This is a genomic window from Streptomyces sp. NPDC025806 (assembly GCF_055558275.1).
Genome location: NZ_JBVHMU010000004.1, coordinates 503,790 through 559,126, shown reverse-complemented (window position 1 = coordinate 559,126; position 55,337 = coordinate 503,790). Strand labels below are relative to the sequence as shown.

The window sequence follows — 55,337 nt, the reverse complement described above, 5'->3', positions numbered from 1 at the left end:
CGTCCGGGACGAGACCGATGATCTGGCGCAGGCCGTGGACGCGATGGCGGACGCGCTCAAGCAGCGTCTGGAGGCCGAGCGCCGGGTCACGGCGGACATCGCGCACGAGCTGCGCACGCCGGTCACGGGTCTGCTGACGGCGGCCGAGCTGCTGCCGGCCGGGCGGCCCAGCGAGCTGGTCAAGGACCGGGCGCAGGCGATGCGCACGCTCGTGGAGGACGTGCTGGAGGTGGCCCGGCTCGACAGTGCGGCGGAGCGGGCCGAGTTGCAGGACATCACGCTCGGCGAGTTCGTCAGCCGGCGGGTCGCGGCACGGGGCGGGGACGGCATACGGGTCGATGTCGTGCACGAGTCGGAGGTGACGACGGACCCGCGCCGGCTGGAGCGCATCCTGTTCAATCTGCTGGCCAACGCGGCGAAGCACGCCCGGCCGCCGATCGAGGTCAGTGTGGAGGGGCGGGTGGTCCGGGTCCGTGACCACGGGCCGGGCTTCCCCGAGGACCTCCTGGAGGAGGGCCCGAGCCGTTTCCGTACGGGGGCGGCCCATCGTGCGGGGCACGGTCATGGGCTCGGCCTGACCATCGCCGCCGGGCAGGCCCGGGTCCTGGGGGCGCGCCTGACGTTCCGCAACGTCCGCGCGCCGGGGGCTCCGCCCGGGACGCCGGCGGATGGAGCCGTGGCCGTGCTCTGGCTCCCGGAACATGCCCCGACGAACACGGGCAGCTTCCCGATCGTCCGGCTCCCGTAGGGGGTCCGCCCGGTCTCGTCGCCGGGTGCCGCCCGGTGGGGCTTCTCGCGCAGTTCCCCGCGCCCCTGGAGATGCGCACTTCGTGCGCAATCTCCATAGGGGCGGCGCCCTATCGGGGAAATGCGGCGCGAAGCGCCATGCATTTCAGGGGCGCGGGGAACTGCGCGACCAGCCCCCACCGGCCCGCACCCGGCGACGAAAGGGATGGACCCGAGCTCAGTCCCGCGGCGCCGGCGCAGCCCCCCGCAGCGCCACCTCCCGCACAAAGAACGCCGCCACCAGCGCCCCCACAGCGATCACGGCCCCCAGCAGGAACGCCGAGTGCGTACCGGACGACACCGCGAACTGGTACGCCTCCCGCACGGGCGCCGGCAGCTTCGCGATGCCCTCCGCGTTGAGCTGCGTACCCGCGCCGAGCGCCTTCCCGCCGAGGGCCCCCGCCCGCTCCGCCATGACGTGCTTGACCCGGTCGTTGAAGATCGCGCCCATGACGGCGACGCCGAACGAGGAGCCGAGCGTGCGGAACAGCGTGGTGGAGGAGGACGCGACGCCCATGTCCTTCAGCTCGACGCTGTTCTGCGCGACGAGCATCGTGATCTGCATGAGGCAGCCCATGCCGGCGCCGAGCACCGCCATGTAGAGCCCGGAGGTGAAGCGGGAGGTCTCCGTGTCCATCTGGGCGAGGAGGAAGAGTCCGGCGATCATGAGCGCGCCGCCCGCGATGGGGAAGAGCTTGTACTTGCCGGTGTTCGTGGTGACGCGGCCCGCGATCAGCGAGACGACCATCATCGAGAGCAGCATCGGCAGGAGCAGGAGCCCGGAGTTGGTCGCGGACGCGCCCTGCACGGACTGCTGGTAGAGCGGCAGGAAGAGCACCGCGCCGAACATCACGAAGCCGGTGATGAAGCCGATGACGGACATCAGCGTGAAGTTGCGGCTGCGGAAGATGTGCAGCGGCATGATCGGTTCGGCGGCCTTGGTCTGCGAGAAGACGAAGCCGACGAGCGAGGCGACGCCGATGCCGATGAGCTCCATGATCACGGCGGAGCCCCAGGCGTACTCGGAGCCGCCCCAGGTGGTGACGAGGACGATCGAGGTGATGCCGAGGGTGAGGAGCGCCGCGCCCAGGTAGTCGATCTTTCCGGAGGAGCGCTTCTTCGGGAGGTGCAGCACCGCGGTGATCATGACGAGGGCGACCGCGCCGATCGGCAGGTTGATGTAGAAGGCCCAGCGCCAGCCGAGGTGGTCGGTGATGGTGCCGCCGACGAGCGGTCCGCCGATCATGGCGAGCGCCATGACGCCGGCCATCATGCCCTGGTACTTGCCGCGTTCCCGGGGCGGGATGAGGTCGCCGATGATCGCCATGACGCCGACCATCAGACCGCCGGCGCCCAGGCCCTGGACGGCGCGGAAGGCGATGAGCTGGCTCATGTCCTGGGCCATGCCGCTGGCCGCGGAGCCGATCAGGAAGATCACGATGGAGGTCAGGAAGGCGCCCTTCCTGCCGTACATGTCGCCGAGCTTGCCCCAGATCGGGGTGGAGGCGGCGGTGGCGAGCGTGTAGGCGGTGACCACCCAGGAGAGGTGCTCGAGGCCTCCGAGATCGCCGACGATCGTGGGCATCGCGGTGCCGACGATCATGTTGTCGAGCATGGCGAGCAGCATGGCGATCATCAGCGCCATGAGCACGACGCGCACACTGCGCGGCTGTTTCGCCTGCTCCTTCACCTGCTCCTGGTCTCGTATCGCTGCTTCGGCCATGATCCCCACTCCCCCGGGTCGCGCTGAGAGACGTACTAGAGACCGGGACTTACTTGTCGCCCGGCTAGTTGCTTACAATGGGGAAAGTAGAGCGACTACTAGCCGGGCGTCAAGTAAGTTTTCTCCCAAGAGGACGCCAGGGGGACGAGAGAGGCAGCCGGGCCATGGTCACGGGCAGCAGCAGCAAGCCGCAGCGCCGCGGGAACACGCGCCAGCGCATTCAGGACGTGACCTTGGAGCTCATCGCGGAGCAGGGGTACGAGAAGACGTCCCTGCGGGAGATCGCCGAGCGGCTCGGCGTCACGAAGGCGGCGCTCTACTACCACTTCAAGACCAAGGAAGACATCGTCGTCAGCCTGTTCACGGACCTGATGACGCCGATCGACGACCTGATCGCATGGGCGAAGGAGCAGCCGCCGTCCCTGGAGACGAAGCGCGAGATCCTGACCCGTTACAGCCTCGCGCTGGTCGGGGCCGCCCCGCTCTTCCGCTTCATGCACGAGAACCAGGCGACGATGCGCGAGCTGAGCATCGGCGAGAACTTCAAGGGCCGGATGCAGGAGCTGATCGCCTACCTGCCGCCCGAGGACGCCACCCTGACGGACCGGGTGCGCTGCATCAGCGCGCTGTTCTCGATGCACGCCGGGATGTTCGTCCTCCAGGACGACGAGAGCGACCCCGAGGAGCGGCGCAAGGCCGTCCTCGAGGTCGCCACGGACCTGATCGTTCAGGCCCACCAGCACGGAGGCTGAATCAGACGCGCACGCCCTGCTTGTTGAGGAACGCGACGGGGTTCACGGCCGAGCCGTAGTTCGGCGTCGTGCGGATCTCGAAGTGCAGGTGCGGGCCGCTGGAGTTGCCGGTGTTGCCGGACAGGGCGATGTGCTGGCCCGTGGAGACGTGCTGGCCGGGGCGGACGTCGATCCGGGACAGGTGCGCGTACTGGGAGTACGTGCCGTTGGAGTGCTTGATCACGATGGCGTTGCCGTAGGCCGGACCGTCACCGGCGCCGTTGCCGCCGGTCTTGACGACGGTGCCGCTGTGGACGGCCTTCACGTTGGTGCCGATCGGCACGGCGAAGTCCTGGCCGGAGTGCTTGCCGGTGGACCACATGCTGCCGCCCTGGGCGTAGCCGGCGGAGAGCGTGTACTTGCTGACCGGGTCGATCCAGGAGGCGGCCTTCTTGGCGGCGGCCTGCTTCACCGAGGCGGCCTTGGCCTTCGCGGTGGAGGCGGCCTTCGCCTGAGCGGCGGCCTGCGCCTTGACGACGGTGGCGGTGGTGGCCGCCGGGGCGCCGCCCGCCTGGGGGGCACCGGCGGCGAGCGCGGCCCCGCTGCCCAGAACGGCGGACATTCCGAGACCGGCGGCCACGACAGCGGCGCGCTTGCGGAAGACCGACGTGCCGGGACGGAGGGACGTGATGCGCTGCGACATGCGGGAGACCTCTTCGAGCTTCGGGGACATTCGGGTCCTGCCGCCCACCGGCCCGGGACGGGCCCGACGGGCATGAAGGGACCCGGCACACGTCCTCGTGTCACCGGGTCGGCCATCCCTTGGTAACCCGACTCCCCGGCTCCGCCCAAAAGCCTCATCTACTACGAAAGGTCGTACCGGAGCCCCGGCCGGTATACCCCTTGACGCCCCGCACGCCTGATTCGTCCTCTGCCGGATTTATCCCTCGATCACGGGTTTACGCCCACTTCGGGGCCGTGCGGCACGGCCTCGCGGGGGCCCCACCCCCACCCGAACCCCAAAACGGACAAATCACCAGAACCCATCGGCCGCGTAACAGCGGCACCCCAGGGCGCCCGGTCCACTATTCCACCTAGTACCGGACAAAACGCCTGTGCGGCATGTCACCGGGGCGCAAGATCGAGAGACCCCTGGTTGTGACCGGGGCTACAGATCCACACCCTCGCGACGCCCCCAACTCCCCTGCCCGACAGGCACGGTGTCCCTACTGTCGGTGCGCAAACCCTGGACACTACCGGCCGGTAACCCTACGGTTCCTCCCGCGCCACCCTCGACGACAAGCATGCACGCGACAACTCCAGCGTGACCGGACGTGAGAGGAACCCCCCGCACATGACCCCCCAGAACCGCCCCTGGGCGCGCCGCGCCGCCGTCACCGCCGCCTCGGCAGCCGCCGTCCTGACCCTGACGGTGCCCGCCGAGGCCGCGACGAGCGCGCCCGCCGGTTCCACGAGCACCACGAGCACCACGGGCACCACCAGCACCGCCACGGCCACCGCCACCACAACCGCCACCACAACCGGCGACGTCGACTACGCGACCTGGCAGCGCGACTGCCAGGCCGTGGCCGACCAGGCCCTGCCCTATCTGAAGCAGCGCATCGCGAGCGCCCGGCCCGGCGAGAAGCAGGCCATCGTCTTCGACATCGACAACACCACGCTGGAGACGGACTACGGCTTCCGCTACCCGCAGCCCCCGAACCGGCCGGTCCTCGACCTCGCCCGGTACGCCCAGGACCGCGACGTCGCCCTGTTCTTCGTCACCGCGCGCCCCGGCATCATCAAAGGCGTCACGGACTACAACCTCGAGCACGTCGGCTACCAGGTCGACGGACTGTACGTCCGCGGCCTCGTCGACCTGTTCAAGAACGTCGCCGACTACAAGACGGCCCAGCGCGCCGCGATCGAGGCCAAGGGCTACACGATCATCGCGAACGTCGGCAACAACACCACGGACCTGACCGGCGGCCACGCGGAGCGCACGTACAAGCTCCCGGACTACGACGGCCAGCTCTCGTAACGCGCGTACGGCACGAAAAAGCGTGAGGGGCCGGTGCTCATCAAGAGCACCGGCCCCTCACGTCATGGCCTGCCGAGGCCGGAGGCTTACGCCTCCTTGCTCAGGTTCGGTCCGGCACCGCCGGCCGCCTGCTCGATCGGCGGGACGTCGGGCAGCGCCGACTTCTCCTCACCGCGGAAGGTGAAGGTCTTGTTCTCGCCCTCGCCCTCCGTGTCGACGACCACGATGTGGCCGGGGCGCAGCTCGCCGAAGAGGATCTTCTCCGAGAGGGTGTCCTCGACCTCGCGCTGGATCGTGCGACGCAGCGGACGCGCGCCCAGCACCGGGTCGTAGCCCTTCTTGGAGAGGAGCTCCTTGGCGGACTGGGAGAGCTCGATGCCCATGTCCCGGTCCTTGAGGCGCTCGTCCACCTTGCCGATCATCAGGTCGACGATCGCGAGGATGTCCTCCTGAGTGAGCTGCGGGAAGACGACCACGTCGTCGACGCGGTTGAGGAACTCGGGGCGGAAGTGCTGCTTGAGCTCGTCCGAGACCTTGTTCTTCATGCGCTCGTAGTTGGTCTTCGTGTCGCCCTGGGCCGCGAAGCCCAGGTTGAAGCCCTTGGAGATGTCACGGGTTCCAAGGTTGGTCGTCATGATGATGACCGTGTTCTTGAAGTCCACGACGCGGCCCTGGGAGTCGGTCAGGCGACCGTCCTCCAGGATCTGGAGCAGCGAGTTGAAGATGTCCGGGTGGGCCTTCTCGACCTCGTCGAAGAGGACGACGGAGAACGGCTTGCGGCGCACCTTCTCGGTGAGCTGGCCGCCCTCCTCGTAGCCCACGTAGCCGGGAGGCGAACCGAAGAGACGCGAGACGGTGTGCTTCTCGCTGAACTCCGACATGTCGAGGGAGATCAGCGCGTCCTCGTCGCCGAAGAGGAACTCGGCGAGCGCCTTGGACAGCTCGGTCTTACCGACGCCGGACGGGCCGGCGAAGATGAACGAGCCACCCGGACGCTTCGGGTCCTTCAGACCAGCGCGGGTACGGCGGATCGCCTTCGAGAGAGCCTTGACGGCGTCCTTCTGGCCGATGACCCGCTTGTGGAGCTCGTCCTCCATGCGCAGCAGACGCGAGGACTCCTCCTCGGTCAGCTTGAAGACCGGGATGCCGGTGGCGGTCGCGAGGACCTCGGCGATCAGATCGCCGTCGACCTCGGCGACGACGTCCATGTCGCCGGCCTTCCACTCCTTCTCGCGCTTGGCCTTGGCGGCGAGGAGCTGCTTCTCCTTGTCGCGCAGCGAGGCGGCCTTCTCGAAGTCCTGCGAGTCGATCGCGGACTCCTTGTCGCGACGCACGTCCGCGATCTTCTCGTCGAACTCGCGGAGGTCCGGCGGCGCGGTCATCCGGCGGATGCGCATCCGGGAGCCGGCCTCGTCGATCAGGTCGATCGCCTTGTCCGGCAGGAAGCGGTCCGAGATGTACCGGTCGGCCAGCGTCGCGGCCTGGACGAGGGCCTCGTCCGTGATGGAGACGCGGTGGTGGGCCTCGTACCGGTCGCGCAGACCCTTGAGGATCTCGATGGTGTGCGGCAGCGACGGCTCGGCGACCTGGATGGGCTGGAAGCGGCGCTCGAGCGCGGCATCCTTCTCCAGGTGCTTGCGGTACTCGTCGAGCGTGGTGGCACCGATGGTCTGGAGCTCACCGCGGGCCAGCATCGGCTTGAGGATCGAGGCGGCGTCGATGGCGCCCTCGGCGGCACCCGCACCGACCAGCGTGTGGAGCTCGTCGATGAACAGGATGATGTCGCCGCGGGTGCGGATCTCCTTGAGGACCTTCTTCAGGCGCTCCTCGAAGTCACCGCGGTAGCGGGAGCCGGCGACCAGCGCGCCCAGGTCGAGGGTGTAGAGGTGCTTGTCCTTGAGGGTCTCGGGCACCTCGCCCTTGACGATGGCCTGCGCGAGGCCCTCGACGACGGCGGTCTTGCCGACGCCGGGCTCACCGATCAGGACCGGGTTGTTCTTGGTGCGGCGCGACAGGACCTGCATCACGCGCTCGATCTCCTTCTCGCGCCCGATGACCGGGTCGAGCTTGGACTCACGAGCGGCCTGCGTCAGGTTGCGGCCGAACTGGTCGAGGACCAGGGACGTCGAGGGGGTGCCCTCGGCAGGGCCGCCCGCGGTGGCGGTCTCCTTGCCCTGGTAGCCGGAGAGCAGCTGGATGACCTGCTGCCGCACCCGGTTGAGGTCTGCGCCCAGCTTGACCAGGACCTGGGCAGCGACGCCCTCGCCCTCACGGATCAGGCCGAGCAGGATGTGCTCCGTGCCGATGTAGTTGTGGCCCAGCTGAAGGGCCTCGCGGAGCGACAGCTCCAGGACCTTCTTGGCACGGGGGGTGAAGGGAATGTGCCCGGACGGGGCCTGCTGGCCCTGACCGATGATCTCCTCCACCTGCTGGCGGACCGCCTCGAGCGAAATCCCGAGGCTCTCCAGGGCCTTAGCGGCGACACCCTCACCCTCGTGGATCAGGCCCAGGAGAATGTGCTCGGTGCCGATGTAGTTGTGGTTGAGCATCCGGGCTTCTTCCTGAGCCAGGACGACAACCCGCCGCGCGCGGTCGGTGAACCTCTCGAACATCGTTAATCGCTCCTCAGAGCGGTCAGGCAGTAAGGGGGCTGTCCCCTCCCTGTCCTTCCGCAGCTTAGTCCCGCAAGCGGGGACCGCTCATTCCAACTGCCGACACCCGTTCATGGCCTCCTGCCCCGAACGCCGACATCTGCTCCAACCCGATGGTGCGAGACGATGTTCCCGCAGGCCAGGCAGATACCCTCACCATCACTACGCCGATGGCGAACGCGAGCCGCCCGACCCGTGCGTGTCGCCCCTCTCACTAGGGATGTCTTACCCGCAGGGACTGACACTCCATGCGGCGCGCGCCGGTTCCCTCCGCTACGGGCGAACACCCTTGCGCCACTCGCCACGCCTCGCGCGCCCCGGAATGACCACGCTCCGCGTCCGGATCGGCACGACGCGTAACCCGAAACGGTTCCGCGCGGTTTCTCCTGGCATGGTTCCCTCGCCGCGCAGCACGTCGCGAAGCACGTCGCGCACCACGGTCCCGATCCCGCGCCGCCCGATGCAGGTCCGCCAGGACCTGGTGCGGCGCTGGTACGAGGACGAGCTGGGCTGGGCCGCCGTGTCCGGGCCCGAAGGCGTACTGCTGCGCACAGGGCTGCGGTTCGACGTCCTGGAGGTGCCGGCCGACGCCGGGTTCGCGATGCTGCGCCGGCTCGATCCCCGCTCGCCGGTGGCCGTGCGCGGGGAGACCATGCAGCTGCTGGTCGCGGCGGGCGCCGCGGACGAACTGCCGGGGCTGCTCGACTGGCTGGAGTGGGGGGCGCTGCCCCTGGACCTCGTGGCCGTCGGGGCGGGCGGCTTCATGGCCGCGCCCACGCCCCCGGAGTGGTCCGGCACGCAGGAGGCCGCGGTGTGGGTGCGGCCCCCCGAGCCCGGGCGCGAGGCGGAACCGGTACTCCCGGCTCTGACGACGTTGGCGGCCTGTCCGGCCGGGTCGGTCGTGGGGGGCGGTGGGGGCGCCCCCGATCTCGTACGACTCGTGGACACGGCGGCGACTCACTGCCACCGGGCCCGGCTGCGTCGTGCACGGTCGGGACCGACGGCTCAGCCGTTGGCCTTCTCGTAGGCCTCACGGACCTTCTGCGGGACACGGCCGCGGTCGTTGACCTCGTGGCCGTTCTCCTTGGCCCAGGCGCGGATGGCCGCGGTGTCCTGGTTGCCACCCGACGCGGCGCGGGCCTTGCCCCGACCGCTCGCGGCACGGCCCCCGGTGCGGCGGCCACCCTTGAGGTACGGGTCGAGCAGACCGCGGAGCTTGTCCGCGTTCGCGGTGGTGAGGTCGATCTCGTAGGTCTTGCCGTCGAGCGCGAACGTCACGGTCTCGTCCGCCTCGCCGCCGTCGAGGTCATCGACAAGAAGGACCTGAACCTTCTGTGCCACCGGATTTCCTTTCATCGAAATCTGAAGGGCGGCCCCCCTGCGACCACGGCCGCTGTATCGCCGTCCCCTTGTGATAAGCACTACTGCAGTACGTCGGAAAGCAAACCGCTTTTGCCCGAAAAACACAAACCCCTGGCCGGGATACGCTGCCCAGCACAGCGAGGAACATGCGCGTAACGGACATTCAGACATAGCGAAGCGCCGTGTACGGCTGCACTGAATACCGAACAGCGATGATCACAGATGCAGAAGCATCCGGCTGTTGCCCAGGGTGTTCGGTTTCACTCGTTCGAGACCGAGGAACTCCGCGACGCCCTCGTCATAGGAACGCAGGAGCTCACTGTAGACATCGGTGTCGACGGTATCTACGGGAGTCTCACCGATCTCCACGAAGCCGTGCTTCGCGAAGAACTCGACTTCGAAGGTGAGGCAGAAAACGCGGCGAACACCGATCCAGCGCGCGGTCTGCAGCAGCTTCTCCAGTACCTGGTGCCCCACACCGGCGCCCTTGACCTGAGGATTCACCGCGAGGGTGCGGACTTCCGCGAGGTCTTCCCACATGATGTGGAGCGCGCCGCAGCCGACCACCTCGGCGTTGTCGTCCCGTTCCGCGACCCAGAACTCCTGGATGTCCTCGTAAAGCGTGACGGTGGCTTTGTCGAGCAGGATCCCCTGGCGGCTGTAGGCGTCGAGCAGTCGGCGCACCGCCGGCACATCGGCGGTGCGGGCCCTGCGTACCGTGATGGCTTTAGGGGCCGATTCGCCGCCGGTCTCGACTTCGGGGAGCTCTGGTGCCATGAGCGGACGCTATCGCCCGGGCTCGCCGTCCGCTTCCCCGGGTCCCGGGCGGACTTCGGGCTGAACGATGCGCATGGCGTCCCTGAGCGCTTCCCGCTGCTCCGGCGACATCATGCCGAAGAAGGCGACGAGGGCCGCGGCGGGGTTGTCGCTCTGGCTCCAGGCCTCGTTCATGAGGGCGGCCGAGTAGGCGGCGCGGGTGGAGACGGCCTCATATCGATAGGCCCGGCCTTCCGCCTCGCGGCGCACCCAGCCCTTCTGGTGGAGATTGTCCAGAACGGTCATGACCGTCGTGTAGGCGATCGACCGTTCCTGCTGGAGATCCTCCAGCACTTCTCGCACGGTCACCGGGCGGTTCCACTTCCACACCCGTGTCATCACTGCGTCTTCGAGTTCTCCCAGGGGGCGCGGCACGAACAGCACAATAGTGGGAGAAGACCGGAATACACCCTGGGACATGACGGCGGAACGGGTGCCACGAGAAAGGGGCGCCCGTCCGGGCGCCCCTGTCGGGCCGTGCTGCGTGGAGGCGGAGCCGTCGGGCTGCGCTCAGTCGGAGTCGCCCGACCCCTTGCTCTCCTTGCCACCGAGGGTGACCTCGACGCGGCCGAGGATCGCGTCGACCGCGGAATCCTCCTTGGCCTTCTTGTCGCCGCCCTGCGACTTCACGATCACCGTGATGAGCGCGATGAAGAACACGGCCATCACTACCGGGGGCACGAGAGCGGAGACGTAGTCCATGCCCCCAGGGTAGCTAGCCCGCGACGAGGTGCTGCGACGGGGCCGGGGGCTGGGCCGGGCGCCGCTTGGGCGGGAAGACCTCGCCCGGGGTCGGCACCGGGCGCTGCGGGGTGGCCGGCTTCGGCTTGGCGGGTTCCTGCGCCGCGCCGGAGAGCCCGCCGGGGAGGGCGAGCAGCCGGGCGCGGGAGGCGGGGACGCGCGGGCGCTGCCGGGCCGCGAGCCGGTCCCGTACGCCCTGTTCGGCGAGGACGCGGCAGCGGTCGAGCAGGGCCGCGGCCTTCGGGTTGCCGCGCAGGGCACGCAGGGCGGCGAGATCGTCGGCGCCGGGCTTGTGGCCGACCGCCAGGGCGTCCGTCAGGAGGCTCAGATAGCCCGTGACGGTCCCGGGGAGGGCGGCCCGGTAGCGGTCGAGGTCCGCGAGCAGGAAGGCCCGCTGGCGGGCACTCTCGCGCGCGGCCTCGTCGACGGACTCGGCGAGCCGGAGGCAGTCCCGGACGTCCTCGTCCGAGGCGGGGGTGGGATGGAGGGCGAGGGCGAGGGCGCGTCGGAGCACACGCAGCTCTTCAGCACCGAACGCCATACCGCCGCGGTTTCCGTAGGGCGTGGGCATGCCGCGACAATACGGTCTAATCAGACAAATTTAATGAATTCCCGTTCGCTGGCGCGGCGGACGGAACGCGGCGAACGGCCCTCACGGGCGGCGCCGCGCCTTGATCCGTCGTAGGCCCAGGGCGCCGAGCCCGGCCACGACCGCCAGTGCGCCGGCGCCCGCCGCGAGCACGGGCCCACTGGGGCCGCCCCCGTCGGAGGCGGCCCGCGTCGCCTCGGCCACGGGCTTCCTGCTGGGCTCCACGAGAGGGCCGCCGGTGATCTTGGTGACGATCGGCACCGCGTTGTCGCCCGGGTGCGGGTCCTTCGCCGGGCGCGTGCTGCCCTGCTCGACGGCGAGGCGGCCCTCGGCGTCGCGCACCCGCCGGTCGAGCTTGAACTTCAGCGTCGTCTCCCACTTCTCACCGGGCTCCAGGGGGTGATCCGGCGAGCACGTGTACGCGCCGCCGCTTCGGCGCGCGCACTCCCACTGCCACTCGAGCTCGTTGTCGGGGTCCGGCGGCGGGGTCGGCTCCACGACCGAGGTGCCCTCGGGCGGGGTGATCCGCAGGTACGCGCCGTGGACGCGGCCGGGGCCCGCGTTGCGCAGCGAGAACGTGGCGTCGGCGGTGGTGCCGGTGCGGCCCGCGAGCTCGCCCGCGCCGGCCTTCAGGTCGGCCGTCTGGGTCGTGCTGACCTTGGTCTCGCCCAGGCTGAACTCGTCGTTGTAGCCGGACGCCCCGCCGGCGACCGCGCGGACCGTCAGTTCCGGCCCCTCGCCGCGCTTCAGGCCCGGGGCGGCGTCCGTGGTGAACGCGGTGGCGGGATCCTCCCCGTTGCCGGTCAGGCCCGACAGGTAGGCGTTGTACTGGAACGAGCTGTTGACCGTCTCGGCGGGCACCCCGACCGTGATCGGGGACGTGAACGCGTAGGAGCGGCCCGGGTCCAGCGTCCGGTCGAACCAGCAGTAGGCGGAGCGGGCGCTCGCGTACCAGCAATTGCTGTACTCCGTGCGGAAGTTCAGGCGCGGACTGCTGAACTCCACGCCGAAGCCGTGCGCCGGGACGCTGCCCGCGTTGCGCACGCGCGGGGTGAACGTGAAGTCGCCCCCGGCGGTGAGGCCCCGGCGCGGCTTCTCCACGCGCTCGCGCAGGTCGGCGCCGCCGATCCACACCTCCGTCTCGAAGGTGGCGTCGGCGCTGCCGGGGGCGCTGAACGTGTAGCGGATCGTGCCGTGGGCGCCCGCGCGGGCGCCCGGCGCCGCCTCGATGTAGAGCGCGTCGGGGTAGTTGCGCTTCCCGCGCGTGAGGGTGCCCAGGTCGCAGGTGAACGGCCGCGTCGTCCAGGTGTGGTCGCCGCACTCGCGCCGGGTGCGCAGCCGGGCGGTGCCCGCCAGGTCCGAGGCGTCGACCTTCAGCTCGACGCCCGCGCGCGTGGCGAGGCCGCCGCCGGGGCTCGGGTCGAGCCAGATCCGGTAGCCGCCGCTCGGGCCGACGCCGCGCTGCGTGAGGTACGCGTGCTCCGGCACGTGCAGCTCGACGGCCGTCCCGGCGGCCCGTGCCGGGACCGCCGAGGCACCGGACAGCGCCGCCGTGAGCAGCAGAGCCAGAGTGGCCGCACGGGTGGCGGCGCTCCGTATGACGGTCACGTGTTCGGTCCCCCGATGGAGTTGTGGTGCCGCTGAGGTGCGGCTCAGGTGCGGCTCAGGTGCGCGAGACGTTGCGTTCGTAGACGAGGCGCAGGCCGATCAGGGTCAGCCACGGCTCGTGCTCGTCGATGGCCGAGGCCTCGCCGAGCACCATGGGCGCGAGGCCGCCCGTCGCGATGACCGTGACGTCGTCCGGGTCGTCGGCCAGTTCGCGCGCCATCCGGTTCACCACGCCGTCGACCTGGCCCGCGAAACCGTAGACGATCCCGGCCTGCATGGCCTCCACCGTGTTCTTGCCGATGACGCTGCGCGGCCGGGCCAGCTCGATCTTGCGGAGCTGGGCGCCGCGCACGCCGAGGGCCTCGACGGAGATCTCGATGCCGGGGGCGATGACGCCGCCCGCGTACTCGCCGCGCGCGGAGACCGCGTCGAAGGTCGTCGCCGTACCGAAGTCGACGACGATCGCGGGGCCGCCGTAGAGCTCGACGGCCGCGACCGCGTTGATGATGCGGTCGGCGCCGACCTCCTTGGGGTTGTCCATGAGGATCGGGACGCCGGTCTTGATGCCGGGCTCGACGAGGATGGCGGGCACGTCGCCGTAGTAGCGGCGGGTGACCTCGCGCAGTTCGTGCAGGACCGCGGGGACGGTCGAGCAGATGGCGATGCCGTCGATGCCGTCGCCGAGTTCGTCGCCGAGCAGCGGGTGCATGCCCATCAGGCCCTGCAGCAGGACGGCGAGTTCGTCGGCGGTGCGGCGGGAGTCCGTGGAGATGCGCCAGTGCTCGACGATCTCCTCGCCGTCGAACAGGCCGAGGACGGTGTGGGTGTTGCCCACGTCGATGGTCAGCAGCATGGCGGCGTGATCACTTCGCTTCGCGCAGGTCGAGGCCGATGTCGAAGGTCGGCGAGGAGTGGGTGAGGGCGCCGACGGCGAGGAAGTCGACGCCGGTGCGCGCGTACGCCGCCGCGTTCTCCAGCGTGAGGCGGCCCGAGGACTCCAGGAGGGCACGGCCCGCGGTGAGCGCGACGGCCTCCTCGGTCTCCAGGGGCGTGAAGTTGTCCAGGAGGATCAGGTCGGCGCCCGCGTCCAGGACCTCGCGCAGCTGGTGCAGGGTGTCGACCTCGACCTCGATGGCCAGACCGGGGAAGGCCTCGCGAACGGCCTGGAAGGCCTGCGAGACGCCGCCGGCGGCGACCACGTGGTTGTCCTTGACCAGGGCCGCGTCCGACAGCGACATGCGGTGGTTGACGCCGCCGCCCATGCGGACCGCGTACTTCTCCAGGGAGCGCAGGCCGGGCGTCGTCTTGCGGGTGTCGCGGACCTTCGCCTGGGTGCCCTCCAGGGCGTCCGCCCACGCGCGCGTGGCGGTGGCGATGCCCGACAGGCGGCACGCGATGTTGAGCGCGCTGCGCTCGGCGGTGAGCAGGTCGCGGGTGCGGGTGGTGACCGACAGGAGCTTCTGTCCGGCGGTGACGCGGTCGCCGTCCTCGGCGTGCCGCTCGACCTCGAACTCGTCGGTGGCGACCACGGAGATGACGGCCTCGGCGATCCGCAGGCCGGCCACGACGCCGTCCTCGCGGGCGGTGAAGTCGGCGGTGGCGACGGCGTCTTCGGGGATGGTGGCGACGGTGGTGACGTCGACGCCGCCGGCGAGGTCCTCGGCGATCGCCATGTGGGCGATGTCCTCGACCTCCACGGGGTCGAGGCCCGCGTCGGCCAGGAGCTGGGCGAGCGACGGGTCGAGGCCGCACTCCATCGCGTCGTCGGCGCCTTCGTGCGCGCAGCCGCAGCTGTCGCCACAGGCGTTCGCCAGGGGGAGGTCGGGGGTGGCGCTCACGTCGGTCACTGCTCCTGAGGGTTTGCCGTTGCGGGGAAGTCTGCGGTCTGAGTGGTGTGTGTGGCCAGAGTGCGGTCCGGGTTGAGGCGTACGACGATGTGGCGCCGCCAGTTGGTGTCGTCCCGGTCCGCGTGGTCCTCGCGCCAGTGGCAGCCGCGGGTCTCCTCGCGGCGGCGGGCGGCGGCGACCAGGACGCGGGCCACGCACAGGAGGTTGGTGGCCTCCCACGTGTCGACGCCGGGCTCCGACGTCTTGCCGTTCTCGGCGAGCGCGCTGGCCGCCTCCGCGTGCAGCCGGCCGAGCTGGGCGGCGGCCTCGGCGAGCGAGTCGGCGGAGCGCAGCACTCCGGCGCCCTGCGTCATCACGCGCTGGATGGTGAACCGGGCCTCGGGCGGCATCAGCGGGTGCTCCGGCGTCGCGGGCTGCGGCACGGGCACCGGCACGCGCGCGTGGAGGCCCTCCGCGGCGGCCCGCTCCTGGATGTCGTCCGCGATCCGCTCGGCGTAGACCAGGCCCTCCAGGAGGGAGTTGGACGCCAGCCGGTTCGCCCCGTGGACGCCGGTGCAGGCGACCTCGCCGCACGCGTACAGGCCGGGGATGGTGGTGCGGCCGTGCAGGTCGGTGCGGACGCCGCCGGAGGCGTAGTGCGCGGCCGGGGCGATCGGGATCGGCTCGGTGACCGGGTCGATGCCGTGGGCGCGGCAGGCGGCCAGGATCGTCGGGAAGCGCTGCTCCCACATGTCCGCGCCGAAGTGCCGCGCGTCCAGGTACATGTGGTCGGTGTCCTGCTCCTGCATGCGGCGCGTGATGCCCTTGGCGACGATGTCGCGGGGCGCCAGCTCGGCGAGCTCGTGCTGGCCCACCATGAAGCGCACGCCGTCCCCGTCGACGAGGTGCGCGCCCTCGCCGCGCACGGCCTCGGAGACGAGCGGCTGCTGGCCCTCGGCGCCCTTGCCGAGGAAGAGCACGGTCGGGTGGAACTGGACGAACTCCAGGTCGCTGACCTCGGCGCCCGCGCGCAGGGCGAGCGCGACGCCGTCGCCGGTGGACACGTGCGGGTTGGTCGTCGCGGAGAAGACCTGGCCCATGCCGCCGGTCGCGAGGACGACGGCGGGGGCGAGGACGGCGCCGACGCCGTCGTGCTGGCCCTCGCCCATGACGTGCAGGGTGACGCCGGCCGTGCGGCCCTCGGCGTCGGTGAGGAGGTCCAGGACCAGCGCGTTCTCCACCGTGCGGATGCCGCGCGTACGGACGGCGTCGACCAGCGCGCGGGAGATCTCGGCACCCGTCGCGTCGCCGCCCGCGTGGGCGATGCGGCGGCGGTGATGGCCGCCCTCGCGGGTCAGCTGGAGCTCGCCGTCGGTCTCGTCGAAGTGGGCGCCGGTCGCGATGAGGCGGCGTACGGCGCCGGGGCCCTCGGTGACCAGGGTGCGCACCGCCCGCTCGTCGCACAGGCCCACGCCCGCGACGAGGGTGTCGTCCAGGTGCTGCTCGGGGGTGTCGCCGTCGCCGAGGGCCGCCGCGACGCCGCCCTGGGCCCAGCGGGTGGAGCCGTCGTCGAGGCGGGCCTTGGTGACGACGACGGTGCGCAGGCCCGCCGCCTCGCAGCGCAGCGCGGCGGTCAGACCGGCCACGCCGGAGCCGACGACCACGACGTCGGCGTCCACGGACCAGCCCGGGGCGGGCGCGTGCAGCCGTATGCCGGTTCCTGAGAAGGCGTTCATGGGCGGGCTCCGAACGTCAGAGGCAGGTTGTCGATCAGCCGGGTGGTGCCCACGCGGGCGGCGAGCGCGAGGACGGCCTCGCCCTCGAAGCCGTCGGCGACGTCCGTGAAGTCGGACGGGTCGACGAGGGCGATGTAGTCGAGCTGGACCGGGGGCCGCGCCCTGGCGGCCTCGTCGAGGACGTGCCGGGCCGCGGCGAGGATGGCGGCGGGGCCGCCCGGGGAGGCGACGGCGTGCGCGTCGGCGGCGGCGCGGGACTCGCCGAGGCGGTCGAGCGCGCGGGCGCGGGCGCGCGTGCTGGGGCTCTCGGCGGCGCGTGCGCGCAGCGCCTCCTGCGCGGCGTGCCGGTCGCGGCCCGCGAACAGGGCGCGGGACAGGGCGAGCGCGCTGCGGCGCTCGTCGGGCGACAGGTAGCGGTTGCGGGAGGACAGGGCCAGGCCGTCGGGCTCGCGGACCGTGGGCACGGCGCCGATCTCGACGTCGAAGTTCAGGTCGCGGACCATGCGGCGGATCAGGGCGAGCTGCTGGGCGTCCTTCTGGCCGAACAGGGCGACGTCCGCGCGCGTGAGGTGGAGCAGCTTGGCGACGACGGTGAGCATGCCGTCGAAGTGGCCGGGCCGCACGGCGCCTTCGAGGCGCTCGCCCATGGGGCCGGCGGTGATCCGCACCTGGGGCTCGCCGCCCGGGTAGACCTCGTCGGCGGACGGGGCGAACACGAGGTCCGCGCCCGCCTGTTCGGCGATCTTCAGGTCGGCTTCCAGGGTGCGCGGGTAGCGGTCGAGGTCCTCGCCCGCGCCGAACTGCAGCGGGTTCACGAAGACGGTGACGACGACCTCGCCGTCCTCGCCCGCGCGCTCGCGTGCCGTGCGGATCAAGGTGGCGTGGCCCTCGTGCAGGGCGCCCATCGTCATGACGACGACGCGCGGTCCGGTACGGGTGCGGGTGCGCAGGTCCGCGCCTTCGTGGACCAGGGTCGTGCTCATCGGGTCTCCTCCGCGCCGGTCGCGAGGACGCCCAGCAGGTCCTCGGCGAGCTCCGGCTTCAGCAGTCCGTGCGCGAGGGCGCGGTCGGCGGTCGCGCGGGCCATCGCGAGATAGCCGGCGACGGTCCCCGGGGCGTGCTTGCGCAGCTCGGTGACGTGCGCGGCGACGGTGCCCGCGTCGCCGCGCGCGACGGGGCCGGTGAGGGCGGCGTCGCCGGAGCGCAGGGCGTTGTCGAGGGCGGCGCCGAGCAGCGGGCCGAGCATCCGGTCGGGGGCGCTCACGCCCGCGTCGCGGAGCAGGTCCATCGATTCGGCGACCAGGGTGACCAGGTGGTTCGCCCCGAGGGCGAGGGCCGCGTGGTAGAGCGGGCGCATCTCCTCGGCGATCCACTCGGGCTCGCCGCCCATCTCGATGACGAGGGCCTCGGCGGCGAGCCGGAGCTCCTCGGGGGCGGTGACGCCGAAGGAGCAGCCGGCCAGGCGCTGCACGTCGACGGCGGTGCCGGTGAAGGTCATCGCGGGGTGCAGGGCGAGCGGCAGGGCGCCGGCCCGCAGCAGCGGGTCGAGGACCTTGGCCCCGTAGCGCCCCGAGGTGTGCACGATCAGCTGGCCGGGGCGGACGGCGCCGGTCTCGGCGAAGCCCTGGACGAGGTCGGGCAGCGCGTCGTCCGGAACGGTGAGGAGCACCAGCTCGGCCCGTGCGAGGACCTCGGCGGGTGTCACGAGGGGCACGTCGGGCAGCAGGGCGGCGGCGCGGCGCACGGACGCGTCGGAGACCCCGGAGGCGGCCACGGGGCGGTGCCCGGCCAGTTGCAGCGAGGCGGCGAGCGCGGGACCCACCCGGCCGGCGCCCACGACGCCCACGGTGAGGCGGGCGGGGCGGTCCTTGGGATCGGTGGGTTCGGGTCGGGGTGATCGGGGTTCGGGAGAGGCAGGGATCACGGGGTGAGGCCTTCCGTTCCAGTCCGCTCGGGGTACCGGACGATTTCTCGTCATGTTAACGCTATCTGCCCGGACGGGCCTCGGTCGCCCACGGACCGTGAGGCCGTACATAAATCGTGCGCCCGTACGAGAACCGGTGCGACATGATCCCGGCATGAGCGGAAGCTACGAGAGCGACGAGAAGGCGCGGGCCGCGCGGAGACTGGCCGCGTGGCGGGGCGCGGAACGCACCCTGGCGCACCGGCACGGCGAGGCCACGGTGGGCGAGCGGATGGCACAGATCGCCGCGGCGATGGGCGACGCGGCGGACGACGGCGTCGACCTCTACGGGAACGGGATCGTCGCCGAGCTGGAGGAGCGGGTCGCCGGGCTGCTCGGCAAGGAGGCGGCCGCGTTCTTCCCGACCGGCACGATGGCGCAGCAGGTCGCGCTGCGCTGCTGGGCGGGCCGCACCGGCAACCGCACGGTGGCGCTGCATCCGCTCGGGCATCCCGAAGTGCACGAGCGGGAATCGCTGACCACAGTGGCCGGGCTGCGCACGGTGCAGCCGACGACCGCGCCGCGCCCGTTCACCGCCCCGGAGATCGAGGCCATGGACGAGCCGTTCGGCACGCTGATGATCGAGCTGCCGCTGCGGGACGCCGGCTATCTGCTGCCCTCGTGGGAGGAGCTGGAGGAGGTCTGCGAGGCGGCACGCGCGCGGGACGCGGTCGTGCACTTCGACGGGGCCCGGCTGTGGGAGTGCACGGAGCACTTCGGGCGGTCGCTCGACGAGATCGCGGGACTCGCGGACACCGTGTACGTGTCGCTCTACAAGACGCTCGGCGGGATCAGCGGCGCCGTGCTCGCGGGCCCGGAGACCCTGATCGAGGAGGCCAGGGCCTGGCGGCACCGCTACGGGGGCCAGGTGTTCCAGCAGTTCCCGCAGGCGATCGCGGCGCTCGCGGGCCTGGACCGGGAGCTGCCGCGGCTGCCGGAGTACGTGCGGCACGCGCGCGTGGTGGCGCGGGCGATCCGGGAGGGGCTCGACGAGGCCGGGGTGGCGTGGTCGCGGGTGCATCCCGAGGCGCCGCACACCCACCAGTTCCAGGTGTGGCTGCCCTACGACGCGCAGGTGCTGACGCAGGCCTCCGTGGAGCAGGCGGAGCAGACGAAGGCCTCGCTGTTCGGGCGCTGGTTCCCGGGGGCCGGGGCGCCGGGAACCGCGTTCACGGAGGTCACGGTCGCCTCGGCGGGGCTGGACTGGACCGCCGAGGACGTCCGCGCGGCGGTGGCGGAGTTCGTCCGGCGCCTGCCGTAGCGCTCCGCTCGGGGGCGGGGTTTAAGGCGGCGGCGCCGCGGGGGTTCAGGTCGTTGCCCGGGTGCCGCGCCGTCTTGGCTGGTCGCGCCCGCGCGGCGGAGCCGCAGATTGATACGGCCCCGCGCCCCTGAAGGGCGCACTCCGTGCGGCCCCCAAGGACCCCGGGGGCCGCCCCGCGCGTCACCCGCCGAAACGGGACCTCAAGGCCGCGCGGAGGCGGCCGTGGGACGGGTGGCCGGACAGGACGGCACGGAAGCGGCGGTAGTCCCGCAGCTCGCGGAACACGGCCCAGTCGTGCGTGCCCGGCGCCGGCGGCGCGGGCTCGCCGTGCTGGGCGGCCCGGTAGACGTCGAGTGCGTACTGCTCGTGGAGGGGCATCGAAATCACCTCACTCATGTCGATTGTGGCGCTGTACCCCGGTACGGGCCTGTTCACCCGGCATCGGGGCCGCTGACCACGAGACTGCGCCCGCCCCGGACACCGGTCACGCCGATTGACGGGTCCCGTCAATCGGCGGCCGGACTGTCACAGGCGGCGTGCACCATGGGGTCATGAGCGTGAGCATCGACGTCACGGGGCTGCCCGTGGAGCGGATCCATGTCGTGCCCTCACCCCTGGCCGAGCTGGGCATGGCGCTGCACGCGCTGTCGGAGCCCGCGCACCACCCGGGGCTGCAGGGGTGGACGACGAGCGTGTCCGCCTGTCTCGACCCGTGCCTCGCGGACCGGCTGTGCGAGGCGGACTTCCTGTGGCGGTCGACGTACTCGGACGTGTTCGCGCCGTACTCCGGGATGCCGGGCCGGCGCACGCTGCCCGGGGCGACGCTCACCGAGGAGCTCGACCTGCTCGACAAGCTGTCGGACGAGGAGTTCGTGGACGCCGCCCTGGAGTTCACGTGCCAGACGGACTACGCGACGCGCGGCCCCGGCCGCCTCGCGGACCCGGCCGCGCGGGAGCGGGCGCTGGACCTCGCGGCGGCACGCGGCGCGCACCAGGTGCGCTTCACCCAGCGTCTGCTGGACGATCCGCCGGCGATCCGGGCCTGGTTCCGCGAGCTGCTGCAGGACTGCGACGAGGCGTTCTTCGCCGACATGTGGGCGCGGGTGCGGCATCCGCTGGCGGCCGACGCCCGGCACAAGACGCAGCTGCTGCGGCACAAGGGGCTGCGGGAGGCCCTGGGTTCGGTCTCCGGGGCGGTCTCGATGGACGAGGCGGGCGGCGCCGTGGTCGTCGACAAGCTGTCCGAGGGGCAGTCCTCGACCGGGGACGGGGGCCTGCTCCTGGTGCCGACGAGCCTGGGCTGGCCGCATCTGTTCGTCGTGCACCGGCACGGCTGGCAGCCGACGATCCTGTACCCGAGCGCGGCGCCGGGACCCGCCGCGCCGCCCTCCGTGGCGGAGCTGACCCTGCGCATGTCGGCGCTCGCGCACCCGGTCCGGATGCGCCTGTGCCGGCACCTGGCGCGGGGCTCGTACACGACGGGCGAGCTGGCCGACGCGTACGGGATGACGGCGCCGGAGATCTCCCGGCACCTGTCGGTCCTGAAGAAGGCCGGTCTGGTCACGACGCGGCGGCACGGCCGGTACGTGCAGCACCAGCTGGACCTGGGCCTGGTGTCCCGGCTCGGCGCCGACTTCATCGAGGGCGTGCTGCGCTGAGTCTCAGTCCAGGCGGATGTGCCGGACGCCGACGAGGGCGCGGCGGGCGCGGCCCTTCAGGGCGCCGTCCGTGTTCGGTGTCAGCGTCAGTCCGGACAGCACGGCGATGCGGTCGGCCGTTTTGGCGACCGTGGTGTCGTCGGTCCACAGATGCTCGGCGAACTCGGGCTCGCGCAGCCGCTCCAGGCAGTGGTCGAGCTGCCCCACGGCCCAGCTCTCCCGCTTCAGGGCGCCCTCCTTGCCGACGACGAACCGCAGGACGTGCCCGAGTCCGCGCTCGCGCAGGCGCCGCAGGACGGTCTCGCGGGAGGCGAGGAGCGTGAAGTGCCGTACGTCGTGACCCCGTTCGCGCAGCCCGCCGAGGATCTCCTCGTGGTGCGCGGGGTCGGTGAGCGTCATGGGGACGACGACGTGCCCGTCGTGCCGGGTGAGCGCGAGGTCGAGCGTCTCCAGGACGCCGGCCCGCCAGGCGGTCAAGTCCCGGAAGTCCTCGCGGAGTTCGGGCGGCAGCGTGCGATGCAGCCCGAAGCCGATGTGCTCCGGGTCGCAGACGACGCTGCCGGGCAGCCGTCGCCGCACCTCGTACGCGGTCTGTGTCTTCCCGCCACCGAACGGGCCGTTGATCCAGAGCAGCATGCGCAGAGCTTAGGGGGCAAGACGCCCCCTGGGCCCTGACGGTCAGCCGTGTCCGCCGCCCGCCCGGACCAGTCCGGTCTCGTAGGCGAGGACGACGACCTGGACGCGGTCGCGCAGGTCGAGCTTGGTCAGGATGCGGCCGACGTGGGTCTTCACGGTGGCCTCGGACAGCACGAGCCGCGCGGCGATCTCGCCGTTCGACAGGCCCTGCGCGACGAGGATCATGACCTCGCGCTCGCGCTCGGTGAGCCGCTCCAGCTGCTGGTGCCGGGGCTCCTTGGTGGTGCTGGGCAGCATCGGGGCGAACCGGTCGAGCAGCCGCCGGGTGGTGGACGGGGCGACGACCGCGTCGCCGCTGTGCACGGACCGGATCGCGGTGAGCAGCTCGCCGGGCGGCACGTCCTTGAGCATGAAGCCGGAGGCGCCCGCCTTCAGGCCGGAGAACGCGTACTCGTCCAGGTCGAAGGTGGTCAGGATCAGCACCTTCGGCGGGTTCGGCTCCGAGCAGATCCGCCGGGTCGTCTCGACGCCGTCGAGCTTCGGCATGCGGACGTCCATGAGCACCACGTCGACGGACGTCGAGCGCAGTACTTCGAGGGCCTCCACGCCGTCGCCCGCCTCGGCGACGACCTCCATGTCCGGCTGGGCCGCCAGCACCATCCGGAAACCGGTGCGCAGCAGCACCTGGTCGTCGACGAGCATCACCTTGATCGACATCGGGAGGGTCCTCACATCCGGGGGGCGGGGTGGAGCGGTGCGCGCGCCGGTACGGGGCCGGTGGCGCTGGTACGTGTCAATGCGTGGGCTTGAGAGGCAGCAGGGCGCTGATGCGGAAGCCACCGCCGGGGCGCGGGCCCGCGTCCAGCGTGCCGCCGACCATACCGACGCGCTCGCGCATCCCGATGAGGCCGTGGCCGCGGCCGTCGGCGCCGCCGTCCTCGTACAGCTCGTGCGGGGCGCCCTTGCCGTCGTCCTCGACGAGCAGTCCGAGCCCGTCGTCGAAGTAGACGAGCCGGACGCTCGCGCCGACGTCGGAGCCGCCGTGCTTGCGGGTGTTGGTGAGCGCTTCCTGGACGATGCGGTACGCGGTCAGCTCGACGCCGCTGGGCAGCGGGCGGGCGGTGCCCTCGACCTTGAAGTCGACCGGCAGGCCCGCCGTGCGCACCTGCTCGACGAGGTCCTCGATCTGCTGCACGTCCGGCTGCGGCACGTACTCGCCGCCCTCCTCGGGCTCGCCCGTGCGCAGCACGCCGAGCAGCCGGCGCATCTCGGCGAGCGCCTGCCGGCCGGTGCCGGAGATGGTCTCCAGGGCTTTCCTGGCCTGGTCGGGCGCGGCGTCCATGACGTAGGCGGCGCCGTCGGCCTGGACGACCATCACCGACACGTTGTGCGCGACGACGTCGTGCAACTCGCGGGCGATGCGTGCCCGTTCGGCCGCGACGGCGACCTTGGCCTGGGCCTCGCGCTCCCGCTCCAGGCGGTTGGCCCGCTCCTCCAGCTGCGCGAGGTAGGCGCGGCGGGTGCTGAGCGAGTCGCCGAGGACCCAGGCGAGGGCGAACGGCACCATCTGGAAGATGACGATGGCCAGGTGGCCCAGGCCGCTGGAGTGCTCGGTGGGCCAGCGCAGCTCGGCGAGCGGCGCCGCGCACAGGCCGCCGATCAGGCCGAAGCGGGACGCCCACTTCGCGCCGTTCGCCGCCACCGTGTAGATGATCACGAGCAGGGCGAAGTCGGCCACGACGGCCCGGCCGTCGAAGACCACCTGGGCCAGGCCCGACACGGCGGCGAGCACGAGCATCAGCTCGGGCAGCCGCCGCCGCAGCGCCACGACGACGCACAGGACGACGGAGAGCACCACGGCCGCGACGACGTTGGTGTCGTGCAGGGGCGCCCCGTTGACGGGACTCAGGCTCACCACGGACAGGCCGAGGAGGACGACGGCCCAGAAGCTGTCGACCCACGTCGGGTGTCTGCGGAGAAAGTCGTAGAGGCGCTGCACGTCACCCAGCGTAGGCAAGGGCGGGGTGTGCGGGGGTCAACCGGAGGACCGATCCGCGCCCGGCGCGCGTACTCCCCAAGGTGGAGGCGCGTGCGCCCCCTGCGCATAGCCTGCACGGGTGGATCACGTACGTCAGGACGAGAGGCGCGGCTGGCGCGAGGCCGCCGAGGAGGCGCTGTACGGGCCGGAGGGCTTCTACCGGGGGCCGGAGGGGCCCGCCGGGCACTTCCGTACGTCGGTGCACGCGTCGGCGTTGTTCGCGGACGCCGTCGCCGCGCTGCTGTGCCGGGTGGACGCCGCGCTGGGCTCGCCGGCCGCGCTGGCCTTCGTCGACATGGCGGCCGGCCGCGGTGAGCTCGTCACGCGCGTCCTCCGGGCGCTGCCCGCCGGTGTGGCCGCACGCGTGCGTGCCTGCGCGGTCGAGAAGGCGGAGCGGCCCGCGGATCTCGATCACCGGATCGAGTGGCTGGCGGCGCCCCCCGAGGGGGTCACGGGCCTGCTCTTCGCGAACGAGTGGCTCGACAACGTGCCGGTCGACGTCGTCGAGACCGACGAGGAAGGCGCCCCCCGGCTGGTGCTCGTCGACGCGGACGGCGCCGAGACCCTGGCGGCCGGGCCGCTGGACGGGCCGTCGCGGCGCTGGCTGGACGCCTGGTGGCCGCTGCCGGACGAGCCGGGGCTGCGGGCCGAGGTCGGGCTGCCGCGCGACACGGCGTGGGCGGCGGCCGTGGGCTGCCTGGAGCGCGGTCTGGCGGTCGCGGCGGACTACGCCCACGCGCGCGGGGCGCGACCGCCCTTCGGGACACTCACGGGATTCCGGCAGGGCCGCGAGACGTCGCCGGTGCCGGACGGCTCCTGCGACATCACCGCGCATGTGGCGCTCGACGCCTGCGCCGTGACGCCTCGGGCCCGGATCGTGCCGCAGCGGGCCGCCCTGCACGCGCTCGGCGTGCGCGCGGGCCGCCCTCCGCTCGCCCTGGCCTCGCAGGACCCGGCCGGCTACGTACGGGCGCTCGCGCGGGCCGGTGAGGCGGCGGAGCTGACCGCGCGAGGCGGTCTCGGCGACTTCGGCTGGCTGCTCGAACCGGTCGGGCTGCCGGGCGAGGACCCGCTCGCGGCCCTACTTGTCGATGTCGCCGACGACGAAGAACAGTGAACCGAGGATCGCCACCATGTCGGCGACCAGCGTGCCCGGCAGCAGTTCGGTGAGCGCCTGGATGTTGTTGTAGGACGCGGAGCGCAGCTTCAGGCGGTACGGCGTCTTCTCGCCCTTGGAGACGAGGTAGTAGCCGTTGATGCCGAGCGGGTTCTCCGTCCACGCGTACGTGTGGCCCTCGGGCGCCTTGAGCACCTTGGGGAGGCGCTGGTTGACGGGGCCCGGCGGCAGCTCGGCGAGCCGGTCCAGGGCGGCGTCGGCGAGGTCCAGCGCGTTGTGCGTCTGCTCCAGGAGGCACTCGAAGCGGGCCAGGCAGTCGCCCTCCTGCCGCGTGACGACCTTCAGGGTGTCCTGGAGCTCTCCGTAGGCGAGGTACGGCTCGTCGCGCCGGAGGTCGAAGTCGACGCCGGAGGCGCGGGCGATCGGGCCGCTCACCCCGTAGGCGTGCGCCGTCTCCGGGGTCAGCACGCCGACCCCGCGCGTACGGCCGCGGAAGATCTCGTTGCCGAGCACCAGGTTGTCGTAGACGTCCATCCGGGAGCGCACGTCCGCGACCGCGGCCCGCGCGCGCGTGGTCCATCCCTGGGGCAGGTCCTCCTTGAGGCCGCCGACGCGGTTGAACATGTAGTGCATGCGTCCGCCGGAGACCTCCTCCATCACGTTCTGGAGTTCCTCGCGCTCCCGGAAGGCGTAGAAGACCGGAGTGATTCCGCCCAGTTCGAGCGGGTACGAACCCAGAAACATCAGATGGTTCAGCACACGGTTCAGCTCGGCCAGCAGGGTCCGCAGCCAGACCGCGCGCTCGGGGACCTCCATGCCGAGCATCCGCTCGACGGCGAGCACGACACCCAGCTCGTTCGAGAACGCGGACAGCCAGTCGTGGCGGTTGGCGAGCATCACGATCTGCCGGTAGTCGCGCGCCTCGAACAGCTTCTCCGCACCGCGGTGCATGTAGCCGATCACCGGCTCCGCGTGCTGGATGCGCTCGCCGTCGAGCACGAGACGCAGGCGCAGCACACCGTGGGTGGAGGGATGCTGCGGACCGATGTTGAGCACCATGTCGGTGCTCTCCGCGGCACCGCCGATGCCGACCGTGGCCTGAGTCGTGGGCGTCATGCCGACAGTCTCTCCTACGTAGGGTGGGCTCATGGATACAGGGGCGAGGGGCACCACCGGCGCCGTGGACACTTCGGACGCGCCCGACGGACCCGACGGACCCGGTCCCGAGTGGACGGGCCTGCCCCGCGGCCTGCTGAAGCTGCGCCGGCTGCTCCTGGTGCTGTGGCTGGTGCCGGCCGCCGTGGCGGCCGGGGTGCTGCTCGGCGTGTTCGCGGGCCCGCCGTGGGCGGCGTTCGCCGCGGTGCCGCTGGCGCTGGCCGCCTGGGGCTGGCCGATGCTGGGGCGCAACTGGCGGTCGTGGCGGTACGCCGAGCGGGCCGACGACCTGCTGATCACGCGCGGGGTCCTGTGGCGCGAGGAGACGATCGTCCCGTACGGGCGCATGCAGCTGGTCGAGGTGACCTCGGGTCCGCTGGAGCGCCGGTTCGGGCTGGCCAGTCTCCAGCTGCACACCGCGGCCGCCGCCACCGACGCGACGATCCCCGGCCTGGTGCCGGCCGAGGCCGAGCGGCTGCGCGACCGCCTCACCGAGCTCGGCGAGGCCCGATCGGCGGGCCTGTGACGGCCCCGCACGCCCCGGACGACCTCCGGGACCCCGAGACCGCCACGGGCGCCGCAGAACGCCGCCTGCACCCCGTCACGCCCCTGCGCAGGGCGTGGGCGCCGATCGCCGTGCTGCTCGGCTGGGCCGTGCACGACATGGACGAGGCGCAGCGCCGGCTGGCCCAGCTGACCACGACGACGCTGGTCGTCGGCCTGGGTGTGCTCGTGCCGGCCGCCGCCCTGTACGGCTTCCTCACCTGGTGGTTCACGCACTTCTCGGTGACGGACACCGAACTGCGCATCCGTACGGGCCTGTTGTTCCGCCGCACCGCCCACATCCGGCTCGACCGGCTCCAGGCCGTCGACATCACGCAGCCGCTGCTCGCGCGCTTCGCGGGGGTCGCGAAACTCAAACTCGACGTCGTCGGGGCCGACAAGAAGGACGAACTCGCCTATCTGAGCGAGAAGGAGGCGCGCGCCCTGCGGGCCGAACTCCTCGCGCGGGCCGCGGGGTTCGCACCCGAGTCGGCGCACGAGGTGGGCGAGGCGCCTTCCCGGCAGATCCTGCACACGCCCCCGCGGATGCTCGCCACGGCGCTGCTCCTGACGGGCGCGCCCTGGGCGATGCTGCTCGCCGCGGTCGTCGTGCCCTCCTTCCTGTGGTTCGCCACCCACAACGTGTGGACGGTCGTCGCGGTCGCCGTGCCGCTGGCCGGCGGCGCGTTCACCAACAGCGCGGGGCGCTTCGTCAAGGAGTACGACTGGGCGGTCGGCGAGTCCCAGGACGGGCTGCGCATCGACCACGGGCTGCTGGACCGGGTGCACGAGACGGTCCCGCCGGGCCGGGTGCAGACCGTGCGCTTCGTCGAGCCGCTGCTGTGGCGCCGGCGCGGCTGGGTCCGGGTCGAGCTGCACGTCGCGGGCTCGGCGAACTCGGTCCTGGTCCCGGTCGCCCCGCGCGAGCACGCCGAGGACGTCGTCGCGCGGATCCTGCCGGGCGCGGCCGTGCCCAAGCCCGCCGACTTCGCCCCGCCCCCGCGCCGCGCCCACTGGTGCGTACCGGTGTGGTGGCGCTCCTACGGGGTCGCCGTCACGGAGACGGTCTTCGCGGCCCGGCACGGACTGCTCCGGCGCCGCCTCGCCCTGGTCCCGCACGCCAAGGTGCAGAGCGTGCGCCTCACCCAGGGCCCCTGGCAGCGGTACTGGCGGGTCGCGAGCCTGCATCTGGACACGGGCGCGAACAAGACGGTCACCGCTCCGCTGCGCGACGCCCAGGAGGCCGCGGAACTCCTCCGCGCCCAGGCCGACCGCTCCCGCACGAGTCGCCGCGACGCGCGGCCGGATCGCTGGATGACGCGGCGGTGAGCGTGGGGGGGGCGGTGCGGGTTGTCGCCGGGTGCGGGTGCGTGGGGGGCGCTGCGGGTCGTCGCCGGGTGCGGCCCCGGTGGGGGCTGGTCGCGCAGTTCCCCGCGCCCCTGAAATGCAGACCCTCCGGGTCGCATTTCCCCGAACAAGGTGCGGGGTGCCTGTGGTCGGGGGAAGGCACGGCGAAGCCGCATGCCTTCAGGGGCGCGGGGAACTGCGCGACCAGCCACCGCGGCGCGGCACCCGGCGGACCACAGCAGCCGCCCCCGACAGAGGCGCTCACAGCGCGAAAGGGCGCCCCGCGCTGTGCGGGGCGCCCTTTCGAGGACCACGTGCCCCGGGTGGGGCTCTCGGAGACGGCGGATCAGGCGCGCAGGGCCGTCCTGAGGTCGCCGACGTCGATCTGCTCGGTCTCGTCGTGCGCGGTCAGGTCGATGACCTCCTGACCGGTCACGGCGTCGGCGTCGGCGTCGGCGTCACCCTCGACATCGCCCGCGCCCGCGGCCACGGCATCCGCACCGGCCGCCTCGTCAGGCGCGGCCGAAAGCGCCGGGCGCTCCTGCCGGGCCTGCTCGGCGGTCAGCCGCTCCGCGGCGACGTCGGCCGCCAGCTCCTCGCCGACGACGTCGGCGAGGTCCTGCTCCTGCGCGGAGCGCCCCGTGCCGAAGAAGTCGAAGCCGCCGATCAGCGCCTTGCGCACGGGAGCCGGGGGCATCACGGTCGCGACGGCCGGCACCAGGGAGTGGCCGGACGCCGCCGAGGACTTCCCCCGGGAATCCGCCTCCTCCGCGACCTGGGGCTCGCCCGCCGCGGCCATCCGGTCGAGCGCCGCGTTGGCCTTCAGGTAGAGCGAGGGGGTCACGCCACCGCCCGGCGTCGTCGCGCCCGCGGGCGGCAGCGCCCTGGCCGGGGCGGCGCTCTCTATCGCGAGCCGGCGCCGGCCTTCGAGGGCGCTGGCCCGCTCGGTCTCCGCGTTCGCGTACCGCCGCAGCAGCGCGGCGTGCTCACCACGCAGCGCGGCCAGTTCGGCGCGCTTGGAGCGGAGCTTGGTCTCCAGGCGGGTGCGCAGTTCGCGCGACTCCTCGAGGTCGCCCTCCAGCTCGGCCACCGCCTCCTCGTGCCGCCAGCGCTCGCTCGCCGCGCCCCGGTTCAGCTCGGCGACCTGCTTGCCGGCGAGGCGGTCCCAGCGGCGCATCACGACGGCGCCGACCACGGCGGCGGCCGCGGCGACGGCGGTGATCCCGCGCAGGACCAGCGGATCGCCGGACAGCCAGGCGCCGCCCGCGCAGACGAGCGGCACACCGGCGATCACCGAAGGGGGCAACATGCGGTGCAGGGGTGGGGAATGGCGGTGACGTCCACGTGGCATGGCCAGAAACTTACCGCGCGTAGGCGAATCGCGAAGCCCCGCCCGGCAAAATCCGGGCAGACCCCTCGGGAAAATGGCCGAACTTGCGCTCATGACCGATCACTTGGCGTCACCCGACCTCGCGCGTCCGTCCCCGCACATCCCTCTCACCCTCAAGATCATTTACCGATGAGGCCCTTGGACTCCAGATATTCCTTCGCCACATCGGCCTCCTTCTGGCGCTCCGCGTCGACCTTCCGGTTCAGCTCCACCAGATCGTCGGTCGTGAGCGTCTTCGTCAGCTTCCCGAGCGCGTCGGCGATCGCCTTGTCACCCGCGTCCTTCGCGTTCACAACCGGAATGATGTTGTCCGCGTTCTGGAGCTTCTTGTCGTCCTCCAGGAGGACGAGACCGAAGTTCTCCAGCGTCGCGTCCGTCGTGGTCGTCAGGACCAGCTGATCCGTCCCGGTCTTCACCGCCTGCTTGGCCTGGGTGGTCCCGACGCCCTTGGGGTCGATACCCGCCACGTCGATCCCGTACTTCTTCTCCAGCCCCGGCGCGCAGAACGGCCGCTGCTCGCATTCGTCACCCGCCGCGATCTTGACCTTCTGGCCGGAAGCGCCGAGATCCGAAAGCGTCTTCAGCTTGTGCTTCTTCGCGAAGCTCTCGCTCACCGCGAACGCGTTCTGGTCCACGGCCCCGCCCGCGTCCAGGACCTTCAGCCCCTCCGGCCCGGCGAGCCCGCGCAGCGCCTTCACCGTGGCGTCGACATCGCTGGAGGCGACCGGCTCCGCCTTCGGCCCGTTCTTCTTCAGGTTGAGGAATTCGGCGAGCGTCGCCGCGTATTCGGGCACCACGTCGATCGCGCCCTTGGCGAGCTGCGGTTCGTAGATCTCCCGGTTCGCGACGGTCTTCACCGAGGCGTCGTAACCGGCGTCGTCGAGTATCTGCCGGTACAGCTCACCGAGCACCTTCGCCTCGGTGAAACTCGCGGCGCCGACGACGACCTTTCCCTTGCCGCCGCCCGAACCGCCGGAGCCCGCGTCGTCCTTGCCCTCCAGGCTGTCGCCGCCGCACGCGGCCAGCCCCGCTGTCAGCGCGCCCACCGCCACGGCCGCCAGTGCCGCCCTGCGTGTCCTGCTGTTCATGACTCTCCTCGTCGTACCGATGACCTTGCCGATGACTTTGCCGATGACCTTGCTGATGACTTTGCCGATGAGCTGGCCGAAACCGGATGAATCAACGCAGGGAAGAACCGCGCGAACGGGCTCACGCCCGCCCCCGCATCGGGTCGCACAGCCGCCCCACGGCCACGAACAGGCCCTCCACGACCAGCGCGAGCGCCGCCACGAGGACCGCGCCCGCGACCACCTGCGGCGTGTCCTGGAGGTTGAACCCGGCGGTGATGATCCGCCCGAGCCCGCCCTCGCCGGCCATCGCGGCCAGCGTCGCCGTCGCGATCACCTGCACCGCCGCCGAGCGCAGTCCGGTCATCACCAGCGGGTACGCCAGCGGCAGTTCGACCCGGGCGAAGACCTGCCCGCCGCTCATGCCCATGCCGCGCGCGGCCTCCACCACCGAACGGTCCACCTCGCGCACGCCCACGTACGCGTTCGTCAGCAGCGGGGGCACCGCGAAGAGGACCAGCGCGATCAGCGTCGGCACATCGCCGTGCCGGCCCAGCGGGGTCAGCGTGAGCAGCACCAGGACGGCCAGTGTGGGCACCGCGCGCCCCACGTTCGACACGTTGACCGCGAGGGCGCCGCCGCGGCCGATGTGCCCGAGCCACAGGGCGAGCGGCAGCGCGATCAGGCAGGCGATGCCCAGCGCGACGCCACTGAAGTACAGGTGCTCGGCGAGCCGGTGCCACACGCCCTTCTCGCCCTGCCAGTTGGCGCCGGCGGACAGCCAGTCGTAGGCGCCCGATATCGCGTTCATGCCACCTTCTCGGGCTCGGGGACCACCGGCGTAGCCGCCGCCGCGCGTCTGCGGGACCGGCGCGGACCCGGCCCGGCCGTCGCCCGCGTCCACGGCGTCAGCAGCCGCTGGAGTCCGAGCAGCAGCAGGTCGGCGAGGATCGCGAGGGCCACGCACAGGACGGACGCGGTCAGCACCTGTGCCTTGAAGTCGCTGTCGAGGCCGTCGAGGATCAGCGTGCCGAGGCCCCCGTAGTCGACGATCGCGCCGACCGTGGTGAGCGCCACCGTGGACACCGTCGCGATCCGCACCCCGGCCAGCAACGCGGGCAGCGCCAGCGGCAGTTCGACCTCCCACAGCAGGCGCAGCGGCCCGTATCCCATCCCGCGGGCCGCCTCGGTGGCCTCTTCGGGGACGGACTGGAGCCCCGCCAATGTGTTCCGCACGAGAATCGTCAGCGAATACAGGACGAGCCCGGTGATCACGAGAGCCGGGGAGAGCCCGAAAAGGGGCAGCAGCAGGGAGAACATCGCGAGCGAGGGAATGGAATAGAGCACGGTCGTCAGACCGAGCACCGGCGCCGCGAAAGCCCGCCTGCGGCGCGCGAGCAGCGCGAGCGGCAAGGAAATCAGGACGCCGATCACCACCGATGCGAGGGTGATGCCCACGTGCTGCACGGTCGCGTCGACCAATTCCTGGCTGCGGGTGCGCAGATACTCGCCGCACACCCACTCATTGCGCACCAGGCAGTTCTGCTCACTCACCCCGCCCGCCTCCCCCGTTTCCCCGAACGTATGCCGCCGGCCGTGCCCCCGCACGGTCGTCGCCGACACTTTTCGAACTGCGGACGACCCTAACCGCCGCCACTGACAACGGCCGATACCCTCCCCCTTCCCGCAACACCGCCGTCACACAACGGCGGGACGGTAGCGGCAGAATGGGGTCCCATGATCCGGTTCGAGCACGTCAGCAAGCGGTACGCGGACGGCACAACTGCCGTCGACGATCTGTCCTTCGAGGTGAACGCGGGCGAACTGGTCACGCTGGTGGGCCCGTCGGGCTGCGGCAAGACCACGACGATGAAAATGGTGAACCGGCTCATCGAACCGTCCGAGGGCCGGATACTCCTCGACGGCGACGACATATCCGAAATCGATCCGGTGAAGCTGCGCCGGCGTATCGGATACGTCATCCAGCAAGTGGGCCTTTTCCCGCACAAGACGGTCCTCGACAACACGGCGACGGTCCCGCACCTGCTCGGCGTGCGGCGCGCCGAGGCCCGCGCCCGCGCCGCCGAACTGCTCGACCTGGTGGGCCTGGACCCGAAGGTCTTCGGCGAGCGCTACCCCGAACAGCTCTCCGGCGGCCAGCGGCAGCGGGTCGGCGTGGCCCGCGCGCTCGCGGCGGACCCGCCGGTGCTCCTGATGGACGAGCCGTTCGGTGCGGTCGACCCGGTGGTCCGCGACCACCTCCAGACCGAGTTCCTGCGCCTGCAGCGCACGCTCGGCAAGACCGTCCTGTTCGTCACGCACGACATCGAGGAGGCGGTCCGTCTCGGCGACCGCATCGCCGTCTACGGGCAGGGCCGCATCGAGCAGTTCGACACCCCGGCCGCGGTCCTCGGCGCCCCCGCCACGCCTTACGTGGCCGACTTCGTCGGCGCGGACCGGGGCCTGAAGCGCCTCTCGGTGACGCCCATCGAGGAGAGCGACCTGGAGCAGCCGCCCGTCGTCCATCTCGACGACCCGCTGCCCCGCGAGCTCGACGCCCGCTGGGCCGTCGTCCTCGACGGCGAGGACAACCTGCACGGCTGGATCTCCGCCGGGCACGCGCGCGAGGCGGCGAAGGGCGAGACCGTACGGGACCACGCCCGCCGCATGGAGGCCTGGCTGCCCGTCGGCGCCTCCCTGAAGCAGGCGTTCGCGACGATGCTGCAGCACGACGCGGGCTGGATCGCCGTGATCGACGAACGCTCCGAGGGCCGCTTCCTGGGCGTCCTCACCCCGGCCCGGCTGCACGAGGCGCTGCGCCGCTCCACCGCGGCCGACGCCCAGGACGTCGCACGCACCGACGTGGACCTGGAGATCATTCGCTGAGCCGGGCGCTCATCCACCGGAGCGTCGCCGGGATCTCCCGCCGCCAGGTGTTGAAGTTGTGCCCGCCGCTGTCGAGGACGATCGACGCCACGCGCGCGGGCGGCTTCACCTTGCCCAGGAACGCCATCGTGTCCGGGTAGTTGTACTCGCCCTGTCTGCTGGTCGTCACCAGGAGGGACGTGTCGGGCGGCGGCAGCCGGTCGAGGGACCACAGAAGGTCCGCCCGGTTCTGCAGTTCCTGGTCGCCGTGGAACAGGTCGCCCGTCGTCGGGTCGAGCGCCGCCCTGTAGTACGCGGAGAGCCCGGCACCCGCCTTGTAGACGTCAGGGTGGTGCATGGCCAGCTTCAGGGCGCAGTAGCCGCCGGTGGAGTCGCCGACGATCCCCCACTGCTTCTCGGTGCGGTAGCGGGCGGCGACGTACTGCGGCAGGTCCCGCGCGAAGAAGGTCTCGGTGCGCGGGCCGCCCGGCACGTCCACGCACTCGGTGTCGCGCGGCGGCGCCACGGTCGGCCGGAGCATGACGAGGATCATCGGCCGCATCCGGTGCTCGGCCGCGAGCCGGTAGGCGGTCTGCGGATAGCGCAGCCCCTTGTAGAGCGCCTCCGCGGTGCCCGGGTAGCCCGTGAGGACGACGGCGGCCGGGAAGTGACGCCCGGCGTACCGCTGTTGGAAGTATTCCGGCGGCAGATACACGTACGCGGGGCTCGCGATGCGGGTGTCGCGCCCCACCACGTCGATCTTCTCGATGCGGCCCAGTGTGTCGGGCCGGGCGCCGGGCGGTGCGGTGAGGCCGCCCGCGGACACGGCGTGCACGGTCCGGGCGGCGCCGCCGGGACCGGCCTGGTCCGTGACGACGCCCTCGCCCTGCTCCCGGCCCAGCAGGTCGTCCCAGGACGCGTAGAAGCCGAACGACCGGTTCACCCCGAGGCCCACCGCGCAGAACAGCATCAGCTGGGTGGCGAGCAGCAGGGCAACGCGCCCGCTGACGGACCGCCAGGAGCGCTGCGCCAGGCGGGGCCAGAGCAGCACGGTGCCGAGGAAGAGGACCACGGCGAGCAGTACCGCGAGGGCAAGCACCTTGTGACTCGTGAGACCCATGGGATGTCTTCCGCCTCCGCGTCGACGTGGTGGGACGTGCCCCGTGCGGAGCAGCGGCTTTTCTCCTGCTTTCCTCACCCTTTACGGCTCTTTTCCGGGTGGGAGTGAACCCGCTTCCCGATGCCCCCGTCCTAGAGGGCGCACGTCGCGGATGCCCGATATGGATGTCCGTTCACGCTTCTCGCAGAACTACGGAAATGCGATGTTCGTCAGGATAGATGCGCAAAACCAGGACGCCGTTCCGGGACGATGGCGGCGCGCGGTGGGCGGCGTGGTGCGCGGCCCCCGCCCGGAGTCCGTGCCGGCCTGGATCGCCCGGGCCGGTCTCCTGGTCGGGCTGCTCGACGTCGCGGCCGGCGTCTTCCCGCGCTTCCGGCACAGCCGCATGCACGCCCTCGCCCAGGTCCTGCCGGGCACCCTCGGCCCGTACGCGGCCGCCCTCGCGCTCAGCTGCGGCGTCCTGCTGCTCCTGCTCGCGCACGGGCTGCGGCGGCGCAAGCGGCGGGCCTGGCGGGCCACCGTGGTGCTGCTGCCGGTCGGCGCCTGCGCCCAGTTCGCGTACCGGCACTCCCTCGCCGGAGTCGTCATCCCGCTCGCCCTGCTGTGGCTCCTCGCCCGGCACCGCGCCGAGTTCGACGCGCTGCCCGACCCGCGCAGCCGCTGGCGCGCGCTGGCGAACCTGGTGGTGATGGGCGCCGGTTCGCTGCTGCTCGGCCTCGCCATCGTGAGCGCGCACCCGGACAAGCTGACGGGCGACCCGAGCCTGGCGGACCGCCTGTCGCACGTCCTGTACGGGCTGTTCGGCGTCGACGGCCCCCTGGACTACGCGGGCCGCACCTCGTCCACGGTCGGGTTCTCGCTCGGCGCGCTCGGCATGCTCACCGCGCTCACCACGATCTACTTCGCGCTGCGCCCCGAGCATCCGGCGGCCACGCTCACCCAGGACGACGAGGCCCGGCTGCGCGCCCTTCTGGAGCGGCACGGCGCCCGCGACTCGCTGGGCCACTTCGCGCTGCGCCGCGACAAGGCCGTCGTGTTCTCCCCGAGCGGCAAGGCGGCCGTCTGCTACCGCGTGGTGTCCGGGGTGATGCTCGCCGGCGGCGACCCCGTCGGGGACGTGGAGGCCTGGCCCGGCGCCATCGAGCGCTTCATGGACGAGGCGCGGGCCCACTCCTGGACCCCGGCCGTCATGGGCTGCTCCGAGACCGGCGGCGAGGTCTGGACCCGCGAGACGGGGCTCGACGCGCTGGAGCTGGGCGACGAGGCGGTGGTGGACGTCGCGTATTTCTCCCTCGCGGGGCGGCCGATGCGCAATGTCCGCCAGATGGTGAAGCGGATCGAGCGCGCCGGTTACGAGACCCGCGTCCGGCGCGCCCGTGACCTCGCCCCCGCCGAGCTGGACCGGATCCGCCGCGCCGCCGACGCCTGGCGCGGCACGGACACCGAGCGCGGCTTCTCCATGGCGCTCGGCCGCATCGGTGACGCGGCCGACGGCGACTGTCTGATCGCCACGGCCCACAAGGCCCCGGACGCCGGCGGCTCGCCGGGCCCCCACGGAGACCTGCGGGCCGTCCTGCACTTCGTTCCCTGGGGCCCCGACGGCGTCTCCCTCGACCTGATGCGCCGCGACCGCACCGCCGACCCGGGGATGAACGAGCTGCTGATCGTGACCGCCCTCCAGGCCGCCCCGGAGCACGGCATCGCGCGCGTGTCGCTCAACTTCGCCATGTTCCGCTCCGCGCTCGCGCGCGGCGAGAAGATCGGCGCGGGGCCGGTCCTGCGGGCCTGGCGCGGCCTGCTCGTGTTCCTGTCCCGCTGGTTCCAGATCGAGTCGCTCTACAAGTTCAACGCCAAGTTCCGCCCCCGCTGGGAACCCCGCTTCGTGGTCTACGGCTCCCCACGCGACCTCCCCCGCATCGGCTGGGCCGCCATGCAGGCCGAGGGCTTCATCACCCTCCCCCGCCCCCGCCCCCGCCGCGCAGGAACCCCCGGTAATCAGCCCTGCGACGCGAGGCATCCCCCGCACAGCCCTACGCTGGAAGCATGAGCACGTCGCAGGTCCGCCGGGGCCACGTAGCCAATCTCCCCGCATGGGACCGCTGCGCGGTCATGGGAGTCGTCAATGTGACGCCCGACTCCTTCTCGGACGGCGGGCGCTGGTTCGACACCACCCGCGCGGTCAAGCACGGCCTCGACCTGGTCGCCCAGGGGGCCGACCTCGTCGACGTCGGCGGTGAGTCGACCCGTCCCGGCGCCACGCGCGTGGACGAGGACGAGGAGCTCAAGCGCGTCATCCCCGTCGTGCGGGGCCTGGCCGCCGAGGGCGTCACCGTGTCCGTGGACACCATGCGCGCCAAGGTCGCCGAGCAGTCCCTGGCGGCGGGCGCGGCGCTGGTCAACGACGTGAGCGGCGGTCTCTCCGACCCCGCGATGGTCCCGGTCGTCGCCGCCGCGGGTGCCCCCTTCGTCGTCATGCACTGGCGCGGCCTCCTCGCGGGCGACGCCGTGCACGGGCACTACGAGGACGTCGTCTCGGAGGTCGTCGACGAGCTCCGCGCCCGCGTGGACGCCGTCATAGCCGGGGGCATCGCGCCCGACCGCATCGTCGTCGACCCGGGCCTCGGCTTCTCCAAGGAGGCCGGCCACGACCTGACCCTCCTCGCCCACCTCGACCGCCTGCACGCGCTCGGCCACCCCGTCCTGGTCGCCGCCTCCCGCAAGCGATTCCTCGGCCACGTCCTCTCCGACGGGCAGGGCGCCCCGCCGCCCGCCCGCGAGCGCGACGCCGCCACCGCCGCCGTCTCCGCGATCGCCGCCCACACCGGTGCCTGGGCCGTCCGCGTCCACGAGGTCCGGGCCACCGCCGACGCCGTCCGCGTCGCCCGCGCGGTCGAGGGAGCCCTGTGACCCACACCGACATCCAGGCCGTCGACGACGCCAACCGCGCGTTCTACGAGGCCCTGGAGCGCGGCGACTTCGAGGAACTGACCTCGCTGTGGCTGGCCCCCGAGGACGTCGCCTACGCCGAGGACGCCGACCCCGACGACGCCGAGGACACCTCGATCAGCTGCGTCCATCCGGGCTGGCCGGTGCTCACCGGACGCGGCGAGGTCCTGCGCAGCTACGCGCTGATCATGGCGAACACGGAGTACATCCAGTTCTTCCTGACCGACCTGCACATCAGCGTGGTCGCCGACACGGCCCTGGTGACCTGTACGGAGAACATCCTCAGCGGCGGCCCCGCGCCCGAGGGCGGCGAGGAGCTCGGCCCGCTCGTCGGCCAGCGCGTCGTCGCCACGAACGTGTTCCGGCGCACCCGTGACGGCTGGAAGCTGTGGTCCCACCACGCCTCCCCGGTCCTCGCCGAGTCGGACGACGAGTCCGACCTCGACGCGGAGATCGACCGCCGGCTCGACGAAGGCCCGGACGGCGGCATCGACGGCGACCGGGGCGCGGACGGCTCACCCGCCTGAGTGGGTACCCGGCGCGAAAAGCGCCGGAATCGTGGGCGCGCGGTTGGCCGCGGACCCCCATGGGTAGGGGCGGCTACCAGCCGGAGCGCCGGATGTCCATAGCCCCCGCGGGCGAGCGATGTCCGTGCGCGCAGGTAGATTCGAACGAGCCGGCGCAGCGACCGCACATCGATGGGACCGGCTCCTACCGACGACTGCAGGAGTGATTCGCGTGGATCGTGTCGCGCTGCGCGGCCTCAAGGCCCGAGGGCACCATGGCGTCTTCCCCAAGGAGCGCGAGGAGGGCCAGACCTTCATCGTGGACCTGGTGATCGGACTCGACACCCGGGCGGCGGCGGCCGACGACGACCTGGCGAAGACCGTGCACTACGGCATCGTGGCGGAGGAGGTCGTGGCCGTCGTCGAGGGCGAGCCGGTCGACCTCATCGAGACGCTCGCCGAGCGCATCGCCCAGACGTGCCTGAAGCACGAGGGGGTGCTGGAGGTCGAGGTGTGCGTCCACAAGCCGGACGCGCCGATCACCGTGCCCTTCGACGACGTGACCGTCACCATCACCCGGAGCCGAGTATGAACAAGACGCAGTTCGACCCGACCGTCCAGCCGGTGCCGGCCTCCGTGGTCGAGCAGGTCGACGCGGCCGACAGCACGCTGTCGAACCCGAAGCGCGCGGTGCTCTCCCTCGGCTCGAACCTGGGCAACCGCCTGGAGACCCTCCAGGGCGCCGTGGACGCCCTGGAGGACACCCCCGGCGTCCGGGTCAAAGCCGTCTCCCCCGTGTACGAGACGGCGCCCTGGGGCGTCGACCCCGGCTCCCAGCCCTCGTACTTCAACGCGGTGGTGATCCTCAAGACGACGCTGCCGCCGTCCTCCCTGCTGGAGCGCGCCCACGCGGTCGAGGAGGCCTTCCACCGCGTGCGGGACGAGCGCTGGGGCCCGCGGACGATCGACGTCGACATCGTTGCCTACGCGGACGTCGTCTCGGACGACCCGGTGCTCACGCTCCCTCACCCGCGGGCCCACGAGCGCGCCTTCGTCCTCGCCCCCTGGCACGACGTCGAGCCGGAGGCCCAGCTGCCCGGCCGCGGCCCCGTCGCCGCCCTGCTCGCCGAGGTCACCCGCGAGGGCATCGCCCCGCGCGCCGACCTGGAACTCCGGCTGCCCGAGTAATCGTTAGGGTCTAGCGGGCACGGCCGCAGCCAGGCGGTCGTGGAAGACCGTAGACACGTGAAGGGCGACCACGGGGATGAAGCAACTGCGGATCAGGACGCTCGCCGGGCTCTTCGCGGTGGCGGGCGTCCTGTCCTGGGCGGGCGCCCGGCTGTGGAACGCGGTGGGCACGCTGCCCCGCGTCCCCCCGGCCGCCCCCGTCGTCCTCGCCCTGATCGCCCTCGTCCTGCTGGCGACGGCGCTCTCCATCCGGTCCCGTCTGAAGGCCCAGCGCGCCCGCCGCCCCGACGCGCGGGGCGTCGACCCGATGATGGCCGCCCGCGCCCTCGTCTTCGGCCAGGCCAGCGCGCTGGTCGCCGCGCTCGTCTCCGGGATGTACGGCGGCACGTTCGCGTTCCTGCTGGAGCACCTGGACGTGGCACCCCGCCGGGACCAGGCGATCTACGCCGGTTTCTCCGTCGTCGCGGGCATCGGCGTGATCGCCGCGGCCCTCTTCCTCCAGCACGTCTGCCGGCTCCCGGAGGACGACGACGACGCGAAGGGCACCGCCCCGACCACCTGAGCCCGCAGGGCTAGGGCCTTTCGTTTGGATCAGGCTGGATCAGGGAGCGGGGCGTGGTGCGTGCAGCTGCAAGGCGGAGGAGGGAGTCGACGCGGAGCGTCGGCGAGTGACGACAACGCCGCAGATGTGCGTGCCACGCCCCGCGAGCCCAGCCTGATCCAAACGAAAGGCCCTAGCGCGCCATGATGAGGCTCATCGCCTCGTTGCGCGTGGCGGGGTCGCGCAACTGACCGCGGACCGCCGAGGTGATCGTCTTCGCGCCGGGCTTGCGCACGCCCCGCATCGTCATGCACATGTGCTCGCACTCGACGACGACGATGACACCGCGCGGCTCCAGGATCTCCATCAGGGAGTCCGCGATCTGCGTGGTGAGCCGCTCCTGCACCTGCGGACGCCGGGCGTAGACGTCGGCGAGCCGGGCCAGCTTGGACAGTCCGGTGATCTTGCCGTCCGCCGACGGGATGTACCCGACGTGCGCGACACCCACGAACGGCACGAGGTGGTGCTCGCAGCTGGAGATGATCTCGATGTCCTTCACCAGGACCATCTCGTCATGCCCCAGGTCGAACGTCGTCGTCAGCACGTCCTCGGGCTTCTGCCACAGACCCGCGAATATCTCCTTGTACGCCCGGGCGACCCGCGCCGGCGTCTCCCGCAGGCCCTCGCGGTCCGGGTCCTCGCCGACCGCGATGAGCAGTTCGCGTACGGCGTTCTCGGCCCGCTTCTCGTCGAACTCGCCGATCGGGCCCTCACCGTGCAGCGTCACCGGGTCGGTCATCTGTGCCTCTTCCTCAAGCGAATGTCCGACGCGGCCCGTGTCCACGAAAAAGGCCGCGTCCCCCACACCGTAAAGCGTGGGGGACGCGGCCTGCATTCCGGGGCTGTCCCGGGCACCGGGGCCCGATCAGCTCTCGGAGCGGTCCTCCTTCACCGTGTCCACCGGGGTGGACTCGATGGCGGGGGTCGCCCCGTTCGCCCCGTTCGTCAGCGACAGCTCCTTGGGGGAGAGCACCGGCGGGCGGGTCGAGGGGGTGCGGCGGGAGGAGCCGGTCCACGCGGGGCGGGCCGGGCGCTTCACGATCGGAGCGAAGATCTCGGCGATCTGCTCCTTGTTCAGCGTCTCCTTCTCGAGGAGCGCGAGGACCAGGTTGTCGAGAACGTCGCGGTTCTCGACGAGGATCTCCCAGGCCTCGTTGTGCGCCGTCTCGATGAGCTTCTTGACCTCTTCGTCGACGAGCGCCGCGACCTCTTCCGAGTAGTCGCGCTGGTGCGCCATCTCACGGCCGAGGAACGGCTCCGTGTTGTCGCCGCCGAACTTGATCGCGCCGAGCCGCTCGGTCATGCCGTACTGCGTGACCATGGCACGGGCCGTGGTCGTGGCCTTCTCGATGTCGTTCGCCGCGCCCGTGGTCGGGTCGTGGAAGACGAGCTCCTCGGCCGCGCGCCCGCCCAGCATGTAGGCGAGCTGGTCGAGCATCTCGTTGCGCGTGGTCGAGTACTTGTCCTCGTCCGGAAGCACCATCGTGTAACCGAGGGCCCGGCCGCGGGACAGGATCGTGATCTTGTGGACCGGGTCGGAGTTCGGTGAAGCCGCCGCGACCAGGGCGTGACCGCCCTCGTGGTACGCGGTGATCTTCTTCTCCTTGTCCGACATGATCCGGGTCCGCTTCTGCGGGCCCGCGACCACACGGTCGATCGCCTCGTCCAGCATGTGGTTGTCGATCAGCTTCTTGTCCGAGCGGGCGGTCAGCAGGGCCGCCTCGTTCAGCACGTTCGACAGATCGGCACCGGTGAAGCCGGGGGTGCGGCGGGCGACGGCCGACAGGTCGACGTCCGGAGCGACCGGCTTGCCCTTCTGGTGGACCTTGAGGATCTCCAGACGGCCCTGCATGTCCGGACGGTCGACCGCGATCTGGCGGTCGAAACGGCCGGGACGCAGCAGCGCCGGGTCGAGGATGTCCGGCCGGTTCGTGGCGGCGATCAGGATGACGCCGCCCTTCACGTCGAAGCCGTCCATCTCGACGAGCAGCTGGTTGAGCGTCTGCTCGCGCTCGTCGTGACCGCCGCCCAGACCCGCACCGCGGTGCCGGCCGACGGCGTCGATCTCGTCGACGAAGACGATCGCCGGAGCGTTCGCCTTGGCCTGCTCGAAGAGGTCGCGGACACGGGAGGCACCGACACCGACGAACATCTCGACGAAGTCGGAACCGGAGATCGAGTAGAACGGGACGCCCGCCTCACCGGCGACGGCACGCGCGAGCAGCGTCTTGCCGGTACCGGGCGGGCCGTACAGCAGCACGCCCTTGGGGATCTTGGCGCCCACGGCCTGGAACTTGGCCGGCTCCTGCAGGAACTCCTTGATCTCGTGGAGCTCCTCGACGGCCTCGTCCGAACCCGCGACGTCGGCGAACGTCGTCTTCGGGGTGTCCTTGGTGATGAGCTTGGCCTTGGACTTGCCGAAGTTCATGACCTTCGAGCCGCCACCCTGCATCTGATTCATCAGGAACAGGAAGATGAGGGGCAGCAGGATGAAGGGGAGCAGCGTGATCAGAATGCCGACGAAGGCGTTCTGCTTCTCGGGGGAGACGGTGTACCCGTCCGGGATCTTGTTGTCCTGGAAGCGGGCCTGCAGGTCCTTGGCCACGTCGACGCCCTGGTCGCCGATGTAGCTCGCCTGGAACTTGCTGCCGTCCTCGCCCTTGAGCTTCTGGCCGTCCTTCAGCTCGATCTTGATGTTGTTCTCATCGCCGGTGGTGAGCTTGGCCTGCTTCACCTTGTCCTGGTCGATGGCCTGAATGACCTGGCCGGTGTCCACCGTCTTGTAGCCGCCGGACGAACCGACGACCTGCATCAACACGACCACGGCAAGGACGGCCAGCACGATCCACATGACCGGCCCACGGAAGTATCGCTTCACGTCCATCCATACGGAGCGATGCCGCCCCGTCCCTCCTGCCATAGTGAGTTTGATAAGGCTGTTTGAAGCTGTTTGAAGAACTGTTCTTCGGACGGTACCCCAGCATTGTCACCCGACGCCGCAGGGGACGACCGAGAATCTGCCCCTCGCATGCTCCAACGGCGGGAATCCCCTGAGGGTTCCCGCCGCCGCGACGAGCGCTGACGGGCGCTCAGCCGCCGTAGACGTGCGGAGCCAGGGTGCCGACGAACGGCAGGTTCCGGTACTTCTCCGCGTAGTCGAGGCCGTAGCCGACCACGAACTCGTTCGGGATGTCGAAGCCGACCCACTTCACGTCGATGTCGACCTTGGCCGCCTCGGGCTTGCGCAGCAGCGTGCACACCTCGAGGGAGGCGGGCTCGCGCGAGCCGAGGTTGGTCAGCAGCCACGACAGGGTCAGACCCGAGTCGATGATGTCCTCGACGATCAGGACGTGCTTGCCCTTGATGTCGGTGTCGAGGTCCTTGAGGATCCGCACGACGCCGGAGGACTGGGTGCCCGCGCCGTACGAGGACACCGCCATCCAGTCCATCGTGACGGGGGTGGACAGGGCACGAGCCAGGTCCGCCATGACCATCACGGCGCCCTTGAGGACCCCGACGATCAGCAGGTCCTTGCCCGCGTACTCCGCGTCGACCTTCGCGGCCAGCTCGGCCAGCTTCGCGTCGATCTCTTCCTTGGTGATGAGCACCGACTGAAGGTCGGTGCCCATGTCTTTCGCGTCCACCCGCATCACTTTCGGTCGTCCCACCGGCCGCCGCGACGTGAGCCGCCGAGTCAGCCTTGCCGGATGACCAGTCTGCCACCCTGACGCTGGGCGACGACTTTGCCCGGGAGATTGATCTCCCCCTGACCGCGCCAGCCGGTGATCAGGCGGTCGACCTCTTCGATGTGGCGGGCGAAGAGGGCACCCGCGGGAGCGCCGGCCTCGATGGCCGCCCTGCGCAGGATGCGGCGGCGTACGGCGGGCGGCAGCGCGTACAGCTTGGCGCATTCGAGGAGCCCGGCCGCGTCCCGTACGGATTCGGCGGCCTGCTGCGCCCAGGCGTCGAGCGCGTCCGCGTCGTCCCGGGACAACTGGGCCGTCCGGGCGAGTGCCTCGACGACACCCTTGCCGAGCGCCTTCTCCAGGGCGGGCAGCCCCTCGTGGCGCAGCCGGGAGCGGGTGTAGGCCGGATCGGTGTTGTGCGGGTCGTCCCAGACGGGCAGGTGCTGCACGAGGCAGGCCTTGCGGGCGGTCTGCCGGTCGAGCCCGAGGAAGGGGCGCCGGTAACGGCCGGCGGCCCCCGAGACCGCGGCCATTCCGGACAGGGAGCGGATGCCGGAGCCGCGGGCGAGGCCGAGCAGGACGGTCTCGGCCTGGTCGTCGCGGGTGTGCCCGAGCAGGACGGCGGCGGCGCCGTGGCGCTCGGCCGCGGCGTCGAGGGCGCCGTAGCGGGCGTCGCGGGCGGCGGCTTCGGGCCCGCCGGCGCGGCCCACGTCGACGGCGACGGCTTCGGCGGGGGTCAGACCGAGCGAGGTCAGGCGCAGGACGACGTCCTCGGCGCGGACGTCGGAGCCGGGCTGGAGGCGGTGGTCGACGGTGATACCGCCGGCGCGGACGCCGAGTTTGGGTGCTTCGAAGGCGAGGGCCGAGGCGAGCGCCATGGAATCGGCGCCGCCGGAGCAGGCGACCAGGACCAACGGCCGGTCACCCGCGGGGGGTTGGGGGTGCGTGTCGAGGATGTCGTGGAGGACGCGGCGGACCGCCAGGCGTATCGCTGCGACCGCAGGATGGGGACCCATGTCCGGTTCCCTTCATTCCGTTGTCTGAGGGGGTGGGGCGCCAACTATGAACCGATGTGGCACGGCTCAGTCGCTCAACGGTGACTCGGTGACTTCGGTCACGCAGAGTGTGTCGATGGTGACAGAAGCGAGCCATTCACCGAGCATTGCACGCCTGCCCACGACCCACGGTCCCTCGGATGGGTGATCCTGCGCCATTCCTGGCGTGGCCGATCGCGCGGGGCCCCCTCGCCGGGCTCAGTCCTCGCCGTGCGCGCCGCCCGTCGCGCCGTCCGTCTTGTTGTGCACCCGCGCGACCCAGTCCGCCGGTTTGGCGATCTCCGCCTTCGTGGGGAGCGTGTTCGGCGAGGTCCACACCCGGTTGAAGCCGTCCATGCCGACCTGGTCGACGACGGCCCGTACGAAGCGCTCGCCGTCGCGGTACTGGCGCAGCTTGGCGTCGAGGCCGAGGAGCTTGCGCAGGGCCAGGTCGAGGCGGGAGGCGCCCTTCTGGCGGCGCTCCTTGAACTTCTCGCGGATCTCTCCGACGCTCGGCACGACGGCCGGTCCGACGCCGTCCATCACGTAGTCCGCGTGCCCTTCCAGGAGGGACATGACGGCGGTGAGGCGGGCGAGGATCTCGCGCTGGGCGGGCGACTGGACCATCTCGACGAGCGAGCGGCCACCGTCGTCCTCCTCGGTGTCGGGGCGCCCGCCGGACAGCGACTGGACGGCCTCCCTGATGCGCTCCAGGAACGTCGACGGGTCGACGTCGGTCTCGGCGAGGAACGACTGGATCTCGCCCTCCAGGTGGTCCCGCAGCCAGGGCACGGCGGTGAACTGGGTGCGGTGCGTCTCCTCGTGCAGACACACCCAGAGCCTGAAGTCGTGCGGGTCCACGTCGAGTTCACGCTCGACGTGCACGATGTTCGGCGCGACGAGCAGCAGCCGGCCACCGCCGTCGGGGGCGGCCGGCAGGTCGCGGGTGGCGGGCGCGAAGGTCTCGTACTGGCCGAGGACGCGCGAGGACAGGAACGACAGCAGCATGCCGAGCTCGACGCCGGTGACCTTGCCGCCGACGGCGCCGAGGACGGCCGGTCCCGCGCCCGGGCCGCGGCGCTCCTGCATCTTGTCGAGCAGCGGCTTGAGGATCTCGCGGAAGCCCGCCACGTTGGCCCGCACCCAGCCGGGGCGGTCGACGACGAGGACGGGGGTGTCGTGCTCCCGGTCCGTGGCCATGCGCGTGTAGGCGCGCACGTGCTCCTCGGAGGACTTGGCGTGCCGGCGCAGCTCCGCGACGATGGCGCGCGCCTCGTCGCGGCTCACCTCCGGGCCGGGCCGTACGAGTCGGGTCGCGGTGGCCACCGCGAGGTTCCAGTCGACCATCCCTGATGAGGCAGCGCCGCCGATGCTCGTCATGCGTCAACGGTACGTGACCCCTCGCGTACGCGGAGGGGGTTGAACCCTGACGAAACCCTGAGTCCGGCCCCCGGGCTCAGCGGCAGCCGCAGTTGGCGACGGAGGACGCGAGCCGGTCCAGGCCCGCCTGGGCGGCCTGGGGTGCGGGGGCGCCCTCGGTCATGAACGCGAAGACGAGGAGGCGCCCGTCGGCGTCGACGACCGACCCGGCGAGGGCGTTGACGCCGGTGAGCGTGCCGGTCTTGGCGCGGACCAGGCCGATGCCGGAGGCGTCCGCGGGGTCGGCGTAGCGGCTGCTGAGGGTGCCGGTGAAGCCGGCGACGGGCAGGCCGGTGAGCACGGGGCGCAGTGCGGGGCGGTGCGGGTCCGCGGCCTTCGCGAGGAGGCCGGTCAGCAGGTTCGCGGAGACCTTGTCGGCGCGGTCGAGGCCGCTGCCGTCGGCGAAGTGGGCGCCGGCGAGCGGCAGGCCGAGCTTCTCGAGCTGCTTCTTGACGGCGGTCCCGGCGCCGTCGAAGTCGTGGGACTCGTCGGCGGCGATCGCGGTCTGCCGGGCCAGGGCCTCGGCGATGTCGTTGTCGCTGTGCGTCAGCATCCGCTCGACCAGGGCGGACAGCGGCGGGGACTCGACCTTCGCGACGTCCTCGGCCTGCCCGGACGCCTTGGAGGGGGCGGGGTCGCCCTTGGTGCGCACGCCGCGGTCGTGGAGCAGGCCCGCGAACGTCCGGGCGGCGGCGGCCGCGGGGTCGCCGTCGCGCGGGGCGGGCCCGCTGCCGGAGTCGTCGAGGCGGGCCTCGTCGGCCATGAGGGGGCTGACCCGGGCCAGGTTCTCGTTGGGGCCGATGGGGTGGGTGTCGGGGCCGGAGTACAGCGAGGTGTCGTAGGTGAGTGTGACTTCGGTCATGCCGTCCTTCTTGAGGGCGGCGGCGGTGTCGTCGGCGAGATCGCGCAGGCTGGCGGCGCCGTAGGGGTTCTTCTTGCGGGCGGTGAGGGTGGGGTCGCCGCCGCCGACCAGGAGGAGCTCCTTGCCGTCCTTCTCCAGCTTCGTCCGGGTCGCGATGCGGTGGTCGGGGCCCGCGGCGGTGAGCGCGGCGACGGCGGTGGCGAGCTTGGTCGTGGACGCCGGGGTGAGCGCGTCGCCCGCGGCCTTGCCGTAGAGCCGCTCTCCGGTGACGGCGTCGACGACGGCGGCGGCGCGGCGCGGGCCGAACGCGGCGTCCTTCAGGAGCGGGTCGAGGACCTCGGCGAGGGCGTCCTTCGCGGGGCCCGGCACGGACGCTCCGGGGGCCGCGAGGACGGCGGGGGCGCTGGGCGCGGCCGGGGCGGCGGGGGCCCTGCGGCCGTGATGTGCGCCACCAAGGGCCTCCGGAGAGGCCGCCCGGTCCGCCTCGGCCTTACGCTGACCCGAAGCGTCCCAAGGGCCGGCCGAGACCGCGACGACGGCCGCGAGGGCGAGACCCACCGCCGTCGCACCCACCGTCACGTGCTTGGTCTTGGTCAGCGCAGCGGTCTTCGCCACGCTCGTCAAGAGCTGCGAAGCCTTCAGTTCCGGCACCGCGGACCAGCCCCTTTCGCGATCACACACCTGCGTGAGGGACACTTAATCACTGCATCACCAGACGTTTGTGTTGATCATGGAGGAGCCACCGGTGGAGTTCGACGTTCTGATCGAGATCCCTAAGGGATCGCGGAACAAGTACGAGGTCGACCACGAGACCGGTCGCATCCGCCTCGACCGTCGTCTGTTCACGTCGACGGCCTACCCGACGGACTACGGCTACGTCGAGAACACCCTCGGCGAGGACGGCGACCCGCTGGACGCCCTGGTCATCCTGGACGAGCCGACGTTCCCGGGCTGCCTCATCAAGTGCCGCGCCATCGGCATGTTCCGTATGACGGACGAGGCCGGCGGCGACGACAAGCTGCTGTGCGTCCCGGCGACGGACCCGCGGATGGAGCACCTGCGCGACATCCACCACGTCTCCGAGTTCGACCGCCTGGAGATCCAGCACTTCTTCGAGGTCTACAAGGATCTCGAGCCCGGCAAGTCCGTCGAGGGCGCCGACTGGGTCGGCCGCACCGAGGCCGAGGCCGAGATCGAGCGTTCCTACAAGCGCGCCCAGGACCAGGGCGGTCACTGACCCCCGCGCCTGACGCACCGCGCCTGACGCTTCGCGTCGAACGGGCCGCACCTCCCCGACCGGGGTCGTGCGGCCCGTTCGTGTATCCGTGCGCATACTGAGGCGTACGGGAGGCAGACGCGTACGTAGTCGTACGAAGGGCGAGAGGTGTCGGAGCGGGAGTCGGAGGCGCCGGAGGACCGCAAGCCGCAGTCCGACGAGGCGCGCAGCGCGTTCACGCAGCCGAGCGGTGTCGCACCGCCGGCTCCGGTGGTGGAGGAGGATTCCTCGACCACCTCGGAGTTCTCGGTCCCGGAGGGGCTGAGCGTGCACGCGGCCGAGGTCGTGGAGGTGGAGGGCTCGGCCTTCACGCCGCCGAGGACATACAGCTCACGGCAGTCGCCGCCGGCGTTCACCCCGGCGCAGGGCATCCCGGTCGTGCGGCTCACCAAGGAAGCTCCCTGGCAGGACCGGATGCGCACGATGCTGCGCATGCCGGTGGCCGAGCGGCCCGCGCCGGAGAAGGTCCACAAGGAGGACGAGACCGGGCCGGCCGTGCCGCGCGTGCTCGACCTGACGCTGCGTATCGGGGAGCTGCTGCTCGCCGGGGGCGAGGGCGCCGAGGACGTGGAGGCGGCGATGTTCGCCGTGTGCCGGTCCTACGGGCTCGACCGGTGCGAGCCGACGGTGACGTTCACCCTGCTGTCGATCACGTTCCAGCCCTCGCTGGTGGACGACCCCGTGACGGCCTCGCGGACGGTGCGGCGCCGGGGCACCGACTACAACCGGCTCGCGGCCGTGTTCCGGCTCGTGGACGACATCAGCGACGAGGACGTCGAGGTGTCCCTGGAGGAGGCCTACCGGCGCCTCGCGGAGATCCGCCGCAACCGGCACCCGTATCCCGGCTGGGCGCTCACGGCGGCGAGCGGGCTGCTCGCCGGGGCGGCCTCGATCCTCGTCGGCGGCGACCTGATCGTGTTCTTCGCCGCGGCGATCGGCGCGATGCTGGGCGACCGGCTGGCGTGGCTGTGCGCCGGGCGCGGGTTCCCGGAGTTCTACCAGTTCCTGGCCGCCGCGATGCCGCCCGCGGGCATCGGCATCCTGCTCACGCTCGCCAGCGTCGACGTGCGGGCCTCGGCGGTGATCACCGGTGGACTGTTCGCGCTGCTGCCCGGGCGGGCGCTCGTGGCGGGCGTGCAGGACGGTCTGACCGGCTTCTACATCACGGCGGCGGCCCGGCTCCTGGAAGTCATGTACTTCTTCGTCGGCATCGTGATCGGCGTGCTGATCATGCTCTACGTGGGTGTGCAGCTGCACGCCGAGTTGAACCCGGAGGCCGCGCTCAAGGTCATCGACCGGCCGTACTGGCAGATCGCCGCGTCGATGGCGCTGTCCCTGGCGTTCGCGGTGCTGTTGCAGCAGGAGCGCTCCACGGTGCTCATGGTGACGCTGAACGGCGGGGTGGCCTGGGTCGTCTACGGGGCGATGCACGTGGCGGGCGGGATCTCGCCGGTGGCGTCCACGGCGGCGTCGGCCGGGCTCGTCGGCCTGTTCGGCCAGCTCTTCTCCCGGTACCGCTTCGCGTCCGCGCTGCCCTACGTCACGGCGGCGATCGGGCCGCTGCTGCCCGGTTCGGCGACGTACTTCGGGCTGCTGGCCATCGCGCACAACGATGTGAACGCGGGGCTCGTGTATCTGTCGCAGGCCGCGGCGCTGGCGATGGCCATCGCGATCGGGGTGAACCTGGGCGGCGAGATCTCCCGCCTCTTCATCCGCTCCCCCGGCGCGGAGGGCCGCCGCGCGGCCAAGCGCACGCGAGGTTTTTAGCGGGACCCGGTCCCGGTCCTGCCTGGTGAGGTCTCGTCGCCGGGTGCCGCCCGGTGGGGCTTCTCGCGCAGTTCCCCGCGCCCCTGAAATGCAGACCCTTCGGGTCGCATTTCCCCGATACGCCCGCGCCCCTGGAGATGGCGCACGAAGTGCGCATCTCCAGGGGCGCGGGGAACTGCGCGACCAGCCACGACGGCGGGAGAGCCGCCCACGAGGAGGAACCCGGCAGACGAAAAGGCGCCCCCCGACCCCGAGCGGCTAGCGACGAGCGTGGCGCCCCCGCGAGGACGACGCACCGGAAGAGTCCGGCGCCCCGTCCTGCTCCCGCTTCGCGGAGCGCTTCGCGCGGAGGAACTCGATCGCGATCGGCACCACGGAGACGAGGACGATCAGGATCAGGATCGCCTCGATGTTCTTGTGGACGAACTCGATGTTCCCCAGCCAGGAGCCGAGCAGGGTCACACCGGCGCCCCACAGGACACCGCCGATCACGTTGAACGTGATGAAGGACCGGTACCGCATCCCGGAGACGCCCGCGATGATCGGCGTGAACGTCCGCACGATGGGCACGAAGCGGGCCAGGACCAGCGACTTCGGCCCGTGCTTCTCGAAGAACTCGTGCGCCTTCTGCACGTTCTCCTGCTTGAAGAGCTTGGAGTCCGGGCGCCTGAAGAGCGACGGTCCGACCTTCTTGCCGAAGACGTATCCGGCCTGGTCACCGAGGATCGCGGCGAGGCAGATGAGCCCGATCGCGCCCCACAGCGGGAAGTCGAGGGTGCCGGCGGTGATCAGCAGACCGCAGGTGAACAGCAGCGAGTCACCCGGCAGGAAGAAGCCGATCAGCAGACCGGACTCCGCGAACACGATCAGGAGCAGGCCCCAGATACCGAACGTGTTCAGCAAATGGTCCGGGTCCAGCCAGCTTGGTCCGAGCGCAAGCGTCATCACGGGTCCGGGCTCCTGAGGGGGTGAGGGCAACGGCAATGCGGTGCCATGCAGATCGGCGATGCAAAGTTATCAACGCCGCGCGCGGGCACCAGGTTCCAGTGGCCCTCTCAGGATGCACTCCGGGTGAACTGTGGCAAACCTGTCGTTATGGGTATCGAAGACTTCGGCGGCGGCCAGAATCCGCAGGCGGATGTGCTCGTCGTCACCACGAACGACGTCCCGGGGTACCGGGTGCAGCAGGTGATCGGCGAGGTGTTCGGCCTCACCGTGCGCTCGCGCCACCTGGGCAGCCAGATCGGCGCCGGGCTCAAGTCCATGATCGGCGGCGAGCTGAAGGGCCTCACCAAGACGCTGGTCGAGACGCGGAACCAGGCCATGGACCGGCTCGTGGAGCAGGCACGCGCGCGGGGCGCCAACGCCGTGCTCATGTTCCGCTTCGACGTGACGGAGGCGATGGACGGAGCGGCCGAGGTCTGCGCCTACGGAACCGCCGCCGTCATCGCCCAGGAGACCACCGCGCCCTGAGCCGGGCCGGCGCCCTCACTCCCCCGCGTGCCGCTCCGCGTTCGCGCGGATCGCGTCGCGCAGGTGCTCGGCGACGCCCTCGCCCATGGCGTCGTAGAACGCCTTGAAGCGCTCGTCGGCCACGTACATGTCGCCGAAGCAGACGTGCATCTCGTAGGAGACCTCGAAGTAGTTCTGGCTGATGTGCCGCCGGTGCTCCTCGGCGAGTTCCATGGCCGCGGCGCCGGACGGCTGCTCGCCGGAGGTGACGAGGGCCGCGTAGCGGCGGCCCCAGTCCTCGACCTCCGCCTGGATGCGCTGCCAGTCCTCCTTCGTGTAGGTGGCGGCGCGGCGCTGGGACTCGGCCCAGGCCTCGGTGTTGCCCCAGCGCTGCTCGGCCTCCTCCTGGTACTGCTCGGGGTCCTTGTCCCCGAAGACCTCGAAGCGCTCCTCCGGGGTGAGCTGGATTCCCATCTTCTGCGCCTCCATGGCGTGTTCGACGGCCTCGGCCATCTTCTGCAGCTTCTCGATGCGGGCGGTCAGCACCTCGTGCTGGCGCCGCAGGTGCTCGCGCGGGTCGGTCGCCGGGTCGTCGATCAGGGCCTGCACCTCGTCCAGCGGGAAGCCGAGCTCCCGGTAGAAGAGGATCTGCTGGAGCCGGTCCAGGTCGGACGCGGTGTAGCGGCGGTGTCCCGCGTGGTTGCGCTCGCTCGGGACGAGCAGCCCGATCTCGTCGTAGTGGTGCAGCGTGCGCACCGTGACCCCGGCGAATCCGGCCACCTGGCCGACCGAGTGGACCGAGGAGGTCATGGCCGCTCCTTTCCCGCAGCGGTTCTCCGTACGTGCCCCAGCTTGGGTCCTCACGCCGCGTGAGGTGCAAGCCCGACGCCAGGGCGCCCGATATGCCCGTTCCGCGATGTCTGCCTAGGCTGGCGCGGGGGACGCCGCTCACGAAGGAGTCGCCGATGCCTCCGCTGCACCACGGTCCCGCGGACCGGTCCCGGGGACGCGACGAGCGCCCGATGGCCGTCAACCCGTTCTACGGCGCGGCCGACCCCGCGGCCGGGATGACCGACGCGCCGCCCAAGCACCGGCTGCCGGACGGTCCGCTCGCGCCGACGACCGCGTACCAGCTGGTGCACGACGAGCTGATGCTCGACGGGAACGCTCGGCTCAACCTCGCCACGTTCGTGACGACGTGGATGGAACCGCAGGCGGACGTCCTCCTGGCCGAGTGCCGGGACAAGAACATGATCGACAAGGACGAGTACCCGCGCACCGCCGAGCTGGAGCACCGCTGTGTCGCGATGCTCGCGGACCTGTGGCACGCGCCCGACCCGACGGCCGCGGTGGGCTGCTCGACGACCGGGTCCAGCGAGGCGTGCATGCTGGCCGGCATGGCGCTCAAGCGCCGCTGGGCGAAGCGGAACGCGGACCGCTACCCCTCGCGCGACGCCCGCCCGAACCTGGTGATGGGCATCAACGTGCAGGTCTGCTGGGAGAAGTTCTGCGACTACTGGGAGGTCGAGGCGCGGCAGGTCCCGATGGAGGGCGACCGCTTCCACCTCGATCCGACGGCCGCCGCCGAGCTCTGCGACGAGAACACGATCGGTGTCGTCGGCATCCTCGGCTCCACCTTCGACGGGTCGTACGAGCCGATCGCCGACCTGTGCGCGACGCTCGATCAGCTCCAGGAGCGGACCGGGCTCGACATCCCGGTGCACGTCGACGGGGCGTCCGGCGCCATGGTCGCGCCGTTCCTCGACCCGGACCTGGTGTGGGACTTCCGGCTGCCCCGGGTGGCCTCCATCAACACCTCCGGGCACAAGTACGGCCTGGTCTACCCGGGCGTCGGCTGGGCGCTGTGGCGGGACCCGGACGCGCTGCCCGACGACCTCGTCTTCCTGGTCAACTACCTGGGCGGCGACATGCCGACCTTCGCCCTGAACTTCTCGCGGCCCGGCGCGCAGGTCGTCGCCCAGTACTACTCGTTCCTGCGGCTCGGCCGGGCCGGCTACCGGGCGGTGCAGCAGGCGTCGCGGGACGTGGCGCGCGGGCTGGCCGAGCGGTTCGAGGCGCTCGGCGACTTCCGGCTGCTCACGCGCGGCGACGAGCTGCCGGTGTTCGCGGTGACGACGGCGCCGGACGTGACGGCGTACGACGTCTTCGATGTGTCGCGGCGGCTGCGCGAGCACGGCTGGCTGGTGCCGGCCTACACGTTCCCCGCGCACCGCGAGGACCTCGCCGTGCTCCGCGTCGTGTGCCGCAACGGGTTCTCGGCGGACCTGGCCGCCCTGCTCGTCGACGATCTGACCCGGATCCTGCCCGACCTCCGCAGCCAGCCGCACCCGCAGGTCCGCGACAAGGACGCGGCGACGTCGTTCCACCACTGACGCGCACCGACCCCGGTCAGTGCGCGGCGTACGGGTTCTCCTGCCCGTCCGCGAGGACCCCGACGAACGGCTCGCCCTCGCCCGCGAAGGTGTACGCGCCGCCCTCGATCCGGGCGACGAGCGCGCGGGTCCACTCGGCGCCGGTGTCGGCGGTGAACACCCAGTGGTTCATGATCTCGCCGATGTGGCCCAGCTGCTCCGGGCCGCCCTCGGGCGTGTAGTGCTCCGTGACGGACGCGCGCCACTCCTCGATGCGCCGCACCCGCTCCCGGAGCAGCGCGACGACCTCCGCGCGCGGCAGGTCGACCATGAAGCCGAGCGCGGCCGAGAGGGCGTCCGGCTTCTGGTCGCACGCGGTGAGGGACTCGCGCAGCAGGGTCAGGTACTCCCGCGTGCCGCGCTCGGTGACCTCGTACTCGGTGCGGGGCGGGCCGCCGGCCGTCGACGGCGCCACCTCGTGCGCGCGGAGCAGTCCTTGCTTCGCCATCTGCTTGAGCGCGTGGTAGATCGATCCCGGCTTCGCGTTCGACCACTCGTGGGCGCCCCAGTACTCCAGGTCGCTGCGCACCTGGTAGCCGTGCGCGCGGCCGTGCTGCCGTACGGCCCCGAGGACCAGGAGGCGGATCGCTGACATGCGCTCAGCGTAGAACCCGCGCACTTGCGCGGCCCCCGGGGATGTGCCCTCAGCCCTGCTGCGCGAGCCCCACCAGTTCGAACGCGGTCTTGCCGTCCAGGGACTCGCGGATGATGTCGGCGTGGCCGGCGTGCCGGGCCGTCTCGCGGATGAGGTGCAGGCCGAGCCAGCGCAGCGAGACCTCCTGGCCGTCGGGGAACCAGGGCTCGTCGGGCAGCGGGAAGGTGTCGTCCAGGCTGGGGGCGTCGTGGAAGAACTTCTCGGTGCGCCGCGCCACGTCCTCGTAGTAGTCGAGCAGCGACCGCACGGTGTCGGTGCCCTCGACCATCTGGAAGCCGATGCCGTACGACTCCGGGTCGCGCTTGGTGTCCGGCTCGGTCCGGCTCGCCAGGGCCACCCAGCCCTGTTCGACCTCGGCCACGTGCTTGACGAGGCCGCCGAGCGAGAGCTCGCTCGCGCTGGGCTTCGCGGCGGCCTGCTCGTCGGTCAGCCCCAGCAGGGTGCGGCGCAGGCCGCCGCGCTGCTCGGCGATGAAGGCCAGGAGCGCGCCGCGCTCGTCGCCGCGGGCCTCGGGGTTCACGTGCATGACCATCGGAAACACCTCTCGTCGTTCGCCGGACTCGATGAGAAGAAACTACGCGGGATGTAGGTCGGATCCTGTCCTCTTTGCGAGAGACGCACCGAGGTTCTGTAGTCGCGGGACCACCCCGCGTGCACGTGCATCTGCTCATGCAGAAGATCTTGGGCGAGGGCTATGATCCTGATCAGCCGGGGCAGTTGTCCCATGCACCCATGCACCACGA

53 protein-coding genes and 1 pseudogene (1 of these 54 only partly in view) are annotated in these 55,337 nt (G+C 71.7%); 20 read left to right on the top strand and 34 right to left on the bottom strand.

Translation table 11 applies throughout. The features are described from left to right. Positions 1-748, top strand: partial view of a two-component system sensor histidine kinase CseC gene (cseC, locus tag ACZ4E1_RS12615; protein ID WP_467538497.1) — the 3' portion only. The gene continues 617 nt to the left of window position 1, outside the view; the window shows 748 of its 1,365 coding nt (coding positions 618-1,365); the start codon falls outside the window, past its left edge; its stop codon occupies positions 746-748. Between the two features lie 216 nt (positions 749-964). On the opposite strand, the gene ACZ4E1_RS12610 is transcribed toward cseC, so the two are convergent. Continuing rightward, the gene (locus tag ACZ4E1_RS12610) at positions 965-2,509 is read right to left on the bottom strand and encodes an MDR family MFS transporter (RefSeq protein ID WP_467538494.1); all 1,545 of its coding nucleotides are present in this window, start codon (positions 2,507-2,509) and stop codon (positions 965-967) included. 164 nt (positions 2,510-2,673) lie between these two features. On the opposite strand from ACZ4E1_RS12610, the gene ACZ4E1_RS12605 reads away from it, so the two are divergent. Next, entirely contained in the window at positions 2,674-3,261 is a 588-nt protein-coding gene (locus tag ACZ4E1_RS12605) for a TetR/AcrR family transcriptional regulator (RefSeq protein WP_467538492.1), read from the top strand. Position 3,262: 1 nt separating this feature from the next. On the opposite strand, the gene ACZ4E1_RS12600 is transcribed toward ACZ4E1_RS12605, so the two are convergent. Continuing rightward, on the bottom strand, positions 3,263-3,943 hold the full coding sequence (locus ACZ4E1_RS12600) for a M23 family metallopeptidase (protein ID WP_467538565.1): 681 nt from the start codon (positions 3,941-3,943) through the stop codon (positions 3,263-3,265). Between the two features lie 651 nt (positions 3,944-4,594). Here ACZ4E1_RS12600 and ACZ4E1_RS12595 point away from each other — a divergent pair. Beyond that, positions 4,595-5,281: an HAD family acid phosphatase gene (locus tag ACZ4E1_RS12595; protein ID WP_467538489.1), complete on the top strand. Its 687-nt coding sequence runs from the start codon at positions 4,595-4,597 to the stop codon at positions 5,279-5,281. Between the two features lie 86 nt (positions 5,282-5,367). Here the strand turns inward: ACZ4E1_RS12595 and ACZ4E1_RS12590 are convergent, their stop codons facing one another. Then, on the bottom strand, positions 5,368-7,893 hold the full coding sequence (locus tag ACZ4E1_RS12590) for an ATP-dependent Clp protease ATP-binding subunit (protein WP_467538487.1): 2,526 nt from the start codon (positions 7,891-7,893) through the stop codon (positions 5,368-5,370). A gap of 430 nt (positions 7,894-8,323) precedes the next feature. Here ACZ4E1_RS12590 and ACZ4E1_RS12585 point away from each other — a divergent pair, with 430 nt between their 5' ends. Beyond that, the gene (locus ACZ4E1_RS12585) at positions 8,324-8,959 is read left to right on the top strand and encodes an SCO3374 family protein (protein WP_467538485.1); all 636 of its coding nucleotides are present in this window, start codon (positions 8,324-8,326) and stop codon (positions 8,957-8,959) included. Here ACZ4E1_RS12585 and ACZ4E1_RS12580 read toward each other — a convergent pair. The 11 genes from ACZ4E1_RS12580 to ACZ4E1_RS12530 form a co-directional block, all read right to left on the bottom strand. Next, on the bottom strand, positions 8,938-9,273 hold the full coding sequence (locus tag ACZ4E1_RS12580) for a histone-like nucleoid-structuring protein Lsr2 (RefSeq protein WP_188338295.1): 336 nt from the start codon (positions 9,271-9,273) through the stop codon (positions 8,938-8,940). The two genes, ACZ4E1_RS12585 and ACZ4E1_RS12580, sit on opposite strands and share 22 nt — an antisense overlap. 237 nt (positions 9,274-9,510) lie before the next feature. Continuing rightward, entirely contained in the window at positions 9,511-10,071 is a 561-nt protein-coding gene (locus ACZ4E1_RS12575; RefSeq protein WP_188338294.1) for an amino-acid N-acetyltransferase, read from the bottom strand. Positions 10,072-10,080: 9 nt separating this feature from the next. Continuing rightward, positions 10,081-10,485: a BlaI/MecI/CopY family transcriptional regulator gene (locus ACZ4E1_RS12570; RefSeq protein ID WP_188341489.1), complete on the bottom strand. Its 405-nt coding sequence runs from the start codon at positions 10,483-10,485 to the stop codon at positions 10,081-10,083. Between the two features lie 135 nt (positions 10,486-10,620). After that, entirely contained in the window at positions 10,621-10,812 is a 192-nt protein-coding gene (locus ACZ4E1_RS12565; protein WP_399124780.1) for a hypothetical protein, read from the bottom strand. A gap of 13 nt (positions 10,813-10,825) precedes the next feature. Beyond that, positions 10,826-11,422, bottom strand: a complete 597-nt coding sequence (locus tag ACZ4E1_RS12560) for a hypothetical protein (protein ID WP_467538482.1) — start codon at positions 11,420-11,422, stop codon at positions 10,826-10,828. An 81-nt stretch (positions 11,423-11,503) separates the two neighbouring features. Then, positions 11,504-13,048 (bottom strand): hypothetical protein, encoded by a 1,545-nt coding sequence (locus ACZ4E1_RS12555; RefSeq protein ID WP_467538479.1) that lies wholly within the window; start codon positions 13,046-13,048, stop codon positions 11,504-11,506. Between the two features lie 55 nt (positions 13,049-13,103). After that, the gene (locus ACZ4E1_RS12550; protein WP_467538477.1) at positions 13,104-13,901 is read right to left on the bottom strand and encodes a type III pantothenate kinase; all 798 of its coding nucleotides are present in this window, start codon (positions 13,899-13,901) and stop codon (positions 13,104-13,106) included. A 10-nt stretch (positions 13,902-13,911) separates the two neighbouring features. Continuing rightward, positions 13,912-14,895 (bottom strand): carboxylating nicotinate-nucleotide diphosphorylase, encoded by a 984-nt coding sequence (gene nadC / locus ACZ4E1_RS12545; protein ID WP_467538475.1) that lies wholly within the window; start codon positions 14,893-14,895, stop codon positions 13,912-13,914. Continuing rightward, the gene (locus tag ACZ4E1_RS12540; protein ID WP_467538471.1) at positions 14,892-16,610 is read right to left on the bottom strand and encodes an L-aspartate oxidase; all 1,719 of its coding nucleotides are present in this window, start codon (positions 16,608-16,610) and stop codon (positions 14,892-14,894) included. Before ACZ4E1_RS12540 ends, nadC begins: the two co-directional genes overlap by 4 nt. Continuing rightward, on the bottom strand, positions 16,607-17,593 hold the full coding sequence (gene panC, locus ACZ4E1_RS12535; protein WP_467538468.1) for a pantoate--beta-alanine ligase: 987 nt from the start codon (positions 17,591-17,593) through the stop codon (positions 16,607-16,609). Before panC ends, ACZ4E1_RS12540 begins: the two co-directional genes overlap by 4 nt. Then, positions 17,590-18,456 (bottom strand): Rossmann-like and DUF2520 domain-containing protein, encoded by an 867-nt coding sequence (locus ACZ4E1_RS12530; protein WP_467538563.1) that lies wholly within the window; start codon positions 18,454-18,456, stop codon positions 17,590-17,592. Before ACZ4E1_RS12530 ends, panC begins: the two co-directional genes overlap by 4 nt. Positions 18,457-18,688: 232 nt before the next feature. Between ACZ4E1_RS12530 and ACZ4E1_RS12525 the strand changes: the two genes are divergently transcribed. Beyond that, positions 18,689-19,834 (top strand): threonine aldolase family protein, encoded by a 1,146-nt coding sequence (locus ACZ4E1_RS12525; protein ID WP_467538466.1) that lies wholly within the window; start codon positions 18,689-18,691, stop codon positions 19,832-19,834. A gap of 180 nt (positions 19,835-20,014) precedes the next feature. Here the strand turns inward: ACZ4E1_RS12525 and ACZ4E1_RS12520 are convergent, their stop codons facing one another. After that, positions 20,015-20,230, bottom strand: a complete 216-nt coding sequence (locus ACZ4E1_RS12520) for a hypothetical protein (protein ID WP_467538464.1) — start codon at positions 20,228-20,230, stop codon at positions 20,015-20,017. A gap of 155 nt (positions 20,231-20,385) precedes the next feature. Here ACZ4E1_RS12520 and ACZ4E1_RS12515 point away from each other — a divergent pair, with 155 nt between their 5' ends. Continuing rightward, complete coding sequence (locus ACZ4E1_RS12515) at positions 20,386-21,492, top strand: DUF5937 family protein (protein ID WP_467538462.1); 1,107 nt, start codon at positions 20,386-20,388, stop codon at positions 21,490-21,492. 3 nt (positions 21,493-21,495) lie between these two features. Here ACZ4E1_RS12515 and ACZ4E1_RS12510 read toward each other — a convergent pair whose 3' ends face one another. The 3 genes from ACZ4E1_RS12510 to ACZ4E1_RS12500 all read right to left on the bottom strand — a co-directional run bounded on the left by ACZ4E1_RS12510 (position 21,496) and on the right by ACZ4E1_RS12500 (position 24,127). Continuing rightward, a complete protein-coding gene (locus ACZ4E1_RS12510) occupies positions 21,496-22,128 on the bottom strand; it encodes an AAA family ATPase (protein WP_467538460.1) in 633 nt (210 codons plus the stop codon). 42 nt (positions 22,129-22,170) lie between these two features. After that, positions 22,171-22,845, bottom strand: coding sequence for a response regulator transcription factor (locus ACZ4E1_RS12505; protein WP_467538457.1), 675 nt, complete (start codon positions 22,843-22,845; stop codon positions 22,171-22,173). A 76-nt stretch (positions 22,846-22,921) separates the two neighbouring features. Further along, positions 22,922-24,127: a sensor histidine kinase gene (locus tag ACZ4E1_RS12500; protein ID WP_467538454.1), complete on the bottom strand. Its 1,206-nt coding sequence runs from the start codon at positions 24,125-24,127 to the stop codon at positions 22,922-22,924. Between the two features lie 118 nt (positions 24,128-24,245). Between ACZ4E1_RS12500 and ACZ4E1_RS12495 the strand changes: the two genes are divergently transcribed. Next, positions 24,246-25,283 carry an SAM-dependent methyltransferase gene (locus ACZ4E1_RS12495; RefSeq protein ID WP_467538451.1) on the top strand — a complete coding sequence of 346 codons (1,038 nt, stop codon included), beginning with the start codon at positions 24,246-24,248 and terminating at the stop codon, positions 25,281-25,283. Here the strand turns inward: ACZ4E1_RS12495 and ACZ4E1_RS12490 are convergent. Then, a complete protein-coding gene (locus ACZ4E1_RS12490) occupies positions 25,248-26,399 on the bottom strand; it encodes an NADH-quinone oxidoreductase subunit D (RefSeq protein ID WP_223206085.1) in 1,152 nt (383 codons plus the stop codon). The genes ACZ4E1_RS12495 and ACZ4E1_RS12490 overlap by 36 nt on opposite strands. A gap of 31 nt (positions 26,400-26,430) precedes the next feature. Here ACZ4E1_RS12490 and ACZ4E1_RS12485 point away from each other — a divergent pair, with 31 nt between their 5' ends. After that, entirely contained in the window at positions 26,431-26,964 is a 534-nt protein-coding gene (locus ACZ4E1_RS12485) for a PH domain-containing protein (protein WP_467538448.1), read from the top strand. Further along, positions 26,961-28,310: a PH domain-containing protein gene (locus tag ACZ4E1_RS12480; protein WP_467538445.1), complete on the top strand. Its 1,350-nt coding sequence runs from the start codon at positions 26,961-26,963 to the stop codon at positions 28,308-28,310. The genes ACZ4E1_RS12485 and ACZ4E1_RS12480 overlap by 4 nt, the downstream gene beginning before the upstream one ends. Positions 28,311-28,674: 364 nt before the next feature. On the opposite strand, the gene ACZ4E1_RS12475 is transcribed toward ACZ4E1_RS12480, so the two are convergent. The 4 genes from ACZ4E1_RS12475 to ACZ4E1_RS12460 form a co-directional block, all read right to left on the bottom strand. Further along, positions 28,675-29,679, bottom strand: coding sequence for a hypothetical protein (locus ACZ4E1_RS12475; RefSeq protein ID WP_467538443.1), 1,005 nt, complete (start codon positions 29,677-29,679; stop codon positions 28,675-28,677). A gap of 158 nt (positions 29,680-29,837) precedes the next feature. Next, entirely contained in the window at positions 29,838-30,806 is a 969-nt protein-coding gene (locus ACZ4E1_RS12470) for an ABC transporter substrate-binding protein (RefSeq protein WP_467538441.1), read from the bottom strand. A gap of 121 nt (positions 30,807-30,927) precedes the next feature. Beyond that, positions 30,928-31,596, bottom strand: a complete 669-nt coding sequence (locus ACZ4E1_RS12465; protein ID WP_467538439.1) for an ABC transporter permease — start codon at positions 31,594-31,596, stop codon at positions 30,928-30,930. Further along, positions 31,593-32,339, bottom strand: coding sequence for an ABC transporter permease (locus tag ACZ4E1_RS12460; protein ID WP_467538437.1), 747 nt, complete (start codon positions 32,337-32,339; stop codon positions 31,593-31,595). Before ACZ4E1_RS12460 ends, ACZ4E1_RS12465 begins: the two co-directional genes overlap by 4 nt. 183 nt (positions 32,340-32,522) lie before the next feature. Between ACZ4E1_RS12460 and ACZ4E1_RS12455 the strand changes: the two genes are divergently transcribed. Beyond that, complete coding sequence (locus ACZ4E1_RS12455) at positions 32,523-33,671, top strand: ABC transporter ATP-binding protein (protein WP_467538435.1); 1,149 nt, start codon at positions 32,523-32,525, stop codon at positions 33,669-33,671. On the opposite strand, the gene ACZ4E1_RS12450 is transcribed toward ACZ4E1_RS12455, so the two are convergent. Further along, positions 33,661-34,770, bottom strand: coding sequence for an alpha/beta hydrolase (locus ACZ4E1_RS12450; RefSeq protein ID WP_467538433.1), 1,110 nt, complete (start codon positions 34,768-34,770; stop codon positions 33,661-33,663). The genes ACZ4E1_RS12455 and ACZ4E1_RS12450 overlap by 11 nt on opposite strands. A 202-nt stretch (positions 34,771-34,972) precedes the next feature. On the opposite strand from ACZ4E1_RS12450, the gene ACZ4E1_RS12445 reads away from it, so the two are divergent. The 6 genes from ACZ4E1_RS12445 (at position 34,973) to ACZ4E1_RS12420 (ending at position 39,972) form a co-directional block, all read left to right on the top strand. Then, positions 34,973-36,817 (top strand): phosphatidylglycerol lysyltransferase domain-containing protein, encoded by a 1,845-nt coding sequence (locus ACZ4E1_RS12445; protein ID WP_467538431.1) that lies wholly within the window; start codon positions 34,973-34,975, stop codon positions 36,815-36,817. Continuing rightward, on the top strand, positions 36,814-37,677 hold the full coding sequence (gene folP / locus ACZ4E1_RS12440) for a dihydropteroate synthase (protein ID WP_467538429.1): 864 nt from the start codon (positions 36,814-36,816) through the stop codon (positions 37,675-37,677). The genes ACZ4E1_RS12445 and folP overlap by 4 nt, the downstream gene beginning before the upstream one ends. Further along, positions 37,674-38,243, top strand: coding sequence for a nuclear transport factor 2 family protein (locus tag ACZ4E1_RS12435; RefSeq protein ID WP_467538427.1), 570 nt, complete (start codon positions 37,674-37,676; stop codon positions 38,241-38,243). The genes folP and ACZ4E1_RS12435 overlap by 4 nt, the downstream gene beginning before the upstream one ends. 211 nt (positions 38,244-38,454) lie before the next feature. Beyond that, positions 38,455-38,814 (top strand): dihydroneopterin aldolase, encoded by a 360-nt coding sequence (folB, locus tag ACZ4E1_RS12430; protein ID WP_399124752.1) that lies wholly within the window; start codon positions 38,455-38,457, stop codon positions 38,812-38,814. Then, positions 38,811-39,410, top strand: coding sequence for a 2-amino-4-hydroxy-6-hydroxymethyldihydropteridine diphosphokinase (folK, locus tag ACZ4E1_RS12425; RefSeq protein WP_467538425.1), 600 nt, complete (start codon positions 38,811-38,813; stop codon positions 39,408-39,410). The genes folB and folK overlap by 4 nt, the downstream gene beginning before the upstream one ends. Before the next feature lie 76 nt (positions 39,411-39,486). Next, positions 39,487-39,972 carry a DUF3180 domain-containing protein gene (locus ACZ4E1_RS12420; RefSeq protein ID WP_467538423.1) on the top strand — a complete coding sequence of 162 codons (486 nt, stop codon included), beginning with the start codon at positions 39,487-39,489 and terminating at the stop codon, positions 39,970-39,972. A 172-nt stretch (positions 39,973-40,144) separates the two neighbouring features. Here ACZ4E1_RS12420 and folE read toward each other — a convergent pair whose 3' ends face one another. The 6 genes from folE to dacB all read right to left on the bottom strand — a co-directional run bounded on the left by folE (position 40,145) and on the right by dacB (position 47,663). Beyond that, a complete protein-coding gene (gene folE / locus ACZ4E1_RS12415; protein ID WP_399124749.1) occupies positions 40,145-40,750 on the bottom strand; it encodes a GTP cyclohydrolase I FolE in 606 nt (201 codons plus the stop codon). Positions 40,751-40,876: 126 nt separating this feature from the next. After that, positions 40,877-42,895 (bottom strand): ATP-dependent zinc metalloprotease FtsH, encoded by a 2,019-nt coding sequence (gene ftsH / locus ACZ4E1_RS12410; protein WP_467538420.1) that lies wholly within the window; start codon positions 42,893-42,895, stop codon positions 40,877-40,879. A 205-nt stretch (positions 42,896-43,100) separates the two neighbouring features. Further along, positions 43,101-43,661 (bottom strand): hypoxanthine phosphoribosyltransferase, encoded by a 561-nt coding sequence (gene hpt / locus ACZ4E1_RS12405; protein WP_188341485.1) that lies wholly within the window; start codon positions 43,659-43,661, stop codon positions 43,101-43,103. A 44-nt stretch (positions 43,662-43,705) separates the two neighbouring features. Continuing rightward, on the bottom strand, positions 43,706-44,713 hold the full coding sequence (gene tilS / locus ACZ4E1_RS12400) for a tRNA lysidine(34) synthetase TilS (RefSeq protein ID WP_467538417.1): 1,008 nt from the start codon (positions 44,711-44,713) through the stop codon (positions 43,706-43,708). A gap of 237 nt (positions 44,714-44,950) precedes the next feature. Further along, on the bottom strand, positions 44,951-46,111 hold the full coding sequence (locus ACZ4E1_RS12395) for a zinc-dependent metalloprotease (protein ID WP_467538415.1): 1,161 nt from the start codon (positions 46,109-46,111) through the stop codon (positions 44,951-44,953). A gap of 76 nt (positions 46,112-46,187) precedes the next feature. Further along, positions 46,188-47,663 carry a D-alanyl-D-alanine carboxypeptidase/D-alanyl-D-alanine endopeptidase gene (dacB, locus tag ACZ4E1_RS12390; protein WP_467538413.1) on the bottom strand — a complete coding sequence of 492 codons (1,476 nt, stop codon included), beginning with the start codon at positions 47,661-47,663 and terminating at the stop codon, positions 46,188-46,190. A gap of 94 nt (positions 47,664-47,757) precedes the next feature. Between dacB and ACZ4E1_RS12385 the strand changes: the two genes are divergently transcribed. Both ACZ4E1_RS12385 and ACZ4E1_RS12380 read left to right on the top strand, forming a co-directional pair. Further along, positions 47,758-48,249, top strand: coding sequence for an inorganic diphosphatase (locus ACZ4E1_RS12385; protein ID WP_188338262.1), 492 nt, complete (start codon positions 47,758-47,760; stop codon positions 48,247-48,249). 147 nt (positions 48,250-48,396) lie between these two features. Then, positions 48,397-50,055, top strand: a complete 1,659-nt coding sequence (locus ACZ4E1_RS12380) for a threonine/serine exporter family protein (protein WP_467538409.1) — start codon at positions 48,397-48,399, stop codon at positions 50,053-50,055. 303 nt (positions 50,056-50,358) lie between these two features. Here ACZ4E1_RS12380 and ACZ4E1_RS12375 read toward each other — a convergent pair. Further along, positions 50,359-51,003 (bottom strand): annotated as a pseudogene (locus tag ACZ4E1_RS12375) (DedA family protein); the annotation flags it as partial. Positions 51,004-51,150: 147 nt separating this feature from the next. Between ACZ4E1_RS12375 and ACZ4E1_RS12370 the strand changes: the two are divergent. Continuing rightward, the gene (locus ACZ4E1_RS12370; protein WP_188338259.1) at positions 51,151-51,528 is read left to right on the top strand and encodes a YbjQ family protein; all 378 of its coding nucleotides are present in this window, start codon (positions 51,151-51,153) and stop codon (positions 51,526-51,528) included. 15 nt (positions 51,529-51,543) lie between these two features. Here the strand turns inward: ACZ4E1_RS12370 and ACZ4E1_RS12365 are convergent, their stop codons facing one another. Continuing rightward, on the bottom strand, positions 51,544-52,317 hold the full coding sequence (locus ACZ4E1_RS12365; protein ID WP_467538406.1) for a MerR family transcriptional regulator: 774 nt from the start codon (positions 52,315-52,317) through the stop codon (positions 51,544-51,546). A 155-nt stretch (positions 52,318-52,472) separates the two neighbouring features. On the opposite strand from ACZ4E1_RS12365, the gene ACZ4E1_RS12360 reads away from it, so the two are divergent. Then, positions 52,473-53,900 (top strand): glutamate decarboxylase, encoded by a 1,428-nt coding sequence (locus ACZ4E1_RS12360; protein WP_467538404.1) that lies wholly within the window; start codon positions 52,473-52,475, stop codon positions 53,898-53,900. 16 nt (positions 53,901-53,916) lie between these two features. Here the strand turns inward: ACZ4E1_RS12360 and ACZ4E1_RS12355 are convergent, their stop codons facing one another. Both ACZ4E1_RS12355 and ACZ4E1_RS12350 read right to left on the bottom strand, forming a co-directional pair. Further along, positions 53,917-54,534, bottom strand: coding sequence for a PadR family transcriptional regulator (locus ACZ4E1_RS12355; RefSeq protein ID WP_467538402.1), 618 nt, complete (start codon positions 54,532-54,534; stop codon positions 53,917-53,919). A 49-nt stretch (positions 54,535-54,583) separates the two neighbouring features. After that, positions 54,584-55,126: a DinB family protein gene (locus ACZ4E1_RS12350; RefSeq protein WP_467538400.1), complete on the bottom strand. Its 543-nt coding sequence runs from the start codon at positions 55,124-55,126 to the stop codon at positions 54,584-54,586. Between the last annotated feature and the right edge of the window lie 211 nt (positions 55,127-55,337).

Excerpts from the sequence above, each read along its gene's own strand:
- ACZ4E1_RS12610 (WP_467538494.1), bottom strand. The coding sequence starts at position 2,509 with ATGGCCGAAGCAGCGATACGAGACCAGGAGCAGGTGAAGGAGCAGGCG.
- ACZ4E1_RS12360 (WP_467538404.1), top strand. The coding sequence starts at position 52,473 with ATGCCTCCGCTGCACCACGGTCCCGCGGACCGGTCCCGGGGACGCGAC.
- ACZ4E1_RS12540 (WP_467538471.1), bottom strand. The coding sequence starts at position 16,610 with ATGAACGCCTTCTCAGGAACCGGCATACGGCTGCACGCGCCCGCCCCG.
- ACZ4E1_RS12600 (WP_467538565.1), bottom strand. The coding sequence starts at position 3,943 with ATGTCGCAGCGCATCACGTCCCTCCGTCCCGGCACGTCGGTCTTCCGC.
- hpt (WP_188341485.1), bottom strand. The coding sequence starts at position 43,661 with ATGCGGGTGGACGCGAAAGACATGGGCACCGACCTTCAGTCGGTGCTC.
- ACZ4E1_RS12550 (WP_467538477.1), bottom strand. The coding sequence starts at position 13,901 with ATGCTGCTGACCATCGACGTGGGCAACACCCACACCGTCCTCGGCCTG.
- ACZ4E1_RS12445 (WP_467538431.1), top strand. The coding sequence starts at position 34,973 with ATGTTCGTCAGGATAGATGCGCAAAACCAGGACGCCGTTCCGGGACGA.
- ACZ4E1_RS12595 (WP_467538489.1), top strand. The coding sequence starts at position 4,595 with ATGACCCCCCAGAACCGCCCCTGGGCGCGCCGCGCCGCCGTCACCGCC.
- ACZ4E1_RS12575 (WP_188338294.1), bottom strand. The coding sequence starts at position 10,071 with ATGGCACCAGAGCTCCCCGAAGTCGAGACCGGCGGCGAATCGGCCCCT.
- ftsH (WP_467538420.1), bottom strand. The coding sequence starts at position 42,895 with ATGGACGTGAAGCGATACTTCCGTGGGCCGGTCATGTGGATCGTGCTG.
- ACZ4E1_RS12520 (WP_467538464.1), bottom strand. The coding sequence starts at position 20,230 with ATGAGTGAGGTGATTTCGATGCCCCTCCACGAGCAGTACGCACTCGAC.
- ACZ4E1_RS12560 (WP_467538482.1), bottom strand. The coding sequence starts at position 11,422 with ATGCCCACGCCCTACGGAAACCGCGGCGGTATGGCGTTCGGTGCTGAA.
- ACZ4E1_RS12585 (WP_467538485.1), top strand. The coding sequence starts at position 8,324 with ATGGTTCCCTCGCCGCGCAGCACGTCGCGAAGCACGTCGCGCACCACG.
- ACZ4E1_RS12485 (WP_467538448.1), top strand. The coding sequence starts at position 26,431 with ATGGATACAGGGGCGAGGGGCACCACCGGCGCCGTGGACACTTCGGAC.
- ACZ4E1_RS12465 (WP_467538439.1), bottom strand. The coding sequence starts at position 31,596 with ATGAACGCGATATCGGGCGCCTACGACTGGCTGTCCGCCGGCGCCAAC.
- panC (WP_467538468.1), bottom strand. The coding sequence starts at position 17,593 with ATGAGCACGACCCTGGTCCACGAAGGCGCGGACCTGCGCACCCGCACC.
- ACZ4E1_RS12450 (WP_467538433.1), bottom strand. The coding sequence starts at position 34,770 with ATGGGTCTCACGAGTCACAAGGTGCTTGCCCTCGCGGTACTGCTCGCC.
- ACZ4E1_RS12350 (WP_467538400.1), bottom strand. The coding sequence starts at position 55,126 with ATGGTCATGCACGTGAACCCCGAGGCCCGCGGCGACGAGCGCGGCGCG.
- ACZ4E1_RS12395 (WP_467538415.1), bottom strand. The coding sequence starts at position 46,111 with ATGACGAGCATCGGCGGCGCTGCCTCATCAGGGATGGTCGACTGGAAC.
- ACZ4E1_RS12455 (WP_467538435.1), top strand. The coding sequence starts at position 32,523 with ATGATCCGGTTCGAGCACGTCAGCAAGCGGTACGCGGACGGCACAACT.
- ACZ4E1_RS12510 (WP_467538460.1), bottom strand. The coding sequence starts at position 22,128 with ATGCTGCTCTGGATCAACGGCCCGTTCGGTGGCGGGAAGACACAGACC.
- ACZ4E1_RS12605 (WP_467538492.1), top strand. The coding sequence starts at position 2,674 with ATGGTCACGGGCAGCAGCAGCAAGCCGCAGCGCCGCGGGAACACGCGC.
- ACZ4E1_RS12515 (WP_467538462.1), top strand. The coding sequence starts at position 20,386 with ATGAGCGTGAGCATCGACGTCACGGGGCTGCCCGTGGAGCGGATCCAT.
- ACZ4E1_RS12370 (WP_188338259.1), top strand. The coding sequence starts at position 51,151 with ATGGGTATCGAAGACTTCGGCGGCGGCCAGAATCCGCAGGCGGATGTG.
- ACZ4E1_RS12420 (WP_467538423.1), top strand. The coding sequence starts at position 39,487 with ATGAAGCAACTGCGGATCAGGACGCTCGCCGGGCTCTTCGCGGTGGCG.
- ACZ4E1_RS12355 (WP_467538402.1), bottom strand. The coding sequence starts at position 54,534 with ATGTCAGCGATCCGCCTCCTGGTCCTCGGGGCCGTACGGCAGCACGGC.
- ACZ4E1_RS12525 (WP_467538466.1), top strand. The coding sequence starts at position 18,689 with ATGAGCGGAAGCTACGAGAGCGACGAGAAGGCGCGGGCCGCGCGGAGA.
- folP (WP_467538429.1), top strand. The coding sequence starts at position 36,814 with ATGAGCACGTCGCAGGTCCGCCGGGGCCACGTAGCCAATCTCCCCGCA.
- ACZ4E1_RS12470 (WP_467538441.1), bottom strand. The coding sequence starts at position 30,806 with ATGAACAGCAGGACACGCAGGGCGGCACTGGCGGCCGTGGCGGTGGGC.
- ACZ4E1_RS12365 (WP_467538406.1), bottom strand. The coding sequence starts at position 52,317 with ATGACCTCCTCGGTCCACTCGGTCGGCCAGGTGGCCGGATTCGCCGGG.
- ACZ4E1_RS12590 (WP_467538487.1), bottom strand. The coding sequence starts at position 7,893 with ATGTTCGAGAGGTTCACCGACCGCGCGCGGCGGGTTGTCGTCCTGGCT.
- ACZ4E1_RS12505 (WP_467538457.1), bottom strand. The coding sequence starts at position 22,845 with ATGTCGATCAAGGTGATGCTCGTCGACGACCAGGTGCTGCTGCGCACC.
- ACZ4E1_RS12565 (WP_399124780.1), bottom strand. The coding sequence starts at position 10,812 with ATGGACTACGTCTCCGCTCTCGTGCCCCCGGTAGTGATGGCCGTGTTC.
- tilS (WP_467538417.1), bottom strand. The coding sequence starts at position 44,713 with ATGGGTCCCCATCCTGCGGTCGCAGCGATACGCCTGGCGGTCCGCCGC.
- folK (WP_467538425.1), top strand. The coding sequence starts at position 38,811 with ATGAACAAGACGCAGTTCGACCCGACCGTCCAGCCGGTGCCGGCCTCC.
- ACZ4E1_RS12475 (WP_467538443.1), bottom strand. The coding sequence starts at position 29,679 with ATGCCACGTGGACGTCACCGCCATTCCCCACCCCTGCACCGCATGTTG.
- folE (WP_399124749.1), bottom strand. The coding sequence starts at position 40,750 with ATGACCGACCCGGTGACGCTGCACGGTGAGGGCCCGATCGGCGAGTTC.
- ACZ4E1_RS12490 (WP_223206085.1), bottom strand. The coding sequence starts at position 26,399 with ATGACGCCCACGACTCAGGCCACGGTCGGCATCGGCGGTGCCGCGGAG.